We start from the raw sequence: 57,671 nt of genomic DNA on the forward strand, positions 1-57,671 counted from the left end.
CGCTTCTGTGATTTATTGCGTAAGCGTTGCTTGCCGTAGGCGTCGCATCCCTCTTTAAAAACTGTCCGGAGTATTGATTGGTATAACATAACTACGTGATCTTTGGCTCTTGTTATTGCGGTATAAAGTCCTGCTTTTTCTTGAAAATCTTTATCTGGATCAGGCAAGTCTTCCACTTGGTCAACGCCAGCAATAATAACAGCATCAAACTCAACTCCTTTCAGCGCATTCCAAGAATCTACAATTACGAAAGGTCGGTTTACAACGTTATAAGCTCGGTCTTGAGAACGAATTGGAGCGTGATGGGGAACACCCAATTTCTTCAGGCATTGACTAATTTCTGATTTAAATGATTTTGGCTCTTGTGGATGCAATAAAACTCCGATTGAAGATTCTGGATGACTGCTCAATGCCAGTTTAACCTGTTTAGCTATATTGTCTGGAGACATATCACTTTTTACAAGCCTTGGCTTAATAGATGAACTGCGAGAAGACTTTTTGAGTGGTTCGACAATATGACCAATTTTACCACCAGCTTCTGAGCGTTTAGCTATCTTCATATTAGCACTAGCTAAATAAGGATATATAAACTGCCAAGCTAATTCTATAATTTCTGGCGCGTTTCTATAGTTTAAATCAAATATTTGCGAACGACCCGTGACTTCAAATCCAAGATTCTTCCAAGTCCATTTTTCCTTTGTTCGATGTTGCTGACCTTCGTACACTGACTGAGTATTGTCATAGACAAAAAACATAGAGTTTGTATCGGGACTTACAGCACCTAACATGGCCACAAACCATTCATCATAAAAATCTTGAGCTTCATCAATTAAAATGGCTTGATAACGCTCTTTGGCGTTCTTTTGAACTAAATCAATAATTTTCCCTCGCATTTCAGGATTTTCATCCCACTCATAAGTATACCCTATACGATAAGCCCAACTATGAAAAGTTCGACACTCTACGTTGGAACTCCAGCCTTTTTCGGCTATTATTGAATCAATCCATTCATTCATAAAGCGATTGTAACACAATACCAAAATATCCTTATAACCTTCATCAATTAGTTTTTCAATACGATTTAGCAATACTAATGACTTACCAGAACCTGCAACGCCTCGAACTAAAGAATGACCTTTAAGCGAGAAATTTTTGGCTTTATTCTGTTGTTCGTCTAAATCTTCGTAATTTAAACGCTGATTTAAAGATTGCTCGAAGTTAATCCACTGTTCCACAATCTTTCTCCTTATATTCCTTTTGTCTAGTGTTCTTTATTCAAATCAGCTTACTAAATCTGGATAAACTTTGCAGCGAGAAAAAGTGATAAAAAGTGATAAAAAGTAGTAATATCTCCTCTACTGTGCTAAAATCTATCCACAGTAAGGTGCAAGGACGGACAAAATCCCACACATCCTGCGATCGCAACCTCAACTCGGACACGACCTTTAAGAGGATTTAACCCATGACTGTGGATGAAGCTCTCGCCATTGTCGAAACAGTCCTAGATGACGACGAACAGTTAAACGACGTGCAAGAGCTAATCTTCAAACAGTCCTGGGAAGGCAGACAGTCTTATGAGGAAATTGCTAAATTTTCTAAATATGATGATGAATATATTAAAGCGGCTGGCTATAAACTCTGGAAGTTACTCTCAGACGCTTTTGACGAAAAAGTAAAAAAAAGTAATATTAAAGCAGTTATAAAACGATACTTGCGGCGACATCAAGTGACATTACATCGAACTCAAGTTATTGGGGTTAATCTCAGCGGTGCTAACTTAAGCGGAGCTAGACTATCATTCGCCAACTTAAGTGAATCAGATTCATCAGCAGATTTACACGGTGCAATTATATCTGATAATAAGACGGCATCAGATGAAATTATCAAGGCTGAAGACGCACATAACCAGGGAATTTTGTCGAGCAGAGAACAACGGATTTATCACTGGAATGATTTGCGCTTTCACAGCCAAGAACAAGTAAAAATAGCCGAAGCGCTCGATCGCACAAACACCCTCTTTTTCCCCAACTCCAAAGCCCGCCTCACAACACCCGCAGGTAGACAAAACCAAGAACCAGATTTCCTCATATTCCACCAAGGCAAATGGGGTATTCTGGAAATATGGCATCCCGATACACAAAAAGATGAAACGCGCGATCGCCTGTTTGCATCTGACGGTATCAGCATCATCCACTATTGCGATGCTAACAGATGCACAGAAGAACCCGATCGCATTGTCCAAGAGTTTTTAGACATATTGAGTCAGGGATAGGGCGAGTGGTTTTTTCATAAGGGCGATCGCATAGGGGCCCAGAAACCGGGTTTTTTACGATAATACTTTGTTGTATCCCGCAGATTCGGTAAAAAACCCGGTTTCTTTGCTTGGAGTGCTTAAGGGCATAAGGGCATAAGGGCGATCAAACTCCGTAACAAAGTAGATTTTGCGTTGACAAATTATATCATGTCCGGTAGTACAACCATAGTAAAATAGCTAAGTATATCCGTTGTAAAACCTATGTATCTGAGCAATGCCAAAACGTATTAGCATTGAGCCACATCTCTCGTTATCAGAAGTAGAACAGCGTTACCGTCAAGCTTCATACCCTTTAGAAAGAAGTCATTACCAAATTATCTGGTTATTAGCATCTGGCAGAAGTAGCCGAGAGGTTTCACAAATAACTGGTTACAGTCTCAGTTGGATTTATGAACCAGTCTGGGGGTATAACCGCATTGGTTCAAAATCACTTGGAGATAAAAGGCATGAACATCAAGGTGCCGATACACTTTTGAATGATGTACAACAAGCACAACTATGGTAAGCGCTACAATCACATCAAACTGTTGGTGGGCTTTGGAACGGACAGTTCGTTGCAAATTGGATGAGTGAATTATTAGGACATTCAGTTAGTAGACAACGAGGTTAGGAGTATTGGAAGGCAACGAGACTACGTTTGAGAGTACCTCGACCCTCTCATCAGGAAGCCGACTTTAGGGAACAGGAAAAATAAAAAAAACCAGCAAAAACGGTGACTCAAGTTCAAGAGAAGTACCCGACGCCGATGTAGAAAGTTTGGACAATCGATGAACATAGAGTTGGGCTTAAACCAATAATGAGACGTATTTGGGTAGATGAATGGACAGTACCCGTAGCATCGGTAAATTGGCGATTTAAATGGTTCTGGTTGTATGGCCAAAGTTCACCCACAATGGGGAGAAACTAAGGCGTGAATTCTACCTTTTGTCAATACCGAAATGTTTAATCCAGTTTTAGCCGATGGAGCCCAAGATTTTGAAGTCGGGGAAAATAAACAAGTCGTATTGACGTAAGGATCAAGGTGGATGGCATACCGCTAAAAAACTTGATGTACCGTAGGGCATTCATATTATAGAAATGCCATCTCACTCTCCAGAACTTCAACCTGCCGAAAGACTATGGCCACTCACAAATGAGCCTATTGTTAACCGAACATTTGAAAATTTTGATGAATTAGAGGAAATTTTATTTAATCGCTGCCAACAATTACTCCAACAGCAAGACTTAGTTCGAGGTTTGACAAATTTCCATTGGTGGCCCCAAGTTGCGGCTTAATTATGGTTATGCTACCGGACATGATATCAGCAATTAGATTTACCTACTCAACTAAAGCCTGCCGCTGAGCCTCCAACAATTCCTGAATCCCGGTTTCTGCCAAATCCAAAATTTGATTCAACTGACTCCGGCTGAAACTTCCTGCTTCCGCAGTTCCCTGAATTTCGATGATATTCAAATCTCCATTCATTACCACATTACAATCAATTTCAGCCGCTACATCTTCAAGATAATTCAAATCTAAAAACGGCTCGCCTTCCAAAAGTCCGACAGACACGGCAGCCACTTGACGAATAATGGGCGATCGCACTAAATCACCTTTTTGTACCAACTTATTCAAAGCGTCAGCCACAGCCACAAACCCGCCAGTAATTGAAGTAGTGCGAGTCCCCGCATCCGCTTGCAAAACATCGGCATCGACAAGTATTGTGCGTTCTCCCAATAGTTGCATATCCAAGCACGATCGCAAACTACGCCCAATCAACCGCTGAATCTCTTGAGTCCGTCCCGATAATTTCATAAATTCCCGCTCTTGTCGCTGCGGTGTAGATCCCGGCAACATTCGGTATTCCGCTGTCAGCCAACCTTGTCCGGTATTCTCCAGAAATCTAGGCACTCCCGGCTTGATTGTAACGCTGCAAAGTACCTGAGTATCGCCACTTTTCGCCAGTACGGAACCGCTAGCAAATTTGGTAAACTGTCGATCGAAACTAATCGGACGAATTTGATTTGGTTGTCTGCCATCTGCACGTTGGAAAGACATAATATTTGGTGATTGGTAAGGGTAATTGGGCATTAAAAATTTAAAATTGGGTATTAATCTTCCGTTTTTTTTTGATTGGGTAAATATGCAGTCATTCAATCTAAAATCTAAAATCTAAAATCTTATGCCGATTTGCCCTTAGCCTCGATTAATTTGAGAATATCCTGCTGGACTTGTTCTGGGGATTGATCGCCATCAATAGTTAACAGTTTGTTGCGGTATTCGTAATACTCTAAAAGAGGAATAGTGCGTTCGTGGAACAAATCGAGCCGACGCTGTAAAATTTCAGGATGGTCATCCGATCGATCCCGCTCGATCGACCTGCTCAGCAAAACCTCGATCGGCACTTTCAGCCAAACTGCCCAATCTAGCTCCTGCGCCAACTCCTCTAATAAAAAATCCAACTCCTCAGCTTGAAAAGCAGTTCGCGGATAGCCCTCCAACACCCAGCCATTAAAGACATCCCACAGCAGCAGTCGGCGGCGAAAGAATTGAATCATAGTTGCGTCGGGAACTAATTCCCCTCTTTCGACATAAGACACCGCCAGCTTGCCTAAATCTGTATCTTCTGCGATCTCCTCCCGTAGAATGTCCCCCACAGCCAGCAAAGGAAGGCTCAAATTGCTGCACAGTAGTTCAGCCTGAGTTCCCTTTCCCGCTCCTGGCCCTCCCAGAATCACCACTCTCACAGTCTCTGCTCCTAGTGCCGCGACATTCAAATTTTACGCGATGTGCGTACCTTTTCTTAAAAGCCCTGGACACAGCAAGACTCTCATCACCTTGGTTTTTCACCCTATAACTGTATAAATGTCAAGCTTCGCGCCGTATTTTAGTAAAAAACCCCGTTTCTGCGTAAGTGCTAATTGAGTTCAAAAATCGAACAAACGACTGCGAATGCCACTGCCGCGAGCTTTTGACAACTTGTATATATAGTGTTTGATCCGATGTGCACTCGGCCCCGTACACTATATATTGTCAAGCAGGCTTCAGCCACGCCAAGGTCGGAGCTGCACTCAAGACTTAGTTGCTGATTAAATATTGCCCTATGGTTGCTCAGTTACAAACCCCTAAACTAAATTTAAACCACAGCTTGCCCTACACAGTTCAAGGGCTGGTGCAAGTCTTTACAGGCCCCCACCGCTGCTTTTTTACCAGTGTCATGGCTCAAGCCCTCAGAATTGCAGGACAGGGAGCTCCAGTGCTAGCGGTGCAGTTCCTCAAAGGGGGAATTAATCAAGGGCATCAGCATCCGGTGCGGCTGGGGCAAAATTTAGATTGGGTGCGCTGCGATTTGTCACGCTGCATTGAGAATGCTGATTTAGATGAGCTGGAGACGCGATCGATCGAACAATTGTGGCAGTATGTTCAAAATGCGGTGCGCGAAGGCCGTTATGCCTTAGTTATTCTCGATGAATTGAGTTTAGCGGTTAATTTGGGATGGATTCCCGAAGCCGAAGTGGTGGCCTTGATTGACAACAAACCGCATCATTTGGATATGATTTTTACAGGGCCATCCATGCCCCAAAGAATTTTGGATGTTGCCGACCAAATTACTGAAATTCGCCGCAGTTAAGGACAATGATTCCAGTTGCGATCGCCTGTTTAGCGGTCGCATTTTTTATGTAAAAAAACAGTATTTAAAAAAAGAGGCGATCGCTTAGCTCAAAGAGCGATCGCACGCTGATCAATTTACCAGCGACGTTACGCTTGAACTACCGGATCGAAAACAACAGTCAATCGATCCGCCGGCACCATCCGCTTGAGAATTTTCAAGTGACCATCTGCATCAGACCAACTGCGAAACTCACCCACAACCACCTTTTCCACATTTGGAAGCGAGCGAACTATAGTCCACGGCTTGAGACGTTTTTCTTGCAACATAATATATATCTCCTTGGTAAATTGGAGCCAAAGCCAGTCCCCATGCTTTGGCAGGGCCGAGGACTGGCTTTTGACTTTGTAAACTTGCCCTTCTCTAAGAACATAGCACAAAAAAAATAGTTTGTGATTATATCTTATTTTCCGTTTTCTTTATACGTAATTCCTACATGACAAATGATTAAACTAAAAACTTGTTAATTCTTTAATTCGCAACTCAAAACTATTTCATGACTAACACTTCGACTTCGCTTGGGGTGCAGCCAGACTAATAAATTCTGTCTTCTACCTTCTACCTTCCTTCTACAAATCCCGCCGCGACAGCAGAAACCAGATTCCACCCAAACCCAAAACACCGCACAAAACCCCGCCTTCCCACCCAAAAACAGTCCCCCCCGGCAAATGTCCAGGCTTTGCCTTAGAAGTAAAATTCAGCTCCGAATAGTATACCCACTGGCTGTTAACCCGCCAGCCCACTCGATCGCCAAACTTCTCCCAAACTGTAGCATCATAAACACCAGGCTTTCCCCCCAACTTGAGCCACAAACCCTTTTGCACAGAAAAACCGAATCTGCGGTGACTGTGCCGCACCCAAAGTTGATCGATAGTCTGCAAATCCTTAGCTGGAAACTTCCTAATATCTTCCTCGCTCAAATAACCTCGTGAAACTTGCTGCATCACCTCCAGCATTTTCACCGAAGTTTCCTCATCAGCACCCCGCCAATTTTTAGCAGCCAGCAGCCTTGCCAAATGAGAATAATCAATACCTTTTTCCGACTCTAAATTCACAGAAACTAGCGGAGTATCAGTCACAGGTTGAGTCGGAACCGAAGGACTAACAACAGTTGTCTGCTGCGACTTTTCCAGCACGGGGACAACAATAACAGGAGGTTTTAAAGCATCCAAAACTTCCACAGCCGATTTGTAGCGATCTTTAACATATTCTTGAATCAACTTATCCAAAACCTGACCTAAATCCTCGCTAATTTGTGTTCCTTTCGGCAAAGCCTCCCTCCAAAGCCAGCGGCCTTCAAGCGGGTCGTAAAGGTCATCGTGAATGTCCCCGTAGATATCGAGATAAGGCATAACAGAAGTCAGCAAGCGAATGCAAGTCACCCCCAAACTATAAAGGTCGCTAGCAGCAACAGCCCTACCGTGACGCTGTTCTAGAGCCGCGTAGCCAGGAGTTCCCAACTTCGTTCCAGTTTTAGTTGGAGCAGCCGTTACTACCTGTTTGGAAACCCCAAAATCTATCAGCACTAACTTGCGATCGCGAGAGCGGCGGATCACATTCTCAGGCTTAATATCGCGGTGAATTACATTTCGGTCGTGAACAAACTTCAACAAAGGCAACAAATCTAACAGCAGTTCGTTAGTTTTAACTTCGCTATAAGCACCGTACTTGTCTAACTCATCCTTTAAATTATTCCCATCAATAAACTCTTGCACTAAATACAAGCGCCCATCTTCCTCAAAATAAGAAATCAATTGAGGAATTTGTGGGTGTTTCAGTTCGTATAACCGCCTTGCCTCTTGTTCAAACAGTCGAACATATTTTTTAAAATGACCGGGCTTCCGCTGAAATTCTTGAGGGGGCGACAACTGTTTGATCACGCACAATTCCTCAAATTTTCCATAATTAACAGCTCGAAAAGTCCTGCCAAATCCTCCGTCGCGCAGAGGCTCAGTTGCTGCATAAAGGTCTTTTAGCAGCAGCTTTGAACCACAATTAAGACAATACTTTGTGCCTGGGGGGTTCTGACGCTTGTCTCTTGGGCAATCGAGATTAAGGCAGTATGTCATATATAAAAAAAAATGCGAACCAATTTATACTCAGGGTTTAATATTATTCAAGAGTCCGATCGCGATCGGGTTTTTGTAGAGGTGACACCTCGAACCTTACTCCGGCGGCTGCCACCGGAGCGATCAGAGGGTGCACTCTCGCCCGAGTGCCCCTGAGCAAGTATAACTCTCTTGAGGGTTTGACCTCAAACTCGAAGTCCACATCTAACCTTAGACTCCGCTCGGTGCAAAACATTTGATTTAGCGGTCAAAGAGCCACCAGATCAAACAGAAATAGTAATTTATTACCAGCCCCGTGAGCTCTGCAACGCCAAAAAAACTGAGGATTCCGCCTGAGATATAATTTTATTGCCAGAGAGAAGCACACTAACGGGAGCTACAGTTTCGGTCAACTTCGATCGACCTTAATATTTTACCAGTATAATTTATTAGCTAACCAGGCGGAATCAACAATCCAAAACTCCCCAACAAACGCACGTTAAAATAAAGACTAGCTTCCTCGATCGCAATCCGAGCGAGATCCGACAATTAGCCAGTTTTCCCTGTTTCGTTTTTTTAGCTATTACCAGTTACATCTAATTCGATCGGTCTACTTAATTAGGAACTGCCAGTGACACCAAAACTACAGCCCTCTAAAACTCCAAACTCCCGCCAAAAATCACCAAAAGTACCTTGGTTCGAGCGGTTCATGGCACTGGTCGCCCTAGGAAATTTAAGCCTAGTAATATTTGACATAAGTTACGTGCCCGGGCGAGATTTCTACCTCCGGCAACTGCCAGTTCTCACCCAAGTATACGACCCATTTAAAGGAATTAAACCCCACCGAGACACCCAGCAATATCTAGAAACCTTAGAAGAATTAAAAATTCAAGTAGTGCAAACAGGCTTGCCCTCCCCCGAAGTAGCAGCCAAATTGCAGGAAATAAACAATCTGAGCGCGAAAATGATCGACGAAGATCCCTTTCGAGTAGCATCAAAAAGCGGCACCCTAGAAAAAATTAAAGACCGAATGCGCGATCGCATCCCGAATTCGCAAGACTCCGCTAAACAATCATTCCAAGCATTCTGGAGCCAAGACTATTTAAACAAACAAGGTTGGCAAAAAGAAATCCAATGGTTTGACGCCAAAATCAAGCCATTAATCGCCACCAACTATTTCCGCGAGATTGGAGAAAATGGTGAATTTACCGATAAGTTTTGGCAACTCGACCTGCCATTTATTGCCATATTCGCGATCGAATTTCTAGCCCGTACCTACTTGATCAGCCGCCGTCACCGCAGCGTCACTTGGCGAGCAGCCATGCTCTGGCGATGGTACGACATCTTCCTGATGCTCCCTTTCTGGCGCCTGTTGCGAGTATTACCCGTCACAATTCGCATCCACCAAGCCAAAATGCCAGATCTCCAACCCATACGCACCCAAATCAGCCGAGGTTTCGTCGCCAACTTCGCCCAAGAATTGACCGAAGTTGTAGTAATTCAACTCATAAACCAGATGCAGCAATCAATTACCACAGGCGAACTCGCTCGTCAACTATTTCAATCTCAAAAACAGCGCTATCTAGACATCAACAATATCAATGAAATAGAAGCGATCGCCACCCATCTAGTCCAAATAACCGTCTACAAAGTCCTCCCCCAACTCCAGCCCGACCTAGAAGCCCTTCTCCGGTACAATATTGAAACCTTCCTCAAACAATCCCCCCTCTATCAAGGATGGAAGCAAGTACCCGGCCTGGGAAACCTGCCCGAACAGCTAGCACAGCAATTAGTTGCAGAACTCTCAAAATTAGTCACTCTCGGCCCCCAAGATGCCTACGAAGCCTTCAAAATCGCCAGCGAAGACCCCATAAGCATCAAACTCTCAAGCCAGCTAGTCCAACATTTCGGGCAAGCTTTAGGAACCGAACTGCAACAGCAACAAACCTGGCAAGAAATACAACTGCTGCTGTGCGACTTCCTAGAAGAGTTCAAAATCAACTACATTCAGCGGTTGAGCGAAGAAGACTTCGAGAAAATTTTAGAACAAGCCAAAGAACTGCAACGGATAGCCCCGCGTTAGGACAAGTCTCTTCACGGGATGCCCGCTGGGTAGCGGTACAAAACCGCTTCCAGGAACAACCGATTGTAAGCAAGCTGTCCTACCCACATCATCTTCACGTCCGCGCAACAAATCTTTGATCCTTTGCCACTGTTCATCCCGTAGGGCATAACGGTGGCTCTTTACGGCGAGCGAATCCTTCTAGTCGGCTGTATCTCTACTTCACCTTCCTTTACCTCAACTGATGACAGGCCCTAGCCTCTAGGATTTGAAGAACCTTAAAATCCTTGGCAGCCCTCGGTTCCTCTCTAATACCAAATTCACTATTAAGCTGAGATAGTTTCCCAGAATAAAAAGAATAGCCCTCAGCTTTCTCCTCTGTCATAATCCCTTCTGCTGCACCGCTTTACTTATTTTTTTCGTGCCCCATTAGCAATTAGCAATTACCCTGCGGTAACTCCTGCAAATGAAACTTGCTTGAATTGTAAAGTTTCATGTGCGATCGGCATTATCTACCAAAGTCATCTGCAGGGTTGTGCAATCACATCTTCCGCGCGGTAGTGAGTTAGACCGCCGTTAGGGTTCTCAGCGGCCTGGCGTGTCATGTTTTTAGCGAGAGAGGTCAATTTTTTTAGAGGTATATATTATATATATATAAGTTTGAGAAAATTATACTTTTGAGAACTAATCTGTAAAGTAAAGTTAAAAACTACTACAAATAGCTCTAAACCAAGTAATCTATTAGATATGATTTGTAACTGCTTTCCTACAGGCTAAAAAGTTTTACAAATGCTAGGGAAAAAATTAGGCGCGTCAGTATCTTTAGTCAGCTATAATTATAACGCTCTCCGGGAAAACACGTAAGTAGCAATGCTTGTTCAAGCAAGTTACTTTCTAAAAATTTTCATTAACTCTTATACATTGCTTTTGAATATCTATTTACTCAGCCTCATTTCACTAAATCCACTTAGATTTTTCAGCCCACTCGTTACCCCAGGAGTAACAGCAATCAATGTCACAGACCTATCTAACAACTTTCCTGTCAAACCGTTCTAAAAAAAAGCTGTCACTTCGGCTGATTTTAGTATTGCCATTCGTCCTGCAAATTTTTGCCGCCGTCGGGCTGACAGGCTGGCTCTCCTTACGGAACGGACAAAAAGCAGTCAACGAAGTTGCTAGCCAGTTGCGGAGTGAAATTACGGCCCGCATCCAGCAGCAGCTCAACACATACCTAGATACAGCCCCTCGCGTCAATCAACTGAATGCCAATGCCCTTCGACTAGGATACTTAAATCCAGACGAATTGGAGAGTACGGAGCGCTATTTGTGGGAGCAAATTCAAGCCTTTCCTTCTCTGCCCAATATGGGTTTTGCTACTAAAACAGGAGAGTTCATTGCCATTGAACGCCAAGAGAATGGCAAAGTAGTTTTTAAAATAGCAGACAAAGAGCATCGGAATGAACTTCATATTTATGAATCTGATAGCAAAGGCAATCAAACGAAGCTCTTAAAAGTCTCCCGAAACTACAATATATTCAGCCGTTCATGGTATAAAGACAGTGTACGCTTAGGCAAGCCCACATGGAGCGAAATTTTTTCGCTTACAGGTCAGAAAACGCTATCGCTTCCTGCCGGACATCCAGTTTATGACGAAAGTGGCGAGCTGCGTGGGGTATTCGTTGCTAATTTTCTGATCTCTTTCCTCAGTGACTTCCTGCACAGCTTAAACATTGGTCGTTCGGGACAGACATTCATTATGGAACGTTCTGGACTCCTAGTAGCTAGTTCAACTCTCAAAGAAGCATTTATCACCAACAATGACAAGCTCGATCGCCTGAATGCTTTAGACAGCACAGATGATTTAATTCGGCTGACAACAGCACAGTTAAAAGAACACTTTGGCGACCTCACTAAAATTAATAGCTCTCAGCAATTGGATTTTACGATCGCCCGCCAGCGGCAATTCCTCCAAGTTATGCCCTTTCAGGATAGCCGAGGATTGGACTGGCTGATCGTGGTCGTAGTTCCTGAAAGCGATTTCATGGATCAAATTAACGCCAATACCCAGACTACCATTTTGTTGTGTTTGGGAGCCTTAGCGCTGGCTACCGTTTTGGGAATCCTAACCGCACGCTGGATTACCAGCCCGATTCTCCGTTTAAGCGCAGCTTCTAGGGCGATCGCAAGTGGGGATTTAGACAAAAGTGTGCAGATAAAAGGCGCCGAGGAATTAGAAGTTCTGGGTCAGTCTTTCAACCAAATGGCCCAGCAGTTGCGGGAATCTTTTAATGCGTTAGCAAAGACTAATTCCGAGCTAGAAATTAGAGTAGAAGAACGCACCGCTGAACTCACGGAAGCCAAAAAAATCGCTGATACCGCCAACCAAGCTAAAAGTGAATTTTTAGCGAATATGAGTCACGAATTGAGAACGCCCCTCAATGGCATTTTAGGGTACGCTCAAATCCTAGAACAATCGACAACGATGGCTCCGAAAGAGCTCCAAGGCATCAGTATCATTCACCAGTGTGGCTCCCACCTGCTCACCCTCATCAATGATATCTTAGACATCGCTAAAATTGAAGCCCAGAAATTTGAACTGTACGCAAAAGATTTCCCTTTTCCTTCCTTTTTACACGGAGTCGCAGAAATTTGCCGCATCCGAGCCGAACAAAAAGGAATTGCTTTTGTTTATCAACCCTGTCTTGGAATGCCTCCTGGCATCCACGCTGACGAAAAACGGTTGCGGCAGGTACTCATTAACTTACTGAGCAATGCAATTAAGTTTACCGAGTCGGGAGGGGTGACTTTTAAGATAGAATATCTGGAAATGGGGATAGGTGAAAAGTTAGAAGGCAATCAGCAAAAACCCCCCTCACCAATTCATAAAATTCGCTTTCAAATTGAAGATACTGGCGTTGGTATGACACCAGAACAATTAAAAAAAATATTTTTGCCTTTTGAACAGGTAGGAGACAGCAAGCGTCAGGGAGAAGGAACCGGGCTCGGTTTGGCAATTAGCCAGAAAATTGTCGAAATGATGCGTAGTACAATTCAAGTAAAAAGTCAGTCAGGAGCAGGCAGTGTTTTTTGGCTAGATTTGGATTTACCGGCAGCGACAGAGTGGGGAAATACAGCCCCGATTGCCAAGGAACGAAAACTGGTTGGTTACCAAGGTAGAAAGCAGAAAATTTTGGTAGTGGATGACAAATGGGAAAATATCTCAGTCATTGTCAATCTGCTGGAACCCCTCGGATTTGAAGTTACCGAAGCTAAAAACGGTCAAGAGGGTTTAGACCAAGTAGCACAGTTTAAGTTCGATATGATTATCACTGACTTGGTGATGCCAGTGTTAGATGGCTTTGAGATGATGCGCCGTATCCGAAATTTGCCACACTATAAAGAGGTGGCAATCATTGCTTCATCGGCAAGTGTATTTGCTACGGATCAACATAAAAGCTTGGAGGGTGGAGCAAACGATTTTCTCGGTAAGCCCGTGCAGATAGAAGAGCTATTTGATATGTTGCAAAAATATTTGAAACTTGAATGGATATATGACGAACGAAAAAATGAAAAAATCAGCACTATTCCCCTTTCCTCTGCTCCTTCCTCACTTTCTGAATCAACCCCTTTAATTGCTCCCCCGCTAGGAGAGATGGAACTTTTATTTGAACTGGCAATGAGAGGCAACCTGAAAGGAATTGTGAAGCGCAGTGAACACCTAGAGAAGTTGGATCAGAAATTTTCGTCGTTTGCTGTAGAGCTGCGCCAGTTAGCCCAAGGCTATCAGGTCAAAAAAATCAAAGAGTTTATTACATCCCACCGAATAGAAAAAGAATGAAGGTAGAAAATATGGAAACCAGCACCATTTTAATCGTCGATGACAACCCTAGCAATCTGGACGTACTTTCTGAAGCTTTAGCGGGTTCAGGATGGGAGATATTGGTAGCAACTGATGGCGAAACTGCTATCGAACAGGCTGAATACAGTCAGCCCGATTTGATTCTGTTAGATGTCATGATGCCAGGAATTGACGGGTTTGAAACCTGTCATCGGTTGAAGGCAAGTCCGTTGACGAACGAAATTTCCGTAATTTTTATGACGGCTCTTTCTGATATAGGAGATAAGGTCAAGGGCTTTAATCTAGGGGCTGTGGATTACATTACTAAACCCTTTGAACAAAAAGAGGTGTTAGCTCGTGTCAACCTCCATTTAAAACTGCGTTCTTTGACTAAAACTCTTGCAGAGCAAAACCTAATGCTGAAACGGGAGATAGAAGACAGGCTTGCAGCAGAATCAGCGTTATATCAGCTCGCGCAGGAGTTAGAAAAACGGGTGGAAGAACGAACTGCTCAACTTTCTCAAGCTTTGGATAATCTTAAAAAAGCTCAAGTGCAAATCGTTCAAAGTGAAAAAATGGCTTGCCTCGGTCAGCTTGTGGCTGGGGTGGCTCACGAAATTAACAATCCAGTTAGTTTTATCTCCAGCAATCTCCCTCCTGCAAAGGAACATATTGCCGATTTGATCGCGATGGCGAAGCTTTGCCAGTACAGCTTTGCTTCGACATTAGAATTTGAGGAAAAGTCCCAGGAGCTTGATTTAGAGTTTATCGTTGAAGATTTGCCTAAAATTATTGATTCAATGGCTGTAGGAACAGAGCGACTTTATAATCTTTCTATGTCACTGCGTAATTTTTCTCGATTGGATACATCGGCACTCACACCAGTGAATATTCACGATGGCCTAGATAGTACCCTGTTGATTTTAGGTCATCGGCTGAAAGGTAAAGGCCCTCACACCGCTATTAAGGTTATTAAACAGTACGGTGAACTGCCACTGGTAGAGTGCTATCCGGGGCAACTAAATCAGGTGTTTATGAATGTGTTAGCGAATGCTATTGATTCTTTAGAAGAGTCTACGATTAGTTGTCCGCTGTGCAGTGAACAGCAACAGAGCAATGACAATCCGCAGATTCGGATCTGCACTGAAATGCTTCAGGGCGACAGAGTAATGATTCGGATTGCTGATAACGGGCTTGGGATAACGCCGGAGATAATGCAGCATTTATTTACGCCGATGTTTACTACAAAATCAGTGGGTAAAGGGACAGGTTTAGGCTTGTCTATTAGCCGTGAGATTGTAGAAGAAAAACATGGTGGTCAGCTTACCTGCATTTCCTCGCCTGAAGGGGGGGTAGAGTTTGTAATTGAGATTCCTATTCAGCAGTAGTAATCAGAATTCTTTCTGGTGAATGTTTGGGCTGCTGTTTTGTAAATATACCGTTAATCATGCGATCGCCCCTGTCTAATCTACTGTCTAATCTACCAATCACGATCACTGTCAAACTCTTCGCCACCTATCAAGAAGCATAGGGCTTGTCCGAACTGAAATTAGAATTTTCCAAAGAAACCCCCCTATCGCAAGTCCTAGAACGCCTGAGTGCTGCTCGCGCCACAGTTAGAAGGGTGGGCGATCACACCCGCTCACGGTATCAACCAGGAATTTGCCCTCGCCCCACCCCACTCCAAAACGGCGCTCAAGTCGTCCTTATTCCCCCTGTCAGCTATCCCCCTCTCCCCTCGGACACTCCCCCGAGGGCGATCGGTTTGTCACCGGGCGGGCGATCGAGCTAAACTGAGAACAGAGGCCTGCCTTCGATCAGAAGAAGTCCTCAAACTTCTTGGAAGAAATTGTTTTACCTAGGAGTGGGTCAAGCCCACTTTTTTTGTTGCATTAGTCGCAGGAAAAGAGCTCAGGGCGTCTGATTTGCAAGTTGAGGACTGATTTAGTAGGGGTAATCCCCCCGCTTGAGATCCCTGCTGGGATGTTGGGTAAGTCCCAAAGTTGAAGACGAAAGTCGCAGCCACCTAATCAAACCACCTCAAAGCCAAGCAATCTCAACACCAAATTTTTCCTTGCCGTGTCCGAGTTCAGGAGTTTTAACTTAAGTATTCGATATGACTCATCCCCTAATCCCACAAATCATTGACTTAGCTACCCCCGTTGCGGAAACACTGGGATTGGAAGTAGTGGGAGCAGTGTTTCACACCAACCAAAATCCTCCCGTCTTGCGGGTAGACATCCGCAACCTCCAACAAGACACCGGTTTAGGTGACTGCGAGCGCATGAGCACAGCCCTCGATGCCGAGTTAGAGGCAGCCGACATCATACCCGATGCCTACGTGCTAGAGATTTCCAGTCCCGGAATATCCCGATTGCTCAGCAGCGATCGAGAATTCATTACGTTTAAAGGTTTCCCCGTGACAGTCAAAGCCAGCGAACCGGACTCGCGAATCAAAGAGTGGAAAGGACTACTCCTCTCCCGGGATGAAACAGCGGTTTATCTCAATCAAAAAGGGCGACAGGTTAAAATTCCCCGCGCTCAGATTGTCAAAGTTGAACTAGACGAAGGAAAGGAGAGGTAAAGGGAAATTTTGAGTTTTGAGTTTTGAGTTTTGAGTTTTGAGATTGCCTCGCAGCAAGCTGAAAACGCTTCGCTGCGAGTTACTTTTTAACAATCACATCCGTAGCAGCGGGTTGAATAGGAACAACAAATAAATTGTTACAGCACCCAGCTCCCCTAATCCTATCCAGTAACTCATCAATCCTCTGCCATCACTTTTTCTCAAAAATTTCCAAGTACCAATTACCGATTACCAGTTACTTACTACCAAAGCAAAAAAGGAGTGTTTTATATGTCAATGGTTCCCCTGCCCGGACTAAAAGAAATGGTCGAAGGTATTAGCAAAGAACGGAATTTACCCAAACACGCCGTCCAAGCAGCCTTGCGAGAAGCCCTGCTCAAAGGATACGAGCGCTACCGCCGCACCCAAAAACTCGACCACTTCAGCGAAGAATACTTCGACAACTTTGATGTAGAGCTCGACGCAGAACAAGAAGGTTTCCGCGTTTTAGCCAACAAAACTATTGTCGAAGAAGTCATCAATCCCGATCACGAAATCTCACTTACGGAAGTGCAAGAAGTAGCCACGGAAGCTCAACCGGGTAGCATCGTGCTCGTAGACGTAACACCAAATCAAAAAGAATTTGGTCGCATGGCCGCGATCCAGACCAAACAAGTTCTCGCTCAAAAACTGCGCGACCAACAGCGCAAAATGATTCAAGAAGAGTTTAAAGATTTAGAAGAAACCGTTCTTCAAGCAAGAGTGCTCAGGTTTGAGAGGCAGTCGGTGATTTTAGCAGTCACCAGCAGCTTCGGTCAGCCAGAAGTAGATGCCGAACTCCCTAAGCGCGAACAGTTGCCTAACGACAATTACCGGGCCAACGCTACATTCAAGGTTTATCTCAAAAAAGTAGGCGAAGGCTCTACTAGAGGGCCGCAGTTACTTGTTTCTAGAGCCGACGCAGGTTTGGTGGTTTACCTGTTTGCTAACGAAGTACCAGAAATAGAAGACGGGGTGGTGAGGATTGTCGCCGTAGCCAGGGAGGCAAATCCGCCATCCCGGCACGTCGGCCCCCGGACTAAAATAGCAGTTGATACTCTCGATCGCGACGTAGACCCTGTAGGAGCCTGCATCGGAGCGCGGGGATCGCGGATTCAGGTAGTAGTCAACGAATTGCGCGGCGAAAAAATAGACGTGATCCGCTGGTCTCCAGACCCAGCAACTTATATTGCCAACGCTCTGAGTCCTGCTAGAGTAGATGAAGTGCGTTTAGTTGCTCCAGAAGGTCGGAGAGCTCACATTTTGGTCGCTGAAGACCAACTCAGTCTTGCCATTGGCAAAGAAGGTCAGAACGTCCGCCTCGCAGCTCGCCTAACCGGTTGGAAAATCGATATCAAAGATATTGCTAAGTACGATCGCGCTGCCGAAGACAGCAAATTGGCAGCAGAAGCAACTAGGCTCGAAGAACTAGCAGGCGACTACGACGCAGACGAAGCAGGCGACTACGACGGCGACGAGGAAACCGCAGAATTTGAGGAAGAGGAGGCAGTCGCCACGGAGGAAACCGAAGCCGCAGTCTAAAAACTGTGACATTCACTCTTATTTTCTCGATCGGGAGACAAGGAGGACTTGTCCCCTACTCCCCCTCTCCCCCTACTCCCCCTCTCACAAGAAATGAAACCGAACTACCGGTGCTGTACAAGTTGTCGAAAAATAGCTCCTAAGGAAGCTTTTTGGCGAGTAGTCAGGCTCTATCCTTCTCATCAGGTACAATTAGATCGTGGCATGGGTCGTTCTGCTTACCTTTGTCGGGAAGCTGAATGCCTCAAAGCAGCTCAGAAAAAAAATCGACTTGGGCGATCGCTCAAAGCACCTGTGTCTGACGAACTGTACCAAACACTTTGGCAGCGTTTAGCCACATCTGACTGTACATCTTACTCTGGCTCACCCGGACGAAAAACCGACAATAGTTCGGCATCGGCTGTATAAACCCTCTTGGCAGCCCTACCAGTAATTACTGGTAGCGCCAGCTATAAAACCCCAATCCGATCTGCCCACCAGTCTGGAAAGATTTGTGTCAGATTAGATAAGGGTAGGGTACTAGCAGAGGTATCCTCAAGGTGGAAAGGCAAACTTTGAAGCTTGAGAGAGTGGGTTTTGCCAAAACTCAGACTTCGGAGTTCCAAGTTCCCAAACAGACTTGAGAATTCTTCAACCGCAGACTTCAGCGAGTTGCATCTTTTAGATAAAATTGCTGAGCGAGTACCAAAACCCCGATTCCTGACACTGAATCAATCACACCGAATGATGTCGTCATTAGCACAAAAAATCACAATGTAAAAACTGGTTGGCACAAAAGAGGGCAGAGTGGATGAACAACGGCAAAGTAAGAATTTACGAATTATCACGGGAACTAAATTTGGATAATAAAGACATCTTGGCAGTATGCGAGCGGCTCAATATTTCAGTCAAGAGCCACAGCAGCACAATTACAGAATCAGAAGCAGAGCGCATTCGCAAAACGGCGGAAAAATACGTAGCCAGTAGCCACTCTTCCCCCGGCAAGCCAGCTCCACCCGAAAGAGCAGCAGCGCCATCTAGAGAATCTGGCCCTCACCCTAACGACCAACAAAAAAAGCAGCAAATTTTAGAAATACGCAGTCCAAAAGTACGGCCGGCTGGTGCAAACTCCCAGCCTGCGGGCAACGAGGAGAACAAAAACCAGCCTGCGGCAACCGTGGCAACTCCTCCCAAGTCGCCTGCAGCTCAACAACTCCAGCCTCCCGCTAAACCGAATATCAATCGACCTGTACTGTCGAAGCCAAATGTCGCTGTATCGGCGGCTCCGTCAGAAATAGTGTCGGAAACTGTAGGTGCGATCGCCCCGGAAACAACCGCCCAGGCTCAGGCACCTGTGGCACCTCAACCGCCGTCGGAAAAGGCTCCAGAACGCACCCAGCAACCGCCGATCGCCCCCCCTGCGCCGTCGGCCAAACTCACGTCGCCGCCAGTCAGAGGGGCGTCAGAGTCGGCTAGCCGTACCCCACAAAATCTGGGGAACAAGCCGGTACTCAAACTTGCAAAAACCGAGCAAGAGCAATCAGAACAGTCAGAAACTCTGGAAGCGCCGGCTAAACCGAGCCGCCCCAGCAGACCTACACCGGGAGGTACCGAATCCCGCGACGCGCAAAGACCGCGCCGGGAAGGCGCTGGTGGCCCAGTCAAAACTCCACTTGCCGATCGACCCCAGCCCGGTGGCCCGCGCCGGAGCCTTGCCCCCGCAACGTCAGCTACCGGGCTGCGTAGCCGGGGCGGTGACACCGGAGCCTCCGGGGATGACACTGATGACAATGAAGAAGATAATACGCCGTTGCTGGGGATTACTCTCCTCGAAAGGCCCTCCCTCCCTCGTCCTGCCAAAAAGACATCGGTCATTTGGGAAGAAGATGATGACGAAAACTCAGATGCTGCCAAAGCTGCCAAGGCAGTTAAGGCAAAACGTTCTCGCCTCAAACCCATAGACGAGGATGATGATGACTTAGAAAACGGCTTGGATCTGCCAGCACCAGTCACGGTCAGCCTGTCCCTAGCCCGCCCAGCTAAAGCGAAGGGACAAGCAGCACCCAAGTCAACACCAACTCCGGGCGCACCCGGAAGCAGCGGAAAAAATAAGAGACCAGGCCCTTCTCACGATAAAAGTTCTTCTTCAGGTTCGAGCGGGGGACGCGGCAACCGGGGCAAAACAGCCGAAGCTAAGGTAGAACGTCCAGAAAAGCTGCTGCTGAGCAGGCCGATGACCGTTCAAGAACTAGCAGTTACTCTGGCTGTTCCCGAAACCGAAATTATTAAGCGGCTGTTCTCTAAAGGAATTGCGGTAAATATTACCGAAACCCTGGACATTCCAGCGGTGAGGATGGTAGCCGAAGAAATGGGCGTAGAGGTGGAAACCCCAGAAAAAGTAGCCCCAGCTATCAAAGTGATCGAGATGCTGGACGCAGCGGATTTGGAATACCTCGAACGCCGTCCGCCAGTAGTAACGATTATGGGTCACGTGGATCACGGTAAAACTACCTTGCTCGACTCGATCCGCAAAACCAAGGTGGCTCAGGGAGAAGCTGGGGGCATTACCCAGCACATCGGTGCTTACCACGTGGATGTGATACACGAAGGCAAGAGCCAGCAGGTGGTATTTTTGGATACGCCCGGTCACGAAGCCTTTACAGCGATGCGGGCTCGGGGAACACGGGTTACGGACATCGCCATCTTGGTGGTGGCGGCGGACGACGGCGTGCGACCCCAGACAATTGAAGCGATCAGCCACGCGAAAGCGGCGAAAGTGCCAATTGTCGTGGCTATCAATAAAGTTGACAAGGAGGGTGCTCAGCCGGAACGGGTGAAGCAAGAGCTTACTGAGTACGGCTTGGTGGCAGATGACTGGGGCGGCGATATCACGATGGTTCCAGTCAGCGCGATTCGAGGCGAAAACCTGGATACGCTGTTGGAAATGATTCTGACAGTCGCGGAAATGGAAGACCTCAACGCCAACCCGCACCGACCGGCTAAGGGTACTGTGATTGAAGCTCACCTCGACAAGGCAAGGGGGCCTGTGGCAACTCTGCTTGTGCAGAACGGCACTCTGCGAGTGGGCGATATTGTGGTCGCAGGCTCGGCTCTGGGCAAGGTGCGCGCAATGATCGATGACCGGGGCGATCGCGTAGAGCACGCAACTCCATCCTTCGCGGTGGAAGTGCTGGGGCTGCGAGAAGTTCCTCGCGCCGGAGACGAGTTTGATGTCTTCGCAAACGAAAAAGAAGCTGCGGCGATCGCCTCTGGAAGAGCTACCTCCCAACGAGATTCTCGCCTGCTGCAAGGCGGCCGGATCAGCCTCAGCGGCTTCTCTCAACAAGCTAAGGAAGGCGTTCTCAAGGAACTCAACTTGATCTTGAAGGCAGATGTCCAAGGCTCCCTCGAAGCAATTGTCGGCGCTCTGACTCAACTTCCTCAAAAAGAAGTTCAACTCCGACTGCTGCTATCTGCTCCTGGGGAAATTACAGAAACGGATATTGACCTCGCTGCAGCCAGTAATGCTGTAATTATCGGGTTCAATACTACTCTGGCAACCGACGCTCGCCTCGCGGCCGACCAAGCGGGCGTAGACGTGCGGGAATACAGCATCATCTACAACCTCTTGGATGATATTCAAGGGGCGATGGAAGGCCTGCTGGAACCCGAATTGGTGGAAGAACCTTTGGGTCAAGTCGAAGTGCGCGCTGTCTTTGCGATCGGTCGCGGGGCTGTGGCTGGATGTATGGTACTCTCTGGCAAAGTCATCCGTAACTGTAAGGTGCGGGTGCGCCGGGGTAACAATGTCGTTTACGAAGGTGTCCTCGACTCCCTAAAACGGATGAAGGAAGATGCCAAGGAAGTCAATTCTGGCTTTGAATGCGGCATTTCTTTGAGCGGGTTTAGCGACTGGGCGGATGGCGATCTTATTGAAGCCTACCGGATGGTTACTAAGCGCCGGACTCTCTCTCAATAGTTTTGAGTTGTGAGTGTTGAGTTGGAAGAGAATTTTTGAGTGATCGCAACCAAATTGCCGATCGCTCGCAACTATTCTCTTCACTCAATACTCCCAACTTTTGTTTTTAACTTATAGCAGAAGCAAGAAGCCAGAAGGCAGAAGGTTTTAGTTATCGAGGTGAGAAGGAAAAAGTAATAAAAGCAAATATATCCGCAATTAACAACGTCCTCATCGTCTTGGCTGTCCCTAAAAATTCAAAATTTAAAACTCCAATAAGACTTACGCAAAGCAACCGAGTTGCCTCCTACAATGCTCGGTTTGACCGCTAGATATGTACTCTTCGCACGGGTTTCTTGGTTAAGAGTGCGTCCCAGACTATCAAAACTCAAAATTCAAAACTCATAACTCATAATTATTGAAAGTGCGTTCTTTTTGGTCAGATCCTTTTTTGTGGATTCACCTTTCTGGGGCGGCTACACTGCCGATTTTCCTAGGACTGTGCTTGCTGGGACTCGCAGTGGGTTCTCCCCTGCTCCCTGTCTGGTTAGAAATGTTTTTAGTGGCTGTAGCAGGTATTGTTCCTGTGCTGTGGATGCAGTGGTTCCGCCCTTTTTACATTTTTAGTATTTTAGTTGTGGCGGTAAAACCGCAGAATTTAACTTCTGTGCAGCACCGGATTCTGAGTCGGTTTAAAACTAACTTAAATAAAGGACTCGCTTTATTTGTCGCTGTTTTGCTGGCAGTAATTTTGTGGCAGCTTTACCGATTCGCTCCCCTCGCGGCTTCGGTGGCTCCCTTTCCTCCTTCCTGGCGGTGGGCTGGATTGTTGTTGGCAGTTGCTGCTTTTTTAGCTAGCAATTTGTTTGTGCAGGTGTCTGCTAGTGTCATGGCGGTTTTGCTGACGCCGGAATCAGAATTTGCAGCGACAAAGCCTCATGTTTTAGAAAAAATTCGGCAGGATTTTACGATCGCGCCTTGGCAAGTTGATCGACTTTTGCCGGCTTTGGCAGCCGAGACAACTGCCGCTGTGGCTGCACCCCTAGAGTCAATTGGGGCAGCATCCGGCATAGGGAATTCGTCAGCCGGCAGTATGGTCAACCCAAAACCTGCTGACACCAACGGCGTTACATCTCTACCCGAACAGTCGATCGAAAAAAAGTGAAATAAAAAATTAAGATGGGCACAATTGTAGTTTAAGCTACTTTAATTTTGACAGATGTATGCAGTAAAAATAATAGAGAATACCCCTCCTCAGATTGAGATTATTAATAGTCTTAATATTTAATTTTTAATCGCAGGTTGTGGAGATTTTATATGGGCTATTTGGAGAGAAGAATCTATAATAGATACTGTCAAGGTAAGCTTTCAATCCTTACAGGGGATTAAAACAGAGGTATAACAATATGGCGAATTATCTACCGCTCCCACAACAACCTCAAGCCGGAGATCCGAGTGAGCTGTGCGAAGATTCTGAAATCTGGGGCAGTCTCAAATCCGCGATCGGCGCAAGTTCAGGATTTCAACGCTGGCAGCTAGAACTCAATTTTGAGCGTCAGCAGCAAAATGCCACCATCGATCAGCAGGTTCGTTCCTATCTGCGGGAAACTTTAGAAACTTTGGCTTATTGAGTACCCTAAAACCAAATATTGTCACAGTTTGTGAATTTTACAGCCCAATTCTGCTGGCATCCCCTCCAATATGCTAAGTGAGTGCCGATAGTGAGTGTCGATCGCAACTTCGGAGATCAAATTGCAGGGGACAGTATTTCTCCTTACTTAGTCGGGATTAATTCCCGCATTCTACTGGCAACACACACTTAGAAAAATTCCGAGAAAATTAGCCTGAAAGCCCCCATACAAAGCGACTGCAGCCGCTATCTATTGACGTGCCTGTTGCCGGAACTGTTTATAATAAGGCTGAAGCAAAATAAAATTAATCGTGCGGTTGTGGCGGTACATCAAACCGTCCCCATCAACATACTTACAAACCTTTTGCACCGTAAGTCCTATTAAATAGTCTACAACCAGAGTAGAGGAAAATGCGCTTAGTAATAGTTCAGTATGCCGGCGATTACGCAGAAGCCTTTGAGCGTTTAGCCAAAGGTGGAAGCGAAACATACTACGCTCAAAAATATTCTGTTGATGCCGTCACCGAGATGGCAAAACGAGCTGAGTCAGTAACGGTTATTTGCTGCATGACACCCGAATTTAACGATCGGGTTCTAGAAAACGGCGTGCGGGCGATCGGTTGCGGATTTAATTACAAAATTGATCCCCAAAAATTGATCGACTTAATTGCCCAGCAAAATCCGACTCATTTAGTCCTGCGGACGACTCTTCCAGACCTTTTTAATTGGGCAATTAAAAAGGAAATTAAAACCATCGCTGTATTTGCCGAATCTATTGCAACAAAAACTTGGCGCAATAAATACCGCAACTATTTCCTATCCCAATTGTTGAATAACAAGCAAATAGAATGGGTTGGAACTTACGGCATTACTTCATCTTTATTATTTAAAGAAATAGGAGTAAAAGCTGATAAAATAATTCCCTGGGACTTCCTCTTAGAGACCAATCCCGGCTCTTTGTCGCCGAAAAAAATCCCTGCGGACATCAAAAAAATTCAACTTTTTTACGCTGGTTCGTTAGTACAAAGTAAGGGAGTGGGCGATATATTGAGAGCCGTAGCAAAGTTAAGAGAACGGAATAATATATCAGTTCACTTAAAAATGGCAGGTAAAGGTGAAGAGGAGTTTTTTGCCCAGCGAGTCGAAGAGTTGCAAATTAAAGATTGTGTAGATTTTCTGGGAATCGTGCCAACTCAGAGTTTAGAACCTTTAATGAGAGAATCCGATCTCGTGTTAGTTACTAGCAGGCACGAATATCCCGAAGGTTTTCCCCTGACAATTCAGCACGCTTTACGCACTAGAACACCGATAGTAGCTTCGGATCACCCGATGTTTAAAACCCACTTAAAGGACGGTATTAATTCGATGATTTTTGAGGCGGGGAACTCTCTGGCTTTAGCAGAATGTATCGAAAAAGTTATTTCGGATTCAGCGCTTTACCACAATCTTTCTGTCGCTTCTCACTCAACCTGGCAGGAGTTGCGTCTGCCTGTCAAATGGGCGGACTTGATCGATCGCTGGCTGGATGATTCTCCTGAAAGCAAACAGTGGTTATTTGAACAACGACTAGCTTCTGGAGCCTATAACTCATGAAAAAGTTAATAATTAGGTCAACCTAATTAAACTTGAGTAGGACTTATATCTAGTCCTGTCATATAACCCTCATCAGGCAAGTCGTGAGGACGAAGAGTCGTTTCTTAAAGATTTTAACAAATAAGGACTCTTCGTCAGTCCTCTCCTATTGAGTTTTTATTTTGCCTGCATTTTTTGCCGAATCTGCTCTCCGCGCCTAGCCGCAACCTTTGGCCAAGTAAACTCCAAAGCTCGCTGGCGGGCGGCGGCTCCCATCTTAGCCCGCAAATCAGGAGAATTAGATAGTTTTCGTAGTGCCTCCACCCAGGCGTCAGTATCGTAAGGAGGAAGAATTATGCCCTCAACGCCATCACGCACCACACCACCTCCTCCCATCGGTGAAGCCAGAATCGGCAAACCATGACCCATTGCTTCATAGATAACGAGTGCGCTACCTTCCTCCAGACTGGGAAAGGCAAAAAAGTCAGCTTGGCGATAGGCAGAACTGTAGTCCAAGGCATAATCAAAGTGAACTACATCAGGACGTTTCAGCAAATGGCTGCAAGTGTGAGCAATCGCCGGTTCGAGGGAGCCAAAAATTGTCAGCTTTCCCTTAATCCCAGCTCGCTCCCAAGCCTGCAAGAGCAGGTGAGTCCCTTTGCGGACGCAGGCAAAACCTAGGAAAAGGACGTTAACTTCCTCTGAGGCCGGTTTTTGGGATTGATAATTGGGGAAACGCGACGGCGACCAACCTTCTGTGGTTAACAGCAGTTTTTCTTCAGGAACTCCGGCTTCTTGAAATGATTTTACTACTGCCGGACTGGGACAAAACAGAAAGTCAACTAGCTTGAGTTTTTGCTCTTCGGTCTTAATTTTTTCTGGGGTAATTGCGTGTTGAGGTTGCAATTCCAAGCGAGAGTAAGCATCGTCAAGGATACTCTTAGCTTGACTTTGACAAGTATTAACTCGCTCCCAAAAAATCGGCTTACTTTGCTTGTTAACGCTCTTTACAGTATCTAATGATATAGCGGGCCACAAGTAGGCAACATCAAAATTTTTGATATCTTTGAGAAAACGCTTCTCTGCCTTGATTTTGGGAGCACTAGGGCTGCGGTAATAAAAGTTTGTCAGAAATGACGGAATTGCTTCAACTATATTTGAGTTGCGGCAGGAGCGATCGCAACTCGGGACAACCATGCGAGCATTCAGCTCAGGTTTTTGCCATTCTTTGCACACTGAAAAAAATACGTGGCTGATGGCTCGGTCATTGCAATGAATTGGGAATAAAGCACTCAGTTTTAACATAGGATTCATCTTGAATTAACTAAAGTTTTTCTAGTTGTTTCTAAACACGGATATAGAAAAATGAGGCTCGGTTTAGAGACCAGTCTTGTTTGATTGAAAAGTAGATTCTGCCGTCTGACAGTGATTGTATGGTGACAACATAACATTAAGTAAATTCACTGACAAGGCCCTGAACCAAAAATTATGTATTTTTACTGTAAAGAATGAAACAGCAGCATCCAAAATGCACTGAAAATTTTTCCAAGATGTTTGGCGTCATACTAAATAGGGCTTTTCAAGCGTTTTAGATAACGTGGCGATTGAAATTGCTGCTACACCTACTCTCCTCCTGGATATTACGTACTAAAATAACTGACCGAAAACATCCAGAGTACAAGCTCCCGGATCGCGGCCGCGGATCAGGTCTCACTCATCTGGGCATCCGATCAAACGGAGAATGGTACAGGCCGCTTTTGTGGCATCTAAAATCTCAAATTTCAAATCTCAAATCCATCGACCGGGTATTAAACCCGGATTTGGTATAGCAGAAGGAACAAGGAAGAAGTTCACCACCCCTGCTCCTTCCTTGGGGGAAATCAGAAGGTAAATGCAATAAAATCAATGGTTTGGGCTATTAAAAACCTCCGGTGGAACCGAAAAGGTTGCTAGATCATTACCTTCCAAAGGGCGTTGTGGAGTTAAAAAACATCCTAGCTGCTTTTCTTAAAGAACAGCTAGGATGTTTGTATGGCAAACTATTTCAGGATTTTAGCCTGCTGTTGCCAAAGCTGGATTCTTAGTTTTGCCGATCGCCAAACACTTTTTAACACCAGCAATTACATCTTCCACATCTGCATCTGTTAATTTGGCCGAAATCGGCAGGCTAACTGTATGCCGCCCAATGTAGCCAGCATTCGGATAATCTTCGGTATGCCATCCAAACATTTTTTGATAGACAGGATGTTCCGGCATACTCATGTAATGTACGCCGACACCGATATTTTCAGCATTGATAGCATTGAGAAACTCGTCGCGGCTGATTCCAGTTTTGGCTTCATCTACCAGAATGGTGTACAGGTGATAAGCGTGAATTGTATCCGGTTCCGGGTTCGCTGGCAAAGTAATCGGCAAATCCGCAAATGCTTCGTTGTAGCGCTGCCAAATCTGCTCCCGCCGCTGCCAATAAGGCGTGACTCGTTTCAATTGATGAATGCCGATCGCAGCTTGGATATCCATCATATTGTATTTAAAGCCGACTTCCACCACTTGGTAGTGCTTGTAACCCGAATCGCTGAAGCGCTTCCAAGCATCTTTGCTCATACCGTGCAGCGCTAAAATGTTGAGCCTGTCGGTATCTTCTTGACTGGCGGCCAGAATCATTCCTCCTTCCCCGGTCGTAATGTTTTTGGTAACATAAAAGCTGAAGCATCCGAAGTCGCCAAATGTGCCTGCTTTCCGTCCCTTGTACTCTGTTTCGATTGCGTGAGCACAGTCTTCAATTAACTTCAAGTTGTGACGGCGAGCAATATCGCAAAGCGCATCCATATCGCAGGGACGACCTGCGAAGTGAACCGGCAAAATTGCTTTAGTTTTTGAAGTGATTTTAGCTTCGACTTGAGCCGGGTCAATATTCATTGTCACCGGATCTACATCCGCCAATACCGGTGTTGCCCCTGCATGGATGATGGCATTAACTGTAGCGCAAAAAGTCATCGGAGTAGTAATGACTTCATCCCCCGGTTCCAAGCAAGCAGCGAGGACGCTCAAGTGCAGTCCCGCCGTACAGGAATTGACTGCAATCGCGTACTGGGAACCTTTGTAAGCATTAAAGTCGTCTTGAAACTTCCTGACTTTAGGGCCTGTACCCAACCAACCTGTTTTCATGGTTGCCACCACTTCTTGAATTTCAGCATCTTCGATCGCCGGAGCACCGAAAACCAAGAAACGGTCTTTTGAACGAATAGGATTGTTGTTCATGTTGCTAATGTTACCCAGTAAATAGGGTTGATAGAGTGAAAGTGTACTACCCTGACAGGTACGGTTTTATTTGAATTCGAGGTGCTGATAATTAATACAGTCTCTCACCTTTTTTTTTCAACTTTTTTAGTCAAGAGTTTTAGCCTAGAGGTTGCGTAATAGTGTCTGTTATAGCACGAGCTTACTAATTAGCCGTGGTTTTTCCCCAAGCGCCTGACTCTGACAGCGTTGATCTATCTTAAGATAGATCAACTGCAATGTCCACCCAATCGTATTTCAGTTTATGGGGGATACACAAGGTCTTTGTCGGTTTTTTTACTGACAGATTTTTATTAATCAAAATATATATATTTTCTTTTAAATTTGTGTAAACCATCGAACGTTTATCCCGACCCTTCTTTTACAGCCAACTTATACCATTTTAGATGTTAGATTTTAGAATGCCTCATTCCCGTCAGGTTTGGAGCTTGCCTGGAGTTAATTTTTATTTTTACTTGTGTAAAAATCAGGCAAATTTTGCACAAAAAAAATGTAACTCCCCTGTAATTTATGCAGGTTCAGCAACATTCTGCGATCGCACGAATCAACCCTCCTTGCCAAAATCCGCTACAGTCTAGGCAGGCGAATCTTGTTTAAAATATCTTGCAGCCGTTCTGAAACGCCGCCCAATTGTTCTGACAAAGCTACAAGTTTGCCGTAAGCTTCAACTAAGCGATCGCCCTCAACATAAACTTCTGAATTCGGATAATTCTTCATCGCTTCCAGCAGCGTAATCTCGTTATCATTAGTTGCAGACAGCACCAAGGCCTCGCGCAAAGCTTCTCGATTTGCATTCCCAGAAGGAGTGCGAATTACCTGACCCACTTCATCGAGAATTATTTCGCCAACCTTGCTGTTAAGCGTCCGATCCAAAAAGCTTTGACTGACTTTCACTGGTCTCGTCAGACTGTTGCGAACCGCTTCCGGGTCTTTTTTTGCCTTTCCCAGCAGCATTTCTAACCCGGGCGACATTTTCCCAGTATCTGCAAAAATTTCTAATTCGCTGACGGGTAAAGTCATTCGGATCGCACTGTATTTGAGCACTACCTTTTCGGCCGCCGCCGCAGCACTGCTGTAAAATAGAATTCCCGCGCCTGCTGCTAAAAATAACGTCCACCGCCCTTTGAAAAATGATCGACCCATAGTAAAACCTCCCAACATTTTTTTCTACTTCGACTTTGACACATCTCATTAGTTACTGCACAGACTAAGGTCTTCGGGACATGCCAAATTATTCGATCGCCCCAGCACTTAAACCATTTTAGATTTTAGATTTTAGATTTTAGATTTGCAAATGACTGATCATCGTGATTTCGAGTAGGGGCCTACAGTTGCATGATTTTTGGGAACTGGTATTACCTATATCGGATGCTAGGCAAAAAACTCGGTTCCGGGCGCTAGTACGGGCTTTTGACTCTGTGCGCGGTGCACACCCGATTCAATCTCCCAATCTCCCGATCCTCGCACAATGCCGAACGCCAGCTCTTCTATCAGTGAAGGCTGGCGCTGGGCTTAAATTTATTTTATATATTTAGGGTCTTTATGAAAGCTGACCCCAATTGAACGAATTACAAGCGGTTGATGATTAGGGCCTTTAAATTTGCTGACCCCAATTTAAGCCACATTATTATGATAACAGGGATCGCTGGCAAACCAGGATTTCATAATAATTTCTTTATATTTATAATTTTTCCTTGCATCAGATAGATTTTTGTCTCGATTGGTAAATTTTTTTTACTTCGACTTCGGGACTCGCCCCTCGGCGCGCTGCTCCCAGCGGAACAGGAACACCATCAGGGCCACAACTCCGACTTGGAGGGCAAAATTGGGCAAAGCAGAGCCAATTTCCCTGCCCGAGGCAATTTTAGCGAGGAAAACCAAGCCGCCGATAAAGCCAGAAGCGCCACAAGCTACGTAAACAAACTGTCGCAGAGGCCGGTAGGGAGTGGCCATTTCTGCGGTTAAACGCTCGTATTGTTGACGGCTGAGGTTGCGCGGGTTTTTTGGGATGTTTGTGCGATCGTCCGAATTTGGAGCTGGCATAGATTTAGAAAATAAGTAAATTAGGATTGGGCCACAAAAACCCGGTTTATACCAAAAACGGTCTGGCTGAGGTAGCCAATGCGGTCGAAAAACCTGGTTTTTGGTACTGTGGGCGCAAGTCGAGTGAATATTAGACTACAACAAATATCCCGCAACTGCCGAAATAAATCACCGCTGAATCCAAACCACAACTGTCTGCAAACAGCCGACAAAAACACCCAAAAGACCTCCTAAATTTACAATTCCCTGCAACTCGCTTTGGACAATTCCCTGAATTGCTAACTCTAACTCTTCAGGAGAAGTACCTTTTACTCGATCGACAATCACCTGGTCAATATTCAAAATCGGGATAGCCTGAGCTACAATATTTTCTAAATCCCGCTCTAGATAGCGCTCTAAAACCAAAGCCAGTTCTTTGCTGACAATTTCCAGGGAAGCGCTCATCACCGCTGAAGTTTGCAATCGATTGAGAATCAACCGCGAAATATTTTCCCAATCAATAGATTTGCTCAACCCCTCAAGTACCTCTGTACCCCGCTGTTGAACGTAGCTGCGAACGCTGTCGCGCATAGTTTTTCGCAACTGTCTCACAGTCGAAACCGGTAAATTTTGCATCGACAAATTTTGCAGCCATTCCTGAATTCGCCCGCGAATTCCCAAAGAAATAGTTAACTCTGCTAAGCGCTGATTTGTGGCTTCTCTGTCATCCAGACAAAAAGTCCGCAGCCGAGTTAAAGTGTTCCGCAAACCAAACAAATTTGCTACTACCCAATAAGTGCCGCTGGTTTTTTCTCGAAACCCTTCATCGATGATCGAAATATTGCGATCCGTCAAAAAGTCAATTAAAGCCTGCCGCAGCACTTCCGGGGGTATTACTACCTGCAACAACCACTCAGCAAGCTGAGCCGCCTGAGCTTCCGTTAGCTGAATCTCCAGCAAAACTTGGTCAAAAATTTGATTTAGCTGAGCTTCTAAAAAATCTTCCCGGCGCGCCAAAACTTTGAGAATTCGCGGCACAGATTCCCCCAGCAAATCTCGCAGAATGTTAGCGAGAATTTTAGCGGTTTTTTGCTCTGCGTCTGCTTTTACCTGATCCAGCGCTAACTGCAACAGCCAGAGAATCACCGACTGCATCCGCTCGGTTTGCAGGAGGCGGCGCGCTAAGTTTTGCAGCTCCTGTGGCGTCAGCAGCGAACCCATAATTGTGTCGGAAATTCGCTTTGCCAAGCGCTCTTGGTTGCGGGGGATCAAGCCTGGAGTGAAAGGCAACTGCCGCCCTTTGATGTAAATAGCTCGATAGGGGCGGAACAGCATTTTGATAGCTATATCGTTAGTGAAATAGCCAATAATTCCTCCCACTACAGGTGGGGCAACCAACAGCCAAATGTCAGACGGATTCATAAAGGATTAAAAATAGGGTAAGGTGCACAGGGATCGGTGCACCCTATAGTTAGATAGCTGATATAGACTCGAAGCATTTTTAATTTTAAATTGCTTTGCCCAGTACCAATACTCCCATCATAGCTCCGGCAATCGGGTAGTGGGTGGCGGCGGCAAATCCGGCTTTGTTGGCGATCGCCACTTGCTCCTGGCCGATCGGGAATTTTTCTAAACTAGGATTAATGTAGGCATATTCTTGAGTCATGCCAAATTGCTGAGCAAGGGGCACTACGAGAGTGTCTAGATAAAACTGCTGAAAGCTCCGCATTAGGGAATTGCTGGGGCGGTGGAGGTCGAGAATAGCTGCTTTGGCACCGGGTTTGAGCACGCGGTGCAATTCCTGAAGACTGCGGGGGATGTCAGTCACGTTACGCAGGCCGTAACCCATTGTGGCGCAGTCGAAGTAATTGTCAGCAAAAGGCAAGTCTAGGGCGTCAGCTTCTACCCAGGAAATGGGACTGGCAGGGGTAAGAAAAGGTCGATCGCGCCTGGCAGCCACGGCCAATTGTTCGGCGGAAAAATCTACTCCAAATACGCAACCGGTCGGCCCTGCTTGTTTGGCCAGCAGCAAAGCTAGATCTCCGCTACCGCAGCACAAGTCTAAACAAGTATTTCCCGGGCCAGCACTGCTCCATTTCACCGCCATTTGCTTCCAAATCCGGTGTTGCCCAAAGCTCAACCAGTCGTTCAATTGGTTGTAAACTGGTGCAATTCGATTAAATATATTTTTAATTTCTTCGGCGTTATTAGTCATTGGTCATTGGTCATTGGTGATTGGTGATTGGTAATTGGTAATTGGTCAGCCGGAAAAAATAATTAATCCGTGCATTCATGTCATGCTGTCGCCAGTCATTAATGCTTTTTTATTTGTTAGCGGTTGGTGATTTTTTGTCTATAATCATTGGTTTGCTATCATTTTCGACTCCAGAGATCCCACTGATGACTAAAGACTAACAACTAAAGACTAAAAACTAATGACTGATGACTAATGACTAATGACTAATGACCCTGAAAACTCGTCAATACCAAAGCAACTTCTTGAGCGGCGAGGTGAACTGTTGTGAGTTCGTCGGGGCGCAGGGAACAAGGTTGCTTCCACTGCATGGAAATCAGGGCGATCGATCGACCTTTGTGAATCACTGGGATGCTCAGGTGAGCTTGAATGCCGGATTTCTGATAGTGCGGCAGACTCGCTAAGGCTGTGTCAAGCCCAATATTCACAGCACCCTGAATAGTTTGAGAGCTAATTGCTTCTCGAACCAGAGGGTCATCTGCCAGCCAATTTTCCACAGTTGAACCAGTGGTGTGACAGCCTTGGACTGATATTAAAGCATTTCCTTCCACCAGTTGCAAAATGCAAGCGTCAGCCAAAAAATTATCACTTATAGCAGTAGCAATTGGATCTAAACTTGCTTCCAAACTCGGATAATCCACAGCCGTTTGCATGATTGTTGCTAACAGTTGTATTTGATTTTGGGCCCGATCCAATTCCTCAGTCCGCTGCTTAAGAATTTCATAAGTCTCGGCCGCCTTTTGCACCACCATTTTCAGTTCGTTCGGGTCCCAAGGCTTAGTGATATACTTGTAAACCTGTCCTGAGTTAATCGCATCCACCAAGTCTTCAATGTCCGTAAAACCAGTCAAGATAATTCTGACCGTATTCGGAAACTGCGGCACGGTTTTGCTCAAAAACTCCGTTCCCTTCATTTCGGGCATCCGCTGGTCGGAAATGATGACGGCGACCTCACCTTCGATGCCGAGGACTTCCAAGGCGCGAATTCCGCTCTCAGCTTTGAGCACGTTAAAATCTCGTCGGAAAGTGCGGTAGAGTAAATCCAGATTGTCTGGTTCGTCGTCTACTACCAGCATTTTGGGCTTTTTCGGTCTGTGTAGGGTCATGAGCTGGCGTTTAATTTGATCTAGCTCTGAAATGGCATTATCCATAACAATACGATAAACTCCCCTTTGTAAATTTAGGCGAGCAACTATTCTGTAACAATAGTCTCATAACTCACTTACTATTAATCTATCGCTCTGCCGCGACACGAGCCTTGCCGGTATCCAATCCCACATAACTTAACGCTGGTTTTTGATTCAATTATGACTGATACACCGCAAGATTCATCCCCTCCTGCATCTGCATCCTCCACAAATGCTGTGGATGCCGAAAAGTTAATTCGATCGCTCCGCCGAAAAGAAGGCACTTGGGTAGAGTGGGGACAGGCCTGCACTGCGCTGCTAAAAGCTGGCTACAACTCTCAAAGGATTTTTGAAGAAACTGGTTTTGAGCCAATTCAGCAAAATCAAGTGAGCGTCGCAGCCCAAGTTTACACCAGCATGGTCAATGCTGGGGCTTCAGACGAAGTTCGATCGCACTTCCTGGGCAAAGGTAGTGATATCTTATACGAGTTTCGGATTCTCTCTCAAGTAGAGCGGGCCGGGGCGGCAGCTTTGATGCTAACCCACAATTTGGATGTTGACGATGCTCGCCAAGTTGCTAAAGCGATCAAGGAGTTTTCGCACTTCGGGAGTCTCCCCCAAGGGTTCACAGACACTCCCGGCGATGCTATGGCTTACCAATGCTGGCAATTAGCGAGACAGAAAAGCGATTTGCAAGAGCGATCGCGCTTAATTGCTCGCGGTTTAAAATTAGCTAGCAGCCAAACCGCTAGGGCGCAAATCGAGCAGTTGCTCGTTGATTTTACCGTAGTTTCGAGAAAGGAAGCGCCCCGCCTGCCCGTCTACAGGCTCGATTCTGAGGAACAATTGCCCCGCGTTGTCCCGGTTGTGGGCAAATTGCCGCTTTCTACGACAGATTTGCTGGCAGTGCCTTTGCCGGAGGAAATCGAGCCGTTCCGAATGGTAAAATTTTCTGGAGCCGGAGCTTGGGTGGCGATTCCCGGATGGCAGGTAATTTTGAACGCTGAAGATCCGGTGGCTGTTTTGGAAATGAGCGATCAATTGCCTGTACCGCTACAAGGCAAAGTTGAAGAAGTTTTGATTATTGCCGATCGATCCCAAAGACAGTGGGATGCTGACAGTTATTTCCTTGCTGATAACGCTGGTAATTTAGAATTGTACTGGTTTGAACAATCCCCGGATATTCCTATTTTGGGGCGAGTTGTTCTGGTGATGCGTCCGAAAAAGATTGTGGATGAAGACTATACCAAAGATGGATGGCAAATTGATGATTAGTCAGTTGACTGTTGACTGTTGACTGTTGTCAGTTGACTGTTGACTGTTGACTGTTGTCAGTTGACTGTTGTCAGTTGTCAGTTGCCAGTTGTCGTTGGTTTTAATAACGGTTTCTCCGGCTGTTCCACAATAGATAAATTTTATGTGGGTGGAATGACTAATGACTAATGACTAATGACTACTGACTACTGAGGCGGTTTCGGTTCTTGAATTTGCGGAACAGAATGCTGTTTCTTAAATCGATTAAAGCCGTAAACCGCAGCCCCAATTAACAGCAAATAAGGACTATAAGCCAACAGCCAAATACCCAAAGCAAATAAACCGAGCGTCAATTCGGCCACAGAATGAGTCGCTTTCCCCCAAGTTTCCTGCGCCCGCAAACCTAGAGAAGGTTCCTGAGTTTGTTGAGCCGATACTGCTGCTTCTAGAGTTAAGCTAATAGTCGAATAGGCTACTTGATTTCGCAAACTTTTTAACTGAGCGTCAATGCGTTCGATCGACTCCCGAATATTGCTCAACTCTTGAGAAACTTTGAGCACATCGCCGACAGAACCCGATCGCTCCATAATTTTTAACACCATTTCCTCGGATTTGCGGAGGTTCCGCAGCCTAGCCTCGCTGTCAACTAATTGATCGGTAACATCCTCAGCCGTCAGAGCACGGTTCTCTACTGTTCCGAGTTTTGCCAAAGTGTCTAAAGTAGTTTCTAACCGTTCTTGAGGCACGCGAATCTCCACAGACGCGGTTTGGCGGACACTCGAATCCGGCGGCTTTTGATTTTGGAAACCCAAGATATCGCCTTGCTGTTTTTCGACAATATTAGTAACAGATTTAGTGCTGGCGTCAAGAGATTTGACAACTAGACTGAGTTGGGCTTTTTTAATCAGTTGGGGACGGGTTGCTGGAGTTTCTGCTGCTTTTTTTGATGCACCAGGAGTTTTTGACCTTTGGGCTGCTGGCTCGGGTGCTGGTGCCGATTGTGGAGCCGATGCGGCCACTTGGTTTTCACGGCTGCTGGGTGAATCTGCGCCGCTTGGAGCGCTGCTGGTCAGTTGAGATCCTCCGCAGCTAGGCAAAGCAATGGCTGAAGATAAAGTTAAGAATACTGCCACAGCAAAACGAGTTGTGCTGTTGTTGGCTGGGTTTGGGTTTGGCTTGGGCGGGGGGGAATTGATTTTGAGGTGAGTTTTCATTGGGGTGACTCCTCTAAAAAAAAGCTTGGGTATTGAATTTTATGCTGGTTTCAATTTAAGCTTCAATAGATAGTGTTAGTTTAGCCGATACCGAAATGGAAACGGTAGAGGTTGAATATTTTTTTATTTTTAACCGCAGATGAACGCAGATAAACGCGGATGTAATAATGACTGATGAATTTGATTCTGATTTTATGCGATCGACAACGAATATTGATCGCCCTGGCAACATTTCCTCTGGGTTAGACTCTGCCGCAGTTTTGCGAGAACAAGCTTGCCTTAAAATTCGCGAAAGCTTGCGTGCGGGCCAGCAGGACATGGCGGATTGGCAAGGCGGCCCCCTTGCTGTTTCGGCGGTTCCAGGGGCCGGGAAGTCTACGGGAATGGCTGCTGCGTCGGCAATTGCGATCGCCCGCAACGGGCTTCACAACCGCCGCCAGTTAATTGTCGTGACATTTACGCGATCGGCTGCTGCTAATATTAAAGCTAAAATTCGGGAAAGATTGGCAGAATTGTCTTTATCTCAAGGTGGTTTTGCCGTGCACACTTTGCACGGTTTAGCTTTGAATATTGCGATGCGCCATCCCGATTTGTCGGGTTTAAATTTAGAAAATTCAACTTTAGTGACTCCAACTCAAAGTCACCGATTAATTCGTACCTGTGTAGAACTTTGGATTGCTGAAAATCCCCGCAGATATCAAGTTTTGTTGGAAGGACAGCAATTCGACGGAGAGGAAACGGAGAGGCTGCGGCGACAATCGGTTTTGCGGACGGAAATTTTGCCACAGGTAGCTAAAACTGTGATTCACGAGGCGAAATCTTCGGGTTTATTTCCCGAACAGTTGTTAGAAATGAACGCTCTTGATACTGGGGACGGTTATGAAATTTTAGCTGTAGCTGGGGGTTTATATCAAAAATATCAGGCTTTGTTGAGGAGTCGGGAATTTATCGATTACGACGAAATGATTTTAGCCGCTTTGCGGGTGTTGGAAAATCCGAGGGCGAGGGCGATCGAGCAAAAGCAAGTATTTGCCGTTTTCGAGGACGAAGCGCAGGATTCGACACCTTTGCAGACTCGGCTTTTGGAAACATTGGCGATCGATCCCGATCATCCTAACTCACCTCCCAATTTTATCAGAGTGGGCGATCCAAATCAAGCGATTAATTCTACCTTCACTCCCGCCGACCCGATTTATTTTAACCAATTTTGCGATCGGTGCGAAGTAGAAAATAAGTTAGCGACCATGGACGGCGCAGGCCGTAGCACCCAGGTAATTATCGATGCAGCTAACTTTATGTTGCAATGGGTAAATAGCTCAAAATTAGCGGGAACCGAACAGCCTTTTCGCGACCAAACCATTAAGCCAGTACCCAGCGATGATCCGCAGCAAAATGCAAATCCTGCCCCTATTGGTCGTGGCTTAGAATTGCATACTCCCCGCGATATTTACCATACAATTGAGTTAATTGGCAAACGGGTAATTGAGTTAGTAGAAGAATTTTTACCGACTGATTTTGAATTTGGCAGGGATGGCAAAGATATCGATTCAGGGGGAGAAGCGAGCGAGGGGGAAAATAGTGCCAAATTGCCGTTAGAAAATCTGAAATCGATGGCTATTTTGGTGCGGGAAAACAAACAAGGTAAGTTTATCAAAGAAGTGCTGGAAAATCCTCAAAAACACGGATTAAGCTTTGATTTGCGTAAATACGGGATTAAAATTGAAGATGTGGGAGAACGCGACAGACATTCTCAAGTACCTTGGGAAATTTTAACACTGCTGCAATTCCTCGATCGCCCGCACTCTCCAGACTATCTGAAAGCAGCCTTAAAAATTTTGAGCGATCGGCAACTGATCCCCAAACAAGACTACAATGCTTTTGCGACTAGCCCCGAGCAATTTCTTTACCCTGGCCCGCTAGACCCGCAGCAGTCAGACCCGGTTCGCAAATGTCGCTATTTTTGCTGCGGTTTGCTGCAAGCTAGCTTAGAACTGCCACCATACCAAATCATTTCATTCTTAGCCTTAGCGCTGCAATACGACCAAACAGAATTAGCCACGGCCGACAAATTAGCAGAACGTGTAGCAATCCAAACAGCCGGCAACAATTCTATGCGTAATATTTTGGACGTACTGAGCGAAATTGTCAGTTCCGAAAGATTTGAACCTGTGGATGCAGACGACAAAATAGAAGAACGCTATACCAGCAAAGGTCAACTAACAATTATTACCATGCACAAAGCCAAAGGATTGGATTGGGATTGCGTATTTTTGCCGTTTCTGCACGAACAAACCATCCCCGGAAATTTGCGAGTTTTGCCGCAAACCCGATTTTTAGGAGATTTCACTTTAGCAGAGGTAGCAAGAGCACAAATTCGAGCAAGTTTGCACGAAAAATATCCTTTACCAAATTTAGGCGAAGCTTGGGAACAAGCAGGTTATTTGAAAACAGCAGAAGAGTTTCGACTGCTGTATGTAGCCATGACTAGAGCAAAAAGCTTGCTGTGGATGGCGGCGGAGAAGAAAGGGCCTTTTACTTGGAACAAACCAGAGAATTTGCAGGAGCAAAAACCTTGTCCGGTAATGCCTGTTTTGAAGCAGAGATTTCCGAGTAATGCCATATAAAAGAAGTAATAAGTAGCTCGTTCCCCGGCTCTACTCATGGGTTAAAACTTAACCTGAAGTTTCCCGATTTTAGGAATTTCTAGCTTCTCTCCCAGCCTTGGTATATAATGCTTTCAGAACCTGCGACTCGTTTAACCTAAATGGCTAGAAATATCCAGGGACGGTTAGCCTAACCCTCTGGTTAGTACAACTAAATACACATCCTTGTGCAGGATTCACAAGGGGAGCATCTCACTTTTGATGCGCCCTATTGAGGGTAATATGAATTTCCTATATTTCCCTAAACTCTTGCTTCATCTAATACGCAATTCTCAAGCATTCTGATTGTTTCAAGGTGGCTGCTAACCTGTAAAGTTGCTCAGAATTCAGGTTGCTTTGATTACTCAACAATAAATATTTGCTGCCTCTATATGTAATTCCTACTGCTAGACTATCTCTCGTTGCCGCCCTGTGATCAAAATGGTGTTTCTGCCTGTAGGTGTAACCTTTCTCCCAACTGCGGATGCTCAAACGAAAGTTCCCGCGCGTGCAAGTGTAGCCGCTTTGCAGCAGCCCGACATCCGTAAAGTCGATCGCCCAAAATCGGTATCCCCAACCCTCGAACATCCGCTGCATGAACCCTCAATTGATGCGTGCGTCCCGTCAGCGGCAAAAACTCGACGCGATCGCAATTTCCCTCCCTCGCCATTACCTGAAAGCGAGTAACGCTGGGTTTTCCGCACTCCCAATTGACTTGCTGGTAAGGGCGATTTTCTGGATCGCCGCAAAGTGGGAGTTCGATCGTCCCCGCATCAATTTTTACAGTACCCGAAAGCACCGCTTCATAAACTTTGTGAACCTGCTTTTTTGCAAATTGCTGCCTGAGTTGACTGCTAGTTTCTTTGTCCCGCGCCAATACCAAAATCCCAGATGTTTCCAAATCCAAACGATGCACAACTGTCAAATTTAAACTATCCGGTAACAAGTTACGCAAACGACTGAAAACACTATCTTGATTTTCAAAATAACGACCCGGAACTGACAGCAAACCCGAAGGTTTATTAACCGCAATCAACCATTTGTCTTCATAAATAATCGGTAGCATTTGCGTAACGGGCAAGATGCCCGTTCCACAAGAAAAATTATTGCTTGTGGGCAGTAGGGGTTGGGCTTCTAGCCCGCCCGTAAAACCCTCATCCATCTTAGAAACAATCGGATTTTGAGCCAATCCTGACAGCAAAAAACCCATCAACGGCTGACACCGATCGCCACAAGCACCATAAAATTCTCCCTGTATCTTATCCCCCGATGGCGGCCCCCACCAAAACTCAGCCATTGCCAGCGGTTTCAGATTGTTTACTGCCGCACAGTGGAGCAATTTTGGGGCGCAGCAGTCGCCGGTACCAGTGGGAATAGAATTAGTTGGCATCAATGAGGAGAGCGATCGCGATTTTCCCAAAAAATTCACCAGAGAGTAAGCCGCGTGCATTTGCGTTTGAAGTTCGCGGGAAAGTTCTTTTCGCTGCTGTTTCAGCGCCCGCATCCGCAGATCCGCAGCTTCAATTAATTGTTTTAGCGGCTGCAATGTTTCATCCCGCTGCCGTTTCAATTGTCTGCGTTCAATTTTCTCCAAACGACTTTCTTGATTCAGTTGTTCCAGGGCAATTTCTAGTGTTTCTGCTGCGAGAGTTTGACACAGTAACTGGCGTTTTTCATCTCGCTGCTGCTTGCAATTGCGGTGCCGATCGCTCAAAACTTGCATTTGCACTTCAAACTCCCGAAATAAGGCTTCATACTCTTGTCGCTGCGGGAGTTGATTGAGTGCAATAAGTTCCTGTTTCATCGCCTCCAATTGAGTTAACGTGCGGGCTTCATCAAAAGCAACTCGATCTCGTCCCGGAATCGGTAGCACCCAGCCTTCAACAATGCTGCAACCGTTCAGCAGCCCGGAAAATGCTTTGAGTATCCCCTGTTCCCCCGAAGGCATCTCCACCAGTAATATGCCGTACATCTTGCCCTCGCGATCGTAGGAATCGTCAGCCGCCAGGTACTGCATCAAACCCCGCGCGAGATCCTCGGACATTCGAGTGCGCGGCAGTCTCAGCAGCTCGCCACTTTGAGGACAACGGCCTTCGTACCAATAATTCGGGTGCGAGTCGATCGACTCCCAATGACAGTCAGTGAAATCTAAAAGCGCGTGCAACTTTAGCATCTTAAATTTGGTTTGAAACCTGAATTAGGACATATCTGCTTGTGTCTTGACGGTATTTTACAGCGGTGTACCGAAAGCGGGAACGGGGCATAATTTTATACCTACTCGAATTAAGTAAAAATGATTTGTCGCACCAAGCCTGATATGCTAAATTTGTTTCAAAACAGCAGCGAGATTAAGAAAAGCATAAGTTAATATATAAGACCGCAAGCTTGTTATCCCACTAATTTTTTTATGTGCAAGGCGTATGCCAGACCTCTCGACTTCGGCTACAGAAAACTCCTCAAACCCCCAACCATCACTGCTGCCGCCGATTTTAAGAATTTTTGCAGCATTTCCAGATTACGATCGGGGCAATAGATTGTACGCCGCAGGAAGGTACGAAGCGGCAGTCATTTGCTACGGAAAAGCGGTTCAAATTAAGCCGGACTGGGCCCGGGCGTGGCTGAATCTGGGCAAAGCTTACAAGCAACTGCACTCCTACGCAGAAACCGTAGCCTGCGCCGATCGAGCTACAGCAATTAATCCCGAAGAATACTGGGCTTGGATGCTGCGCGGGACAGGGCTGTTAAGTTTGCAAAATCACTCAGAAGCGATCGCGGCTTTCGACACCGCAATTCAAATCAATTCAGAAAAGCACGAAGCTTGGTATCAGCGAGGCCGAGTTTTAGAGGAATTGCAGCAGTGGGATGCAGCCGCAACCTGTTACAAAAAAGCAACCCAACTTCATCCGAATTTGCCCGCCATGTGGTATAGACAAGGCAACGTGTTGGTTCAAGCGGAGCGCTATCCTGAAGCCGTGGCGGCTTTCGAGCGCGCCCTGAAACTCGTCCCGATGAATTGGGAAGCTTGGCTGAACCGAGGTTTGGCTTTGATGAAAGCGGAACGCTACGCTGAAGCTGTAACTTCTTACGATCGCGCCATTCAACTGCAACCACAAAATAGTCTGGCTTGGTTCAATCGAGGCATTGCTTCAGCAAAATTGCACAAATATGCAGAAGCCGTGACAGCTTACGATCGCGTACTGCAAATGCAGCCCAACGACTGCGAAGCTTGGTTTTATAAAGGAATGGCCCTCAAACACCAGTGGGCGGATGCGGCAATTGCTTGTTTCGATCGGGCAATTCAAATTAATTCTTTTTATCCCGAAGCATGGATCGGGCGCGGTCAAACACTGTCAGAAGCGAGAGATTTTGAAGGGGCGATCGCTGCTTTTGACCAAGCCGTTCAAATTAATCCGAATTTTCCCGAAGCTTGGCTGGGTAGAGGCATCGCCCTGGCAGGATTGGAACGCTACAAAGAGGCAATTATCGCTTACAGCAATGCCCTACAAATTGAAGGTAATTTTCTAGAAGCTTGGAACTTGCGAGGCGAAGCTCTGGAAAAATTACAGCAATACGAAGAAGCGATCGCCTGTTTTGATAAAGTAATCTCTCTGACTTCCGAAGCAGAAATTACATCAAAAGTAGGGTTGCAGCAAGGCGCAGCGCTGGAAAAATTGCAGCGTTACGAAGAAGCAGTCGCAGCTTACAACCGCGTACTAAAAATCGTGCCCGACAATTTTGAAGCTTGGTTGAAACGCGGCAACGCTTTGTCAAAATTGCAGCAGTACGAACAAGCTCTAGCATCATACGATCGAGCAATTACTGTCTGGCCCGACAACTATCAAGGCTGGGTACAGCGAGGTCTGATCCTAGGGGAAATGCAGAACTATTCCCAAGCACTCGTCGCTTTTGACCAAGTGATTCAACTCAAGCCAGACAACTGGGAAGCTTGGGCACAGCGGGGCGACGTTTTGCAAAAATTGCAGCGAACTCAAGATGCCATTAGCTCTTACGGAGTCGCCCTCGAAATCAAACCCGATTACTACGAAGCTCTAGTCAGTCGAGAAGAATTGAGACTCAAGGGCGCGATGTCAGGCAAGTGGTAAGGGGAAATTGACGAATAGTTTTGAGTTTTGAAATTGCTTTGTTCCTCGTAATACCGCGCTGGGGTGAAGTTTGAACTATTTAACTTAAAACTAAAAACTTTCCGTCTTCTCTCTCCCTCTGCGTTCTCTGCGCCCTCTGCGGTTCATAAAAAAATCTAATTCCCACAACCCAAAAGAGCCGGAGACAACCTCTCCTCTAGCCTTGGTGGGTTATCTAAAGAAATAACTCTCCCCTCATCCTAGATTTGCTTAGGAATAATACAAAAGCGCTTACCCTAGCCACGATGGGTTCATGGCGGTACTATCAAATTGGTTAGTAGTTTTATACAGTTCGTATTGTCCTTTTGCCGCCGCCTCGCGAGTGCGATTCAGCATTGCAGCAACTTGTGCTTGATCCATCGGCTTAAACGTGCGAGCGGCCTCAAACGCTTGATCAAGGAGTTGCATACTATCAATGCCAGTAATCACCACTGAAGTAGGCAGATTCATCGCATAGTGAAGACATTCGATCGGGCTTATTGTATTACTTCTAAGGACGTAGGGGTCGCCCATAGATTTCATCCCCAATACACCTATTTGGTTCTTCACCAGCACCGGCAGAACTTGTTGCTCAAAACTTCTAAAATGAGCGTCCATCACGTTCAGGGGCATCTGTACCGCGTCAAAACGGAAATTGTTTTGAGCGGCAATTTCCATCACTCGCAGGTGAACCAAAGGGTCTTTGTGCCCTGTAAACCCGATGTAGCGAATCTTGCCCGCCTTCTGCGCTTCCACTACCGCCTCCATAGCCCCGCCGGGAGCAAAAATGCGATCGGGGTCTTCCATCCGAATAAGTTCGTGATGCTGCATTAGGTCAATGCGATCCGTCTGCAAGGCCTTCAGTGACTCATCAATCTGCATCATCGCAGCGCCCTTGGTGCGGCCGTCAATTTTGGTCATCAGAAACACCTTTTGCCGGTAGCCATCCTTGAGCGCTGCACCCATCCAGCGGTGGCTGCGTCCGTTGTGATAATCCCAGGAATTGTCCATGAAATTGATGCCACGGTCGATCGCACTGCGAATGAGCTTAATACTTTCTTGCTCCTCTCGAAGCCGTCCGATATGGTGTCCCCCCAAGCCAATGGCAGACACTCGCTCTCCCGTGCGTCCCAGCGTCCTGTAACTCATCTCCCCGCTTTGGGTTTGACCTTGGGCAACTTCATTTTTAACATCTACTTGAGTCAGTTCATCTTGAGCTAACACGGGTTTGAAAAACCCTTCTGAAGCTGCCATTCCTGCTGCAACCAAACCCGAAGCAGAGGTTACCTTTAACAACTTGCGTCTGCTGATATTCATAAATGCCTCCTCCAAAAAAACTACTAGGACTCACTCACCGCTTCGCTGCACTAAAGAGTTTTGAGTTGTGAATTTAAGATGTTTCAAAATCCACAGCGCAGTCCGGCTGCAACTTCCCCAACTCCCTACTTTGCCTAATCAATACTAAGGATGAATTTTCTAGTTTTAAGAGCTACTAGACCCGTCAACGAAGGCTTTTAACTCAATAGCATCGTGACTGCAAAACAGGCGCACATCTTTACCATGCTGCACCGATAATGCGTGCAGCCGGCCTTGATTGAGCAACCTAGCCTTGCGATCGACCTCCATCATCCATTGGTAGGCGCGCAAACCGGGTGTGCAGCGTCGGTTAGCGGCATCCATCTCGTCTCGGTAGAAATAGGCATCGCCTGCGTGCAGGAGCCAGCCATCGGGTGTATCAATGGCAATGCCAGCATGACCGCGCGTGTGCCCCACCAACGGGATTAGCAAAATTTCCGGCGGCAACCCGTCGAGGTCGCGGACTGCTTCAAAACCGAACCAAGGTTCGCCACCCGCCGAATAGTATTTCCATCGTTTGACTTCATCCCACTGCCCCGGACGATAGCGCCTTTTTGTGATGAAACCGTGCCGATCCTGTGCCGCATCGATTTCAGCCTGCATGACGTGTACCGTGGCTTCAGGGAAATCCTCTAGACCACCGGCATGATCGAAATCGAGGTGGGTGAGTACAATATGGCGCACATCGCTTGGTGAAAATCCGAGCTGTTCAATTTGATGGATCGCCGTGTACTTGCGATCGAACTGGATGTTATTAAAATGGACGAAAAACGGGCTGAGCCGGGAGTAAGGGGACTGGATATCCCGGAGTCCGAAGCCGGTATCAATCAGAACCAGTCCCTGATTCGTTTCAACGAGCAGACAGTGGCAGACGAGGTGAGCCGTCAAACCACGACTGAAGCCATCGAAAAGCGCCCCACCAATGGGACACATACAGCCACAATTGAGATGATGAATTTGCATAAATATTCTGTATTACATTACTTAGGCTATAACCATTTATTCCTCAGTTCGCATTTAATGCCTATGCTGCATAATGGCATCGATGAACGCCTGATAAAACTGTGCTAAATCGCCAATACTGAAAGAAGTAAACACGCTTTTATCGGCTGCAATCTTGCCATTATCTGCGATATTTACTTTCTTTAAATCTGCACATAAGAATAGTAAGACGGGCGGAAATTATTGGTTAGCAGATCCCGGTTTAGTAAGTTGACTGTGCAGTTCGGCAGTGACGGTATCAGGCAAAACTTTGCTCGCGTTGGCGAGAATCTTTGTTTTGAGTGAACCTGCAATGATGTTGTCCTGACCGGCCATCAAGGCTTCAAATCCCTGCTTGGCAACCTCGGCTGGATCATCTTTCTTGTCTGCGCCCGCCTTCGTGTCATCCATTCCCGCCCGGTGGAAGAAGTTAGTATCGGTTGGGCCGGGCATCAGCGAGGTGACAGTTACACCTGTATCTTTTAACTCATTGCGGAGTCCCTCCGAAAACGAGTGGATGAAGGCTTTGGATGCTGCATAGACTGCCTCGAATGGCCCCGGCATTAGGGCGGCAATCGACGAAGTGAATAGAATCCGTCCCTGGCCGCGATCGACCATATCCTTAACTACCCGTTTAGCCAAATGCACAGAGGAGACAACGTTGAGGTTAATCAGATTTAGTTCGTCCTTCAAGTCTGTCTCGCGGGCAAAGTCGCCCCCGACGCCGACACCGGCATTAATTGCGATCGCCTCCACTGGCCGATTAGTCGCTTTTATCTGGTTGTAGAGCGTCTCAACACCGTCGTAGGTAGCGAGGTCTGCCTGCACTGTCTCGACAGTGGCACCGAGCCCCTCAAAGGCTTGAGCCGCTTCCTTGATGCTCGATCCGGTGGCGGTGACTAGGAGATCGAATCCGTTTTGAGCGAACTGTTTGGCGAGTTCGTAACCAATACCGTTAGAGGCACCGGTCACCACAGCCAAGGGCCGGGTCAACGAACTGTTTATAACCATTTAAAATCCTCTGTAACTGCTTTACGCTCGTTTGTCTAGGCTTGCTTCTTTCTGTACCAGACAATCTTTGTGTACTGTGGGCTTTCAACTTTTACAATGCTAGGGAGGCATGAGTGCGATCGCATCTTTCCCAGGGCATAAGCTTTTAGGTATTTAAATACGGTATAGGTATAATCGAAAACAAACTTCATGTAATTAGTGTAAAAATGACAGCATAGAATCATCTTAGAAAAAGAGCAAATAGAGAAACTACACAAAGCCTTAAAAAACAAATAAAATGGAAATATTATAGAAATAATTATGATTATATAGCAATCCTTGCAGGAGTCGTAAAATTTTTACCCCACCCCAACCCTCCCCGAACTCGCTCTGAGTCCGTAAGAAATTCACAAATGATGCGAGGATTGCTATATATGTATAAAAGGCGCGTAGATATGGCTAATAACTCTTTTGATAATTATTGGGGAACCGTCATTCTCTGGCGCTAAATCGGATGCGATGAGAGACGGGAGATGGAAGAGGGAAGATTGACTCGGAAGATTAATCCTGGGCTAAAAACATTTATCTCTGGTGGAACGGGCAGGAGAGTTGTCTAGGGAGAACAGTGCCAGATGTCATTTATAACTGAATCTCAGGCGCTGTTCTCAATCAGACCCAATCAACCTGGTAGCAGCGACGAAAAATCTCAGATATCAGGTCGATCGCGCAGCAAGAAACCAAGTGGATCACGGCAAGAGCGTAAGATGTCAGTTATCAGGAATACTTTCTGTTGGCCATTGCCCGACGGCACCGAAAATTGAAAATTATGACAGCCAATTGCTGATTCTGCTGGCTTCATGTTATAGTGGTTTTCCAAGAATTAAATTCGGTGGCGTAGTTTGTTGGTGTTTATTTACAAGCGTCTCTCCGAATCTAAGTCTCTGCACCCTAATGATTCTGGAGATTTTATGTCGATTTACGTGGGTAATCTTTCATATGAGGTAACATCAGACGACCTCAACGAAGTATTTGCCGAGTACGGTACTGTAAGCCGCGTCCAAGTGCCAATGGACCGGGAAACAGGCAGGATGCGAGGTTTTGCTTTTGTGGAAATGGCAAGCGAGGCAGAAGAAGCAGCAGCCATCGCAGCTCTAGACGGTGCTGAGTGGATGGGCCGTGACTTGAAAGTCAACAAAGCCAAACCTCGCGAAGACAACAAACGCCCCTCGGGCGGTGGCGGCGGCTGGGGCGACAAAGATCGCTCTTCACGCGGACGCTACTAAGCTTTGAGACTGAAAATTTGAGTTGTGGTAGTTGACGGCAGGTGCGAATGCTGCTTTTTTTTCGGGTTGTTCGATCGACCCATCAAATAAAACTCCCAAACCTCTAAATCAGTTTTGCCCCCTCGAAGGAGGGGGCTTTGTTTTTGGCGAAAAATCCCGCCCGGTACGTCTGCGGTGCATTTCCCCGTCTACTTCGTGATTCGGTATCCTCTTAACTGCTTTTTTTAAGAGGCTGTCGGGATTTCTCGGCTCCGCTCCTGTAAACTATCAAACTAGAATTAAGCACGAAGAAAAGTTAGAATAACGGCAAAACTAAATATTGCCCTGAACAACCAAACTATCTTTACCGAAGATTAGTTGAGAAAACCAGCCGAATATCAGCCAATATCTTGATTTTGCCTGAATAAAGATGTCCAAGGTCTACAGCACGGCGGAACTCATTAAAATCCTCGAAGAAGAGCGCCAAGCCTGCTTGTATGGGCGGCGCCTCAACTTGACTGAAACTCCTGCTACAGGCAACCCCGTGATTGACCGCTTTCTCAAATCTGAGGGCGTACAGAAGTTCACTGCTTATCAAAATTTTAAGGCAGCCGTACACGAATACCAGCGGGAACATCAAGTTTCTGGGATTGTCTGGCGGGAAATTGCGGTTAAAGGCAATACTCTACGCTATCCGGCAGTGGATGACGAATTAATAGCTCTACCGGTTGATTTGATTACGTTGAAGGCAGCTAAGATTGCTATGTTGGAATTCTGGCAGCAGGTAACTGCCGGGATGGATTTGTATTTAAGTGTTAACAGCGGAAAGGATTTTCGATCGATCGAGCCGGTTGATGTAGAGGCTATAGCCCAGCGCACAGAATGGGCTAGTCTCTGGAAGTGGGAAAAGTTGGATTTTCTAGAAATTTTGTTGCAGTTGGGCTGGGGGAAGCCGGAGGAAGCTTATTATAAGAGGGGATGGCCGACCTCGGGCAGTGAGTACATTCACGCCGTAAAACCCGGACAGCGGCCGATTTGTTAATTGGGAATTGGCAATTGGTAACAGGATAAGCTGAATTCAGAACCATCGAAAACACAGAAGAAATTGAGGACACGGCGCCGTGCCGTGTCCTGAGTGTGGGTAATATCTGAAGAACTCATTTATTAACTTCTGACATCTGACAAAGCATCAAGCCAAACCACTGATTTGGATCTGTCCAAACCTGCACAGGCTTTAAACCACGCTGCGAAAGTTCTTTTTTTACAGTATTGAGATTAAACTTGCGCGATATTTCGCTGCGGATAGTTTCTCCCGCTGCAAATTCAACCGTTAAATTGAGAGCGCGCAACTGCACTGTTTGCGCTTTTTTACTTTTTAAGTGCATTTCAATTTGACATTCCTCTTGATTGTAAAAAGCCCAATGCTCAAACTGCGCCAAATCAAAATTTCCCTCATACCTCCGATTTAAATGCCGCAGCATATTCAAGTTAAATGCCGCTGTTACTCCTTGACTGTCATCGTAGGCAGGCTCTAAAATATCCTTAGATTTGTCCAAGTCAATTCCCAGCAAAAAATACTCTCCCGGCTGCAATGCACCGACAATTTGCGAGAAGAACAAATCGCATTCTTGAGCGTTGAGATTACCGAGGGTACTGCCTAGAAAGCAAATCATTCGGGTTGGCAACGGCGACGGTGCAATTTTAGCTAAGGCTAATTCGTAAGTGCTGACAAGTCCGTGAATCTGGAGCGACGGATAATCGGCTAACAGTTGACAAGCGCTGCTTTCTAGGATAGTAGGACTGATGTCGATCGGCAAATAGTGCAGCGGATATTCCCGTTGACTGTAAGCATCGAGGAGAAGCCGAGTTTTGGTGGAACTGCCGCTGCCGAGTTCCACAATTTCGCAGGGGCCCGTTAAATTTGCGATCGCCCCCGCGCACCCCTGCAAAATCGCCGTCTCAGTGCGTGTCAGGTAGTATTCCGGCAACTGGCAAATCAACTCGAACAGGTTTGATCCGCGATCGTCGTAGAAATACTTTGGAGGCAGGGATTTGGGGTTTTGAGTCAACCCGCTAACTGCATCGCTACCAGCATTGATTTCTGCGGGTGTCAGTGCCGCAGCGCTTACCAGTCGCTCTAAGTGCAGCCGGTTTTCCTTCGTTAAGGCTGAGTTGGTTGTGTCGGACAGTCTTGGGGATTTCATAGAGTAATTTTTAGATGCACATATCGGTATAGCACGCAGTTGCGTTGCCAAATATCGCGCTCAAGTCAGATTTTTCATGCCGATCTCGGTTCTGTATTTTCTCACGCGAGGGCGATCGCATCCACAATTAAAACTTAAATTTTATACACAAAATTTATTAAAGAATTAACAAAACTTGTTTTACTTGAGCTTGTTACATAAAAAAAAGTTGGGCATTTCACAAACAAATTTTGTCTCCAATTCCCTCTCCAGCCATTTATCTGATGGTCGTCAAATAAGCTTTCTAATACAAGTATTAAGGAATTTGTTCATCTGAAAAGTCCGATGAATAAATTCCTCACTATGAACAAACTTGATGGTAATTATAATTACCTAGCCAACTACTTAGCGCAGCGAAAACCAGCAATAATTTGCCGCACGCCCGGATAGTACCAATTCCGAAAACTCGATCGCAGTGCCTGCGGAAAAGTCGCCCAACTCCCCCCTTTCAAAACCCGGTGTTCTCCATCAAAATAAACTTGAGAATATCCCCTGTAAGGATAACTTTCAAATCCCGGATAGGCGTCAAAGGTTGAAGCAGTCCACTCCCAAACATTCCCCAACATATCATAGCAGCCGATCGCGCTTGCTCCTTTGGGAAAGGCATCAACTGGTGAGGTATTGGCAATATTATTGCCGTGATTGCACAGGCTGCCGTTTGGCGGTTCTTCTCCCCAAGGATAGATGCGATATGTTTGATTTGTGGCATCCCAACTCGCCGCTTTTTCCCATTCTGCTTCCGATGGCAAACGCTTGCCGATAAAGTTGCAGTAAGCTTCGGCTTCGTACCAACTCACGCCGCAGACTGGATGGTTGTGGAAAGCTGGATTTTCTGACCAGTAAAGCGGTCGAGAGACGGCTTCGCCTTGTAGCCATTTCCAGCCGTCCGCTGACCACCAATCAGGGTTTTGATAGCCACCGGATTCCATGAAATTTCCGTATTGACCGCAAGTGACGGGATAGCGATCGATCGAGTATGCTTCTAAATAACACAGGTGGCGCGATCGCTCATTATCTAAAGCCTCAGCAGCATCGCTTCCCATGTAAAATTCCCCGCCCGGAATTTCAATCGCCGGGGAATCCGTAATTTGTAATTGGTAATCTGCAATTGGTAATCGGGAATTGGAAATTAATCTTCCTTCCTCATTCCCTCTTTTTTCTTCCTTCTTCCTTTGCATTTGCAACACGAAAGCAACAGTTTCGCAGTGCTGGCTTTCGTGCTGAATAATAAACCGCCAGAGACGTTCTTGCTCGTCGATCGGCGCGACTTCCAAATAATCTAACACCTTTTTTCTCACCGCGTCCAGATATAATTCAACTTCAGGTAACGCGGGCAGAAAAACCCGTTGTTTTTTCGGCAAAATATCAGCAGCAAACAGTTTGTGATACTGAGGAAAGACAGGTTCCAAGCCAGCACATCGTTGCAACAGCCACAAATCCTCAGTATAAGCAATGTGACCTAAGTGCCAGCCAACAGGACTGAAATCAGGATGAGCTTGACGGCAAAAAGTATCATAATCGATGTCTGCAAATAGCTTGAAAGTGCCGCGGCGACACTGCTGCAAATCGCGATAAATTGCCTCTCTACAAGATTGGATAGATTTCGATATCACGCTCTACTCCGGTACTGATAATGCTCTGGACTGGGCACTCGTGCCAATTGCCAGCAAATAAAGGTTCAGAAGCAATGAAGACAGAATTCGGGAAATTTAAATCGTCTCGCAGCCAATAGAGGGAAGGAGGGGCTTTTTGGGAAGCAAAGCGAGAGGCAACGAGCTGGTGTCCGTCGCTGATAATTATATTAGCTGAAAATTCTACTTGGTGAAAGTTTGCTAGCTCTGCCACAGTTTTGAGCGTGTTTTGCAAAGCAGCTTCTAGGGTCACATTGGCGGCTGTCAATTCATTGACAAACAAACCGAAGATATGCTCTGAATCTGTAGTACCGTTAATTGATTGATAAAGCGTATCGCTGAGTCGATCGCGAATTGGTCTATAAAGAGTTTGCCGAAAATTCTTCACGAAGCCGTTGTGTACGAACAGCAGGCGATCGTTCTGAAACGGCTGACAGTTGCTCAAATCTACAGGTTGTCCTGAAGTTGCACTGCGAACATATCCGATCGCGCATCCAGATTCAACGTATCGACTGATACTCGGAAGGTTAACGTCGCTCCAAATTGGCTGTACATTTTTATAAGTAAACGGGTCAGTATCTAGGTGCGGGTGATACCAACCAATACCAAAACCGTCAGCATTGAGTAGGCCAGAAGTCATTTCGCGGGGATCGTAACTCTGCACAATTAAGGAATGTTCCGGCTTGTACAGAATAGCATCAAGTAAAATCGGCTCCCCGAGGTAGCCAAGCAAACGGCACATAAAATTTTTTCAGCAATTTGATTAGCATTGTAAGTCATTAGCCGAAAAATTGCCCGATCGCCCATCTTCAGCGCTGGAAGGTTTTTTGTAGGTCGCTGCCAGCATCGCAGTACAAACGGTACAGTTAAGGTAGAACCCCTGCAACACAAGGAGACTCTTGAATGTTCCTCGACGAACTCATCCCAATGGCCCAAGAATTGATCCAACAGCCGATCGCCTTCACTGGTGGATTTTTTTCTGGCCTGCTTCGACTCAACCTTCACGAAGATCCCGTTAAAAGCTGGATCGACGAGCAAGCTGGTTCAACCTCCTACACTACTCCCCCAGCCGAACCCACCAACGGTAAAAGCACGGGGCCTCAGTCAATCTCGATCGACTAAGGAAAAGCAGTAACATCCTCCCAACGCCAAACTGATTAAAGTTATCAGAGATTTTGGTTTAAAATCCCGTCCTTTTAGGACGGCTTTTCTTGATTCTGGATATATCGTTTCAGAACTTCCAAGGGCCCGTCGCCAATAGAAGCTACAAAATAATTAGGACTCCCTAGAGCATCCTTCCCATAAGCTTTTGGGTATCCAGCTTGCCCATACCGCCTACTGGATACCCCTTTTAACGCATTTACCATAGCAATGAAAGCCCGCTATGAGTAAAGATTTTACCCCACACACCAACAGCGACTAAGCTGAGCTGCGGTTGTTTGGCTGCGTGAGGGTTGTTTGGAATGATGCGCTGGCGTTCTTTCTGTAAGTTTTCCGAACGAGTGCCATGGTATAACAAACTGTCTGGTATGCTTACCCTACGTCAAAGAAAACAGAAGCTAGGTAATGGTTAAAAGATGTTTCCTCAGTTCCGTTACAGCAATCGCTCAGGCATTTATACATACCATATCGAAATTTTTTTAACTCTCGCACTGGCTAACATAAAGGGAAGAACTTGGGTAAGAAAAAATTTGATAAAAAGACTAATAATTAATCTCCGGAGTTTACTTTCAGCCGTTTTTTCGCTATCAGGCGAGTATGTTTATTTTTCTCAAATAGGCAACCTCAAGTCTGTTTTGTCTAGGGAGTTACCCTCGGAGCTTAGCTCTGTAACTGTCATTCAAAACTGTGCTAACATGTATTTTTTGGTTTGATTTTTTAAATAAAAATTGAGATAATTTAGTTGATTAGTCAATCTGATTTTTTTAATTTTGACCGTTATGAATTAGTCAGCAATATGATACCTCATCTGTCTGATAATGGCTATATCTTTGAACTCCGAACTTAATTATAATCCTATCAGTTTTTCTAGTTAGCGTGGGCAGGCTTGGTTTGTGTAATTACAGGTTTTAACCTATAAAATAAAGAGGTTAATCAAACTGAATTCAGCAGGATGACAACCAAAGAGCTACCCTGACTACGTCATCACCCAACATCTATAGCCATTCTCAGGAACAGGATGTAATCAGCAATTAATTACTACTTGTCAAACGTAAAACGTAAAATGTCAACCTGTACCTCGTGTAGGTGATAAAAATTATACTATACAATATGTATTCATGACTCCCGCGAGGCTCACGGTAGTAAAAGGAAAAAAATTATTATGTTGAGAAACCTGAATTTACAAACCAGACTGATCAGTGCATTTCTGATGATGGGACTTTTAGTATTTTTAGTTGCCTGGGTAGGATGGAGTTCAACTTCTAATCTCAGTCAACACATAGAGACTCTCGGTAAAAATAAATTACCGAGTATTGAAGCATTATTGAAAATTAACGAGGGACAAACCCAAATTGAGTCATCAGAGAGAGCGCTAATTAATTCGGCACTCAATCAAGCAGAAAGGCAAGAAGCATTAAACAGAATGGACAAGGCTTGGCAGCAGATTAAAGAGGGATTTAAAGCATACGAAGTCCTTCCTCGTACCTCGGATGAAGACGCACTATATAAACAAATGCTGAAGTATTGGGAGGAGTGGCAGCAGGAAGATCAAGAACTCCTGCGAATTAATCAAGAATTTGAGACAGTGGGAATTTTGAATCCTTTGGGCTTGCAGCTAAACCTAATTAATCAAGGTAAAAGTAATTCGCCAGAAATGGCAAGAGCCAAGACAGCTAGTAACCTTTTGAATAAACTTAGTCAGCAATCCAAGGTGATTCGCCTGAAATTTATAACTTCAGAAAAAGCAACTTTAGCAGTGGTTGCATCCAACAGAAAGCAAGCCGATGAAGCTTATAAAACGGCATACAATGATAGTAACAAAACTCAAGTAGCTGTATTGTTGGGGATGACTATTGGGCCGCTAACAGCGATTAGTTTAGGCATAGCTTTAAGCATAGCGATCGCCAAACCTTTAGATAAGGCACTGAAAGGTATTATTAATATGATTGTCAGTTCTTCTACCGAGATCGCTGCGACAATTGAGCAACAGGAACGTATTGCTGTACAACAAGCTGCTTCTGTTAATCAAACAACTACCACAATGGATGAATTGGGCGCATCATCGAGGCAATCAGCTATGCAAGCCGAGTCAGCCCTTGAGAATGCCAGTAATGTCTTAAACCTGGCAGCAGAAGGCAGTAAAGTGGTGCATAAAACCCAGGAGGGAATGTTGAGTTTGACGGAAAAAGTCGGAGCTATCGCCGAGCAAGTTTTACATTTGAGCCAGCAAACCAATCAGATTGCTAATATTACCAATTTAGTCAGCGATTTGGCTAATCAAACTAATATGCTGGCAATTAACGCTACAGTGGAAGCAGTACGCAGCGGAGAACAAGGAAAGGGGTTTGGGGTGGTGGCGAGAGAAATTCGCAGACTCGCCGATCAAAGCAAGACATCTTCCGATCAGATTAATGAGTTGGTAAACGATATTAAGAATGCGATTAATAAAACAGTGATGGTAACAGATGAGGGCAAAAAAACTTTAGATAATAGCCTAAAATTGACTGAAGGTACGGCAGATAATTTTAACAAGGTTGCTAATGCTATTAACAGTGTTGTTGTCAGCAGTCAGCAAATTTATCTGAATACCAAACAGCAGGCGATCGCTATTGAGCAAGTGGTAGATGCGATGAATGTTCTGAATAAAGGAGCAACGGAAACCGCCAGCGGTATTACCCAAAGTCGAATTGGCACTCAAACCCTTAACAAAGCGGCTTTAAATCTCACATCTTTAGTTTAAGTGAGAAAAGTAATATCCTAAACTGGGATGAAGGAGATGGGGAGAAAATTTTCCCAATTCCCCATTTCCCATTTCCAATTCCCAATTTGGTCAAAGTATTGAAGGTGAGATATCCCCGTCTATGAAAGGGCTGGGGAGATGTCAAGTATGTTTCCTCAAATGGCTATGTAGATGTGTATAGCAATTTTCAAGCGAGTGAAGTAGAAATTTAGATTTTAGATTAAAGAATTGAATAAGTAGGGAATTGGTAATTAACTGGGAAGTACCTCACGAAAGTTGAGAACTGCTATATCAACGATCGTAGCTGAGAGCAACTTGATATATTATACCTTGTTACTCGCTTTGTTTCCGAAGATGCTTGGTGATGCGTCGCCCACCCATCACTGAACTGATATGATTAAAATCAAGTATTGTTTAGGGGTGGGATTCCTCACCGCCCCTAAATTCATCTACTCACTCGAAGGGAGAGTAAGGAGATGAATTTTGATCCAGCTAACTATTGCAGCTAGTACAAAGAGTTTGTCAGTGTGGCAAACCCTTTTAGTCAGATTCGATTGCCCAGTTGTATGCTAGATAGCACTTGACAGTTAAATTAACAGGTTATTATGTATAGCACAACAAGTTCAGTTCGATCGACATGACTATCTACATTGGAAATCTGTCTTACCGCGCCACCGAAGAAGACCTGAAAGCAGTATTTGCAGAACACGGCACAGTCAAGCGAGTTGTCTTGCCTACCGACAGGGAAACCGGTCGGATGCGCGGTTTTGCATTTGTTGAGATGATGGAGGATACCCAAGAAGACGCTGCAATTGCCGAATTAGACGGTGCAGAGTGGATGGGACGCCCCTTGCGAGTGAACAAAGCTAAACCGAAAGAAGAGGGAAATCGAGGCGCAGGCATCAAGAGAAACGACGGATATTAGTCTGTGATGCGGCGGTTGACATCCTCTCGAAACCCACCTGATGCAGCAGTATGCCACTAGCGCCGAATTGCAAGCAGCAGTTGATTTTGGGGATGAAATGTCAAATCCGCTGCACAAAAATATCGATTCTTTGTGGGCTGCACTTGATTCATGACTTTTTGAGAAAGACAGAATTTATACACGCTAGTCTAGAAACCCAATTTCTGCCGCGATACCTCGCTGCTAACAGCAAAATTTATCAGGAGAAACCGGGTTGATGAGCGTTAGTCTTAGAAAGAGTAAACTCGCCCTTTTTCATCAATATAAACTGAGCGGTCTTGCGTAGTGCGGGGATCTGATCGGGTGATGCGAATCGTCAAAATGTTTGTCTGCGAGTCAACGTTATAGTCGTATTTCAAAGTTGCGTTTCCTCCTGTGGTATTAATCGGAATATTGGCAATGTCGCCGGTGCGATTGCTGATCCGAACAATGATGTTTTTGCTGGCTCCGACGGGCAAGGATGACAAGCTGGCACCTGATTGACCGTATTCTAGGTTTAATCCCGTTTCATTTAACAGTCTGAGGGTAATGTTGCGAGTATTGTCAACCTGCGCTTGAGGTTGCCAAAATCCGGGTTTTGTCCCGCCGTCAGTTGCAGGTTGAGATAATGCTGGATGGGGATGCAGACAGCCGAGGGCGGCAAGTATTGCTGCGGTTGCAATAATTTTTGATTTCACTGTTTGTACCTCCGGGTCAAGAGTTGGTGATATTTCTATCCTAGCTTTAAAATCGGAGATTTTGATAGCGGAAGGAAAAAGAAGGAAGAAGGAAGAAGGAAGAAGGAAGAAGGAAGAAGGAAGAAGCAATAAAAACAAGGGTTTCACCAATTACAAATGTCCTCACTGTCGGGGCGGTTGATATATCTAATTAGAAACCGGGTTTCTGTAGTTGTTAATAGTCCTGGACGCACGGGTTGTCTAGAAACCGGGTTTCTGAGCGGGTAGCTGCTTGCCAAAGCTATGATTTAGAGTAGAAACGGGATTTCTGAGGTCAAGTGCGTCCGGGAGTGGTTAATTGTTAATTATTGATCGAGCGGCTTCTAGCAGCAGGCGCTGTTCGGCGCGGACGATCGCCCTACAAGTTTGTTCTACAGAATCGACATTGACCGAAATAGACGAAATCCCCCACCGCACAAAGGATTCAACTGTCTCGGGATACAAAGCTGGAGCGTCGCCACAGATCGAGCAAGGAATGCCGGCAGCCCGGGCCTGAAG

General features: G+C 45.8%; 44 protein-coding genes and 3 pseudogenes (1 of these 47 running past the window's edge). 23 read left to right on the plus strand and 24 right to left on the minus strand.

Annotated features, from left to right (window positions below; genetic code table 11):
* Positions 1–1,235, minus strand: a 1,235-nt coding sequence (locus QUA70_RS08945) for a UvrD-helicase domain-containing protein (RefSeq protein ID WP_333346450.1), incomplete at its 3' end; no start/stop codon positions are given.
* 227 nt (positions 1,236–1,462) lie between these two features.
* Here QUA70_RS08945 and QUA70_RS08950 point away from each other — a divergent pair.
* Together QUA70_RS08950 and QUA70_RS08955 are read left to right on the plus strand one after the other, a co-directional pair.
* Positions 1,463–2,272, plus strand: coding sequence for a pentapeptide repeat-containing protein (locus QUA70_RS08950; RefSeq protein WP_333346447.1), 810 nt, complete (start codon positions 1,463–1,465; stop codon positions 2,270–2,272).
* 256 nt (positions 2,273–2,528) lie between these two features.
* Positions 2,529–3,589: pseudogene (locus QUA70_RS08955) on the plus strand (IS630 family transposase).
* A 43-nt stretch (positions 3,590–3,632) separates the two neighbouring features.
* Here QUA70_RS08955 and rph read toward each other — a convergent pair.
* A complete protein-coding gene (rph, locus tag QUA70_RS08960; protein ID WP_333346444.1) occupies positions 3,633–4,352 on the minus strand; it encodes a ribonuclease PH in 720 nt (239 codons plus the stop codon).
* 122 nt (positions 4,353–4,474) lie between these two features.
* Positions 4,475–5,041, minus strand: a complete 567-nt coding sequence (locus tag QUA70_RS08965; RefSeq protein WP_333346457.1) for a nucleoside monophosphate kinase — start codon at positions 5,039–5,041, stop codon at positions 4,475–4,477.
* A gap of 356 nt (positions 5,042–5,397) precedes the next feature.
* On the opposite strand from QUA70_RS08965, the gene QUA70_RS08970 reads away from it, so the two are divergent.
* Positions 5,398–5,925, plus strand: a complete 528-nt coding sequence (locus QUA70_RS08970) for a P-loop NTPase family protein (RefSeq protein ID WP_333346441.1) — start codon at positions 5,398–5,400, stop codon at positions 5,923–5,925.
* A gap of 128 nt (positions 5,926–6,053) precedes the next feature.
* Here QUA70_RS08970 and QUA70_RS08975 read toward each other — a convergent pair whose 3' ends face one another.
* The gene (locus QUA70_RS08975; protein ID WP_333332130.1) at positions 6,054–6,233 is read right to left on the minus strand and encodes a hypothetical protein; all 180 of its coding nucleotides are present in this window, start codon (positions 6,231–6,233) and stop codon (positions 6,054–6,056) included.
* A gap of 300 nt (positions 6,234–6,533) precedes the next feature.
* Positions 6,534–8,033 (minus strand): GUN4 domain-containing protein, encoded by a 1,500-nt coding sequence (locus tag QUA70_RS08980; RefSeq protein ID WP_333332133.1) that lies wholly within the window; start codon positions 8,031–8,033, stop codon positions 6,534–6,536.
* A 610-nt stretch (positions 8,034–8,643) separates the two neighbouring features.
* On the opposite strand from QUA70_RS08980, the gene QUA70_RS08985 reads away from it, so the two are divergent.
* Positions 8,644–10,095, plus strand: a complete 1,452-nt coding sequence (locus QUA70_RS08985) for a hypothetical protein (RefSeq protein ID WP_333346438.1) — start codon at positions 8,644–8,646, stop codon at positions 10,093–10,095.
* Positions 10,096–10,109: 14 nt separating this feature from the next.
* Here the strand turns inward: QUA70_RS08985 and QUA70_RS08990 are convergent.
* Positions 10,110–10,215 (minus strand): annotated as a pseudogene (locus QUA70_RS08990) (IS5/IS1182 family transposase); the annotation flags it as partial.
* An 871-nt stretch (positions 10,216–11,086) separates the two neighbouring features.
* On the opposite strand from QUA70_RS08990, the gene QUA70_RS08995 reads away from it, so the two are divergent.
* The 10 genes from QUA70_RS08995 to QUA70_RS09040 all read left to right on the plus strand — a co-directional run bounded on the left by QUA70_RS08995 (position 11,087) and on the right by QUA70_RS09040 (position 25,216).
* Complete coding sequence (locus QUA70_RS08995; RefSeq protein WP_333346435.1) at positions 11,087–13,912, plus strand: ATP-binding protein; 2,826 nt, start codon at positions 11,087–11,089, stop codon at positions 13,910–13,912.
* The gene (locus QUA70_RS09000) at positions 13,909–15,300 is read left to right on the plus strand and encodes a response regulator (RefSeq protein ID WP_333346432.1); all 1,392 of its coding nucleotides are present in this window, start codon (positions 13,909–13,911) and stop codon (positions 15,298–15,300) included. Before QUA70_RS08995 ends, QUA70_RS09000 begins: the two co-directional genes overlap by 4 nt.
* A 146-nt stretch (positions 15,301–15,446) precedes the next feature.
* Positions 15,447–15,704 carry a molybdopterin synthase sulfur carrier subunit gene (locus QUA70_RS09005; protein WP_333332147.1) on the plus strand — a complete coding sequence of 86 codons (258 nt, stop codon included), beginning with the start codon at positions 15,447–15,449 and terminating at the stop codon, positions 15,702–15,704.
* 324 nt (positions 15,705–16,028) lie between these two features.
* Positions 16,029–16,496: a ribosome maturation factor RimP gene (rimP, locus tag QUA70_RS09010; RefSeq protein WP_333332150.1), complete on the plus strand. Its 468-nt coding sequence runs from the start codon at positions 16,029–16,031 to the stop codon at positions 16,494–16,496.
* A 270-nt stretch (positions 16,497–16,766) separates the two neighbouring features.
* Positions 16,767–18,056, plus strand: a complete 1,290-nt coding sequence (gene nusA, locus QUA70_RS09015) for a transcription termination factor NusA (RefSeq protein WP_333332153.1) — start codon at positions 16,767–16,769, stop codon at positions 18,054–18,056.
* Between the two features lie 93 nt (positions 18,057–18,149).
* Positions 18,150–18,464: a YlxR family protein gene (locus QUA70_RS09020; protein ID WP_333332156.1), complete on the plus strand. Its 315-nt coding sequence runs from the start codon at positions 18,150–18,152 to the stop codon at positions 18,462–18,464.
* A 382-nt stretch (positions 18,465–18,846) separates the two neighbouring features.
* Positions 18,847–22,014: a translation initiation factor IF-2 gene (gene infB / locus QUA70_RS09025; protein WP_333332159.1), complete on the plus strand. Its 3,168-nt coding sequence runs from the start codon at positions 18,847–18,849 to the stop codon at positions 22,012–22,014.
* Between the two features lie 403 nt (positions 22,015–22,417).
* Entirely contained in the window at positions 22,418–23,158 is a 741-nt protein-coding gene (locus QUA70_RS09030) for a low-complexity tail membrane protein (RefSeq protein WP_333332162.1), read from the plus strand.
* Positions 23,159–23,399: 241 nt separating this feature from the next.
* Positions 23,400–23,624, plus strand: coding sequence for a hypothetical protein (locus QUA70_RS09035; RefSeq protein ID WP_333332165.1), 225 nt, complete (start codon positions 23,400–23,402; stop codon positions 23,622–23,624).
* 410 nt (positions 23,625–24,034) lie between these two features.
* A complete protein-coding gene (locus QUA70_RS09040; protein ID WP_333332168.1) occupies positions 24,035–25,216 on the plus strand; it encodes a glycosyltransferase family 4 protein in 1,182 nt (393 codons plus the stop codon).
* Between the two features lie 156 nt (positions 25,217–25,372).
* On the opposite strand, the gene QUA70_RS09045 is transcribed toward QUA70_RS09040, so the two are convergent.
* From QUA70_RS09045 to QUA70_RS09075, 7 genes are all read right to left on the minus strand, one after another.
* Positions 25,373–26,500 carry a glycosyltransferase family 4 protein gene (locus QUA70_RS09045; protein WP_333213014.1) on the minus strand — a complete coding sequence of 376 codons (1,128 nt, stop codon included), beginning with the start codon at positions 26,498–26,500 and terminating at the stop codon, positions 25,373–25,375.
* A 747-nt stretch (positions 26,501–27,247) separates the two neighbouring features.
* Positions 27,248–28,456 carry a DegT/DnrJ/EryC1/StrS family aminotransferase gene (locus tag QUA70_RS09050; RefSeq protein WP_333346429.1) on the minus strand — a complete coding sequence of 403 codons (1,209 nt, stop codon included), beginning with the start codon at positions 28,454–28,456 and terminating at the stop codon, positions 27,248–27,250.
* Positions 28,457–29,062: 606 nt separating this feature from the next.
* Positions 29,063–29,638, minus strand: a complete 576-nt coding sequence (locus tag QUA70_RS09055) for an alpha/beta hydrolase (protein ID WP_333346427.1) — start codon at positions 29,636–29,638, stop codon at positions 29,063–29,065.
* Positions 29,639–30,229: 591 nt separating this feature from the next.
* Entirely contained in the window at positions 30,230–30,538 is a 309-nt protein-coding gene (locus QUA70_RS09060) for a DUF3493 domain-containing protein (protein WP_333255077.1), read from the minus strand.
* Positions 30,539–30,706: 168 nt separating this feature from the next.
* Positions 30,707–31,939 (minus strand): DUF445 family protein, encoded by a 1,233-nt coding sequence (locus QUA70_RS09065; RefSeq protein ID WP_333346424.1) that lies wholly within the window; start codon positions 31,937–31,939, stop codon positions 30,707–30,709.
* 85 nt (positions 31,940–32,024) lie between these two features.
* On the minus strand, positions 32,025–32,732 hold the full coding sequence (ubiE, locus tag QUA70_RS09070) for a bifunctional demethylmenaquinone methyltransferase/2-methoxy-6-polyprenyl-1,4-benzoquinol methylase UbiE (protein ID WP_333346421.1): 708 nt from the start codon (positions 32,730–32,732) through the stop codon (positions 32,025–32,027).
* Between the two features lie 245 nt (positions 32,733–32,977).
* Entirely contained in the window at positions 32,978–33,922 is a 945-nt protein-coding gene (locus QUA70_RS09075; RefSeq protein ID WP_333332184.1) for a response regulator, read from the minus strand.
* Between the two features lie 156 nt (positions 33,923–34,078).
* On the opposite strand from QUA70_RS09075, the gene QUA70_RS09080 reads away from it, so the two are divergent.
* Entirely contained in the window at positions 34,079–35,173 is a 1,095-nt protein-coding gene (locus QUA70_RS09080; protein ID WP_333332187.1) for a RuBisCO accumulation factor 1, read from the plus strand.
* A gap of 185 nt (positions 35,174–35,358) precedes the next feature.
* Here the strand turns inward: QUA70_RS09080 and QUA70_RS09085 are convergent, their stop codons facing one another.
* Positions 35,359–36,366 (minus strand): DUF4349 domain-containing protein, encoded by a 1,008-nt coding sequence (locus tag QUA70_RS09085; protein WP_333346418.1) that lies wholly within the window; start codon positions 36,364–36,366, stop codon positions 35,359–35,361.
* Positions 36,367–36,533: 167 nt separating this feature from the next.
* Here QUA70_RS09085 and QUA70_RS09090 point away from each other — a divergent pair, with 167 nt between their 5' ends.
* Positions 36,534–38,990 (plus strand): ATP-dependent helicase, encoded by a 2,457-nt coding sequence (locus QUA70_RS09090; protein WP_333346415.1) that lies wholly within the window; start codon positions 36,534–36,536, stop codon positions 38,988–38,990.
* Between the two features lie 454 nt (positions 38,991–39,444).
* Here the strand turns inward: QUA70_RS09090 and QUA70_RS09095 are convergent, their stop codons facing one another.
* Positions 39,445–41,181 carry a pseudouridine synthase gene (locus QUA70_RS09095; RefSeq protein WP_333346412.1) on the minus strand — a complete coding sequence of 579 codons (1,737 nt, stop codon included), beginning with the start codon at positions 41,179–41,181 and terminating at the stop codon, positions 39,445–39,447.
* Positions 41,182–41,428: 247 nt separating this feature from the next.
* On the opposite strand from QUA70_RS09095, the gene QUA70_RS09100 reads away from it, so the two are divergent.
* Positions 41,429–43,111 carry a tetratricopeptide repeat protein gene (locus QUA70_RS09100; RefSeq protein WP_333332199.1) on the plus strand — a complete coding sequence of 561 codons (1,683 nt, stop codon included), beginning with the start codon at positions 41,429–41,431 and terminating at the stop codon, positions 43,109–43,111.
* Positions 43,112–43,381: 270 nt separating this feature from the next.
* On the opposite strand, the gene QUA70_RS09105 is transcribed toward QUA70_RS09100, so the two are convergent.
* The 3 genes from QUA70_RS09105 to QUA70_RS09115 all read right to left on the minus strand — a co-directional run bounded on the left by QUA70_RS09105 (position 43,382) and on the right by QUA70_RS09115 (position 46,438).
* Positions 43,382–44,446 carry an aldo/keto reductase gene (locus QUA70_RS09105; RefSeq protein ID WP_333346409.1) on the minus strand — a complete coding sequence of 355 codons (1,065 nt, stop codon included), beginning with the start codon at positions 44,444–44,446 and terminating at the stop codon, positions 43,382–43,384.
* A 165-nt stretch (positions 44,447–44,611) separates the two neighbouring features.
* Positions 44,612–45,448, minus strand: coding sequence for an MBL fold metallo-hydrolase (locus QUA70_RS09110; RefSeq protein WP_333346407.1), 837 nt, complete (start codon positions 45,446–45,448; stop codon positions 44,612–44,614).
* Positions 45,449–45,667: 219 nt separating this feature from the next.
* Positions 45,668–46,438 (minus strand): SDR family NAD(P)-dependent oxidoreductase, encoded by a 771-nt coding sequence (locus QUA70_RS09115; RefSeq protein WP_333410380.1) that lies wholly within the window; start codon positions 46,436–46,438, stop codon positions 45,668–45,670.
* Between the two features lie 986 nt (positions 46,439–47,424).
* On the opposite strand from QUA70_RS09115, the gene QUA70_RS09120 reads away from it, so the two are divergent.
* Positions 47,425–47,739, plus strand: a complete 315-nt coding sequence (locus QUA70_RS09120) for an RNA-binding protein (RefSeq protein ID WP_333045160.1) — start codon at positions 47,425–47,427, stop codon at positions 47,737–47,739.
* A 409-nt stretch (positions 47,740–48,148) separates the two neighbouring features.
* Positions 48,149–48,760, plus strand: coding sequence for a hypothetical protein (locus tag QUA70_RS09125; RefSeq protein ID WP_333045161.1), 612 nt, complete (start codon positions 48,149–48,151; stop codon positions 48,758–48,760).
* Between the two features lie 115 nt (positions 48,761–48,875).
* Here QUA70_RS09125 and egtD read toward each other — a convergent pair whose 3' ends face one another.
* The 3 genes from egtD to egtC form a co-directional block, all read right to left on the minus strand.
* On the minus strand, positions 48,876–49,922 hold the full coding sequence (gene egtD, locus QUA70_RS09130) for an L-histidine N(alpha)-methyltransferase (protein ID WP_333332210.1): 1,047 nt from the start codon (positions 49,920–49,922) through the stop codon (positions 48,876–48,878).
* Positions 49,923–50,302: 380 nt separating this feature from the next.
* Positions 50,303–51,574, minus strand: coding sequence for an ergothioneine biosynthesis protein EgtB (egtB, locus tag QUA70_RS09135; protein WP_333332212.1), 1,272 nt, complete (start codon positions 51,572–51,574; stop codon positions 50,303–50,305).
* The gene (egtC, locus tag QUA70_RS09140) at positions 51,546–52,334 is read right to left on the minus strand and encodes an ergothioneine biosynthesis protein EgtC (RefSeq protein WP_333346402.1); all 789 of its coding nucleotides are present in this window, start codon (positions 52,332–52,334) and stop codon (positions 51,546–51,548) included. Before egtC ends, egtB begins: the two co-directional genes overlap by 29 nt.
* Before the next feature lie 161 nt (positions 52,335–52,495).
* On the opposite strand from egtC, the gene QUA70_RS09145 reads away from it, so the two are divergent.
* On the plus strand, positions 52,496–52,714 hold the full coding sequence (locus QUA70_RS09145) for a hypothetical protein (protein WP_333332217.1): 219 nt from the start codon (positions 52,496–52,498) through the stop codon (positions 52,712–52,714).
* A gap of 74 nt (positions 52,715–52,788) precedes the next feature.
* On the opposite strand, the pseudogene QUA70_RS09150 reads toward QUA70_RS09145, so the two are convergent.
* Positions 52,789–52,959 (minus strand): annotated as a pseudogene (locus QUA70_RS09150) (transposase); the annotation flags it as partial.
* A gap of 62 nt (positions 52,960–53,021) precedes the next feature.
* On the opposite strand from QUA70_RS09150, the gene QUA70_RS28575 reads away from it, so the two are divergent.
* The 3 genes from QUA70_RS28575 (at position 53,022) to QUA70_RS09160 (ending at position 56,418) form a co-directional block, all read left to right on the plus strand.
* A complete protein-coding gene (locus QUA70_RS28575) occupies positions 53,022–53,081 on the plus strand; it encodes a helix-turn-helix domain-containing protein (protein WP_445251623.1) in 60 nt (19 codons plus the stop codon).
* Between the two features lie 834 nt (positions 53,082–53,915).
* Entirely contained in the window at positions 53,916–55,493 is a 1,578-nt protein-coding gene (locus QUA70_RS09155) for a methyl-accepting chemotaxis protein (protein WP_333346399.1), read from the plus strand.
* A gap of 637 nt (positions 55,494–56,130) precedes the next feature.
* Entirely contained in the window at positions 56,131–56,418 is a 288-nt protein-coding gene (locus tag QUA70_RS09160; protein WP_333346397.1) for an RNA-binding protein, read from the plus strand.
* A 269-nt stretch (positions 56,419–56,687) separates the two neighbouring features.
* On the opposite strand, the gene QUA70_RS09165 is transcribed toward QUA70_RS09160, so the two are convergent.
* The gene (locus tag QUA70_RS09165) at positions 56,688–57,134 is read right to left on the minus strand and encodes a hypothetical protein (protein ID WP_333346394.1); all 447 of its coding nucleotides are present in this window, start codon (positions 57,132–57,134) and stop codon (positions 56,688–56,690) included.
* Between the two features lie 333 nt (positions 57,135–57,467).
* Positions 57,468–57,671, minus strand: the 3' portion of a protein-coding gene (locus QUA70_RS09170) for a putative PEP-binding protein (RefSeq protein ID WP_333346392.1). 2,283 nt of this gene lie beyond the right edge of the window; 204 of the gene's 2,487 nt are visible here — the last part of the coding sequence; its start codon lies beyond the right edge, outside the window; the stop codon is at positions 57,468–57,470.

This window comes from Microcoleus sp. LAD1_D5 (assembly GCF_036702115.1).
Lineage (GTDB): Bacteria > Cyanobacteriota > Cyanobacteriia > Cyanobacteriales > Microcoleaceae > Microcoleus.

Bases quoted from the DNA above. Each gene is read 5' to 3' on its own strand.
- QUA70_RS08950 (WP_333346447.1), top strand. From the start codon at position 1,463: ATGACTGTGGATGAAGCTCTCGCCATTGTCGAAACAGTCCTAGATGAC.
- rph (WP_333346444.1), bottom strand. From the start codon at position 4,352: ATGTCTTTCCAACGTGCAGATGGCAGACAACCAAATCAAATTCGTCCG.
- QUA70_RS08970 (WP_333346441.1), top strand. From the start codon at position 5,398: ATGGTTGCTCAGTTACAAACCCCTAAACTAAATTTAAACCACAGCTTG.
- QUA70_RS08975 (WP_333332130.1), bottom strand. From the start codon at position 6,233: ATGTTGCAAGAAAAACGTCTCAAGCCGTGGACTATAGTTCGCTCGCTT.
- QUA70_RS08980 (WP_333332133.1), bottom strand. From the start codon at position 8,033: ATGACATACTGCCTTAATCTCGATTGCCCAAGAGACAAGCGTCAGAAC.
- QUA70_RS08995 (WP_333346435.1), top strand. From the start codon at position 11,087: ATGTCACAGACCTATCTAACAACTTTCCTGTCAAACCGTTCTAAAAAA.
- QUA70_RS09000 (WP_333346432.1), top strand. From the start codon at position 13,909: ATGAAGGTAGAAAATATGGAAACCAGCACCATTTTAATCGTCGATGAC.
- rimP (WP_333332150.1), top strand. From the start codon at position 16,029: ATGACTCATCCCCTAATCCCACAAATCATTGACTTAGCTACCCCCGTT.
- nusA (WP_333332153.1), top strand. From the start codon at position 16,767: ATGTCAATGGTTCCCCTGCCCGGACTAAAAGAAATGGTCGAAGGTATT.
- QUA70_RS09020 (WP_333332156.1), top strand. From the start codon at position 18,150: ATGAAACCGAACTACCGGTGCTGTACAAGTTGTCGAAAAATAGCTCCT.
- infB (WP_333332159.1), top strand. From the start codon at position 18,847: ATGAACAACGGCAAAGTAAGAATTTACGAATTATCACGGGAACTAAAT.
- QUA70_RS09035 (WP_333332165.1), top strand. From the start codon at position 23,400: ATGGCGAATTATCTACCGCTCCCACAACAACCTCAAGCCGGAGATCCG.
- QUA70_RS09040 (WP_333332168.1), top strand. From the start codon at position 24,035: ATGCGCTTAGTAATAGTTCAGTATGCCGGCGATTACGCAGAAGCCTTT.
- QUA70_RS09045 (WP_333213014.1), bottom strand. From the start codon at position 26,500: ATGTTAAAACTGAGTGCTTTATTCCCAATTCATTGCAATGACCGAGCC.
- QUA70_RS09050 (WP_333346429.1), bottom strand. From the start codon at position 28,456: ATGAACAACAATCCTATTCGTTCAAAAGACCGTTTCTTGGTTTTCGGT.
- QUA70_RS09055 (WP_333346427.1), bottom strand. From the start codon at position 29,638: ATGGGTCGATCATTTTTCAAAGGGCGGTGGACGTTATTTTTAGCAGCA.
- QUA70_RS09060 (WP_333255077.1), bottom strand. From the start codon at position 30,538: ATGCCAGCTCCAAATTCGGACGATCGCACAAACATCCCAAAAAACCCG.
- QUA70_RS09065 (WP_333346424.1), bottom strand. From the start codon at position 31,939: ATGAATCCGTCTGACATTTGGCTGTTGGTTGCCCCACCTGTAGTGGGA.
- ubiE (WP_333346421.1), bottom strand. From the start codon at position 32,732: ATGACTAATAACGCCGAAGAAATTAAAAATATATTTAATCGAATTGCA.
- QUA70_RS09075 (WP_333332184.1), bottom strand. From the start codon at position 33,922: ATGGATAATGCCATTTCAGAGCTAGATCAAATTAAACGCCAGCTCATG.
- QUA70_RS09080 (WP_333332187.1), top strand. From the start codon at position 34,079: ATGACTGATACACCGCAAGATTCATCCCCTCCTGCATCTGCATCCTCC.
- QUA70_RS09085 (WP_333346418.1), bottom strand. From the start codon at position 36,366: ATGAAAACTCACCTCAAAATCAATTCCCCCCCGCCCAAGCCAAACCCA.
- QUA70_RS09090 (WP_333346415.1), top strand. From the start codon at position 36,534: ATGACTGATGAATTTGATTCTGATTTTATGCGATCGACAACGAATATT.
- QUA70_RS09095 (WP_333346412.1), bottom strand. From the start codon at position 41,181: ATGCTAAAGTTGCACGCGCTTTTAGATTTCACTGACTGTCATTGGGAG.
- QUA70_RS09100 (WP_333332199.1), top strand. From the start codon at position 41,429: ATGCCAGACCTCTCGACTTCGGCTACAGAAAACTCCTCAAACCCCCAA.
- QUA70_RS09105 (WP_333346409.1), bottom strand. From the start codon at position 44,446: ATGAATATCAGCAGACGCAAGTTGTTAAAGGTAACCTCTGCTTCGGGT.
- QUA70_RS09110 (WP_333346407.1), bottom strand. From the start codon at position 45,448: ATGCAAATTCATCATCTCAATTGTGGCTGTATGTGTCCCATTGGTGGG.
- QUA70_RS09120 (WP_333045160.1), top strand. From the start codon at position 47,425: ATGTCGATTTACGTGGGTAATCTTTCATATGAGGTAACATCAGACGAC.
- QUA70_RS09125 (WP_333045161.1), top strand. From the start codon at position 48,149: ATGTCCAAGGTCTACAGCACGGCGGAACTCATTAAAATCCTCGAAGAA.
- egtD (WP_333332210.1), bottom strand. From the start codon at position 49,922: ATGAAATCCCCAAGACTGTCCGACACAACCAACTCAGCCTTAACGAAG.
- egtC (WP_333346402.1), bottom strand. From the start codon at position 52,334: ATGTGCCGTTTGCTTGGCTACCTCGGGGAGCCGATTTTACTTGATGCT.
- QUA70_RS09145 (WP_333332217.1), top strand. From the start codon at position 52,496: ATGTTCCTCGACGAACTCATCCCAATGGCCCAAGAATTGATCCAACAG.
- QUA70_RS09155 (WP_333346399.1), top strand. From the start codon at position 53,916: ATGTTGAGAAACCTGAATTTACAAACCAGACTGATCAGTGCATTTCTG.
- QUA70_RS09160 (WP_333346397.1), top strand. From the start codon at position 56,131: ATGACTATCTACATTGGAAATCTGTCTTACCGCGCCACCGAAGAAGAC.